The sequence below is a fragment of the Streptomyces sp. NPDC002088 genome, assembly GCF_040296605.1.
Taxonomy (GTDB): domain Bacteria; phylum Actinomycetota; class Actinomycetes; order Streptomycetales; family Streptomycetaceae; genus Streptomyces.
Window position 1 is genome coordinate 168,694 of the sequence record NZ_JBEOXO010000013.1, and the last position, 56,786, is coordinate 225,479.

Consider the following 56,786-nt stretch of genomic DNA (forward strand, 5'->3'; position numbering starts at 1 on the left):
CATCGGCGACGGCGTCAACCGATGGGCGGCCGTGCACAGGATCGACGCGGCGCGCCTGTTCCGGCTGGCCCTGGAAGACGCGCCGGCGGGTGCACGCCTGCACGGGGTCGGTGACGAGGGTGTGCCGTTCCGGGACATCGCCGAGGTCATCGGGCGCCACCTGGACCTGCCGGTCGTGGGCATCTCCCGCGAAGAGGCCGACGCCCACTTCGGCTGGCTCGCCCACTTCGCGTCGGGCGACTTCCCGGCGTCGAGCACGCTCACCCAGAAGCTGCTGGGTTGGCGTCCCGTGCAGCCCGCGCTCATTCCGGACCTCGACGGAGGTCACTACTTCGACGAAGGGGCGCTTCGCACGCCAACTCCGTGAGGTCGGACCGCACCGGCCGGCCTACAGAACATCCCGGGCGTGTTCAGCGCGCCCCCGCGTCGGCGGTGGTGCCCCGGCCGGGGCCGCGCCCCGTGCGCTCTGTCATGGGGAGCCGACCGGGAGGGGTTGTTCGGCCCAGATCGTCTTGCCGTGGGGAGTCTGGCGGGTGCCCCAGCCCTGGGTGAGCCGGGCGACCAACTGCAGTCCTCGTCCGCCTTCGTCATAGGTGCGGGCGCGGCGCAGGTGGGGAGCGGTGCTGCTGGCGTCGGAGACCTCGCAGATCAGGGTCTGGTCCCGGATCAGGCGGAGCCCGATGGGGACGGCTCCGTAGCGGATGGCGTTGGTGACCAGTTCGCTCACGACCAGTTCGGTGATGAACGCCGCGTCCTCGAGCCCCCAGATCGCGAGCTGACGCGTGGCCTGGGCCCGGGCGTCGGCCACCACCGCGGGGTCGGACGGCAGGGCCCACACCGCGACCTGGTCGGCGTGCAGGGCCCTGGTGCGCGCGAGCAGCAGGGCCACGTCGTCGACCGGGCTCTCCGGCAGCAGGGCCTTGAGGATGCCGTCGCAGGTGACCTCCAACGAGGACATGGAGGAGCTCAGGGCTTCACGCAGGCGCTCCAGACCGAGGCTGATGTCGTGGCCGCGGGACTCGATCAGGCCGTCGGTGTAGAAGGCGAGCAGGCTTCCCTCGGGCAGTTCCAGCTCGGTCGACTCGAAGGGCAGGCCTCCGACGCCCAGGAGCGGTCCCGGGGTCAGCCGGAGCACCTGGGCCGTGCCGTCGGGGAGCAGCACGATGGGCGGGACATGGCCGGCGCTGGCCAGGGTGCACACGCGGGAGACCGGGTCGTAGACGGCGTACAGGCAGGTCGCACCGACCTCACCGCTGTCCGGCTCGTACCAGGCGAGGCTGTCGCTGCCCCAGGTCAGGTGGGTGACCAGGTCGTCGAGATGGGTGAGCAGTTCGTCCGGGGGCAGGTCCACGTCGGCGAGGGTGCGCACGGCGGTGCGCAGCCGCCCCATGGTGGCGGAGGCATGGATGCCGTGACCGACCACGTCGCCGACGACCAGGGCGACACGGGTTCCCGACAGGGGGATGACGTCGAACCAGTCACCGCCCACTCCGGCCCCCGTACCGGCCGGCAGATAGCGGTGGGCCACCTCGACGGCCGCCTGCCTGGGGAGGTCGCGGGGCAGCAGACTGTGCTGGAGAGTGAGTGCGTTGACGCGTTCGCGGGTGTAGCGGCGCGCGTTGTCCACGGCGACGGCCGCCCGGCCGGCGAGTTCCTCGGCGAGGGACAGATCGTCCTGCTCGAAGGCCTTCGAGCCCTCCATGCGGATGAAGACCGCGACACCGAGGGTGCTGCCTCGCGCACGCAGCGGGACGGCCATGACCGAGTGGATGCCGTACTCCTGAACGCGGACGAACCTCGTCGCGTGGTCGGCGATCCAGCGCCCGAAATCGGGGTCCTGCACGCCGCTGATCAAGGGTTTCCCGCCTGCCAGGGCCCGAGCGGGGGGTGAGAACGCGGGGTAGGTGTCGAGCGCGCCGACTTCGATGGCGGCTTCGGGTACGCCCTCGGTGGACGACTGGTGCGCGACCCGGCGCAGGATCACGCCGGCGGCGACCGAACCTGCGGCGGGCTCCTGTCCGCGGGCCACGGTGTCGAGGAGATCCACGCTGACGAAGTCGGCGATCCGCGGAACGGCCAGGTCGGCGAGCTCCTGGGCCGTGCGGGTGACGTTCAGCGTGGTGCCGATACGGCTGCCTGCCTCGTTCAGCAGGGCCAGGCGCTGCCGGGCCGAGCGCTGCTCGCTGCTGTCGAACGCCGCCGTGCCGACACCTACCACCCGCTTCGTGGCGGGGTCCCGGACGGGCCACAGTTCGATGATCCAGGAACTACGCCGGCCGGACGGCGGAGCCGGGGCGGAGCGCTCGTAGCGCATCGGCTGCCCCTCCTCGGCGACCCTGCGTACGCAGCGCAGGAGCCCCTGGTCGGCACGGCTCGCGTAGGCCGGGTCCGGATACGGCGACGTGCCGAACGCCGCCGCGTTCGGCTGCCATGCGCCGGAGGCGGTGGAATAGGTGGACAGTGCGATTGAGGACTGGGTGTAGGCCCATTCCATGAGCGTGCGGTCCCGCTCCGACACGACCGCGGCGGTGGTGGCGGTCACGAGGAACCCCTCGGCTGTGTCGTCGGCACCCAGCGTGGGATGGACGTGCAGGGACACCTCTACGTGGTGGCCGTCCCGGTGCCGGAGTACCGCCTTGCCGGTCCACTCGTGGGATCCGGCCGGTGAGAATCCCGTCACCTCGGGGGTGTTCCCCGCGACCAGGAGGTCCGCGGCGGCGCGTCCCACCACCTCCGGCGCGTGATGGCCCAGCAGCCGCCGGGCCGCCTCGCTCCACCCCGTGACGATGCCCTCCAGGCTCATGGTGGCCGCGGCAACGTCGGGCGACCACACATAGTGACCAGATCCCTGATCAGAAACGGTCATCATATCTCAATTCACACCATTGGTGTTACTCACAGTTCTAGCGTGCCCCGCCGGGGATGTTTTCGAACAAGCCAGACTCGCCGGTACGGCGGCCGGGCACCTGCCTCGCCCCCACACACAGGAGAGCCAGGTCACATTCCAGTCGAGGGCAAGGTCACAGCCGTGCCCCCTGCTGCTCCTTTGTTGATCTGGCCTAGCATCCGAGCATGACGGTCCTGCCTGACGACGGGCTCTCGCTGGCCGCCGAGTTCCCTGACGCGACACATGAGCAGTGGCAACGCCTGGTGGCGGGTGTCCTGCGCAAGTCGGGCAAGGACGTCTCGGGCGACGCAGCCGAGGACACCCTGTCCACCGCCCTCGAGGACGGGTTGCTCACCCGGCCCCTCTACACCGCGCGCGACGCCGCGCCGGATCCTGGCTTCCCCGGGTTCGCGCCGTTCGTACGCGGCGGCCGAGCCGAAGGGAACACCACCGGCGGCTGGGACGTACGCCAACGGCACACCACGGCGGACAACGCCGCCGTCCTCACCGACCTGGAGAACGGCGTCACCTCGCTGTGGCTCGCCGTCGGTGACGGCGGTGTCCCCGTGGAGTCGCTCGGCGACGTGCTCGACGGTGTCCTTCTCGACCTGGCTCCGGTCGCCCTCGACGCGGGGGGCGAGGTCGAGCCGGCCGCACGTGAGTTGCTGCGCCTGTACGGCGAGCGCGGCGTCGCCAAGGACGCGGCGCGCGGCAGCCTGGGGGCGGACCCGCTCGGCCATGAGGCCCGTACGGGTGAGGAGCTCGGCTTCTCCCCCGTGGCCGGGCTCGCGCGGCTGTGTGCCGAGGAGTACCCGGGGCTGCGGGCGCTGACCGTGGACGCGCTGCCGTACCACGAGGCCGGGGGCTCGGCCGCGCAGGAGCTGGGCTGCTCCCTCGCGACCGGTGTCGCCTACCTGCGCGAACTGACCGAGGCGGGGCTGAGCGTCGAACAGGCCTGTGCGCAGTTGGAGTTCCGCTACGCGGCCACCGCCGACCAGTTCCTGACCGTCGCCAAGCTGCGCGCCGCGCGCCGGCTGTGGGCGCGGGTCGCCGAGGTGTGCGGGGCGCCGGGCGGGGGCGCGCAGGTGCAGCACGCCGTGTCGTCGCCGGTGATGATGTCGCGCCGCGACCCGTGGGTGAACATGCTGCGCACCACGGTCGCCACGCTGGCTGCCGGGGTCGGCGGTGCCGACTCCGTCACCGTTCTGCCCTTCGACCAGTCGCTCGGGCTGCCGGATGCCTTCGCGCGCCGCATCGCCCGCAACACGTCGACCATCCTGGTGGAGGAGTCGCACCTGGCGCGGGTCATCGACCCGGCGGGGGGCTCCTGGTACGTGGAGCGGCTGACGGACGAACTCGCCGGTGCCGGCTGGGAGTTCTTCCAGTGGATCGAGGGGATCGGCGGTCAGGCGGCCGCCCTGCGCTCCGGGCGGCTGGGCGAGGAACTCGCCGCCACCTGGGAAGCACGCAGCGCCAGGCTCGCCAAGCGCCGCGAACCCATCACCGGCGTCAGTGAGTTCCCCCACCTCGCCGAGCGGCCCGTCGAGCGCGAGGCCGCGCCCGAGCGGCCGTCCGGCGGGCTGCCGCGCGTACGGCGCGACGAGGCTTACGAAGAGCTGCGCGCCCGCTCCGACGCCCATCTCGCCGCCACCGGGTCCCGACCGCGCGTCTTCCTCGCCCCGATCGGGCCCGCCGCCGCCCACACCGCACGGACGACGTTCGCCGCCAACCTCTTCCAGGCGGGCGGCATCGAGCCCGTCACCGACGGGACCTTCGCGGACAGCGGCGCCACCGAGGTCTGTCTCTGCTCCAGCGACGCGCTGTACGAGGAGCAGGCGGCGGCCGTGGCCGAAGAGCTCAGGTCGGCGGGCGCCTCGCATGTGTTCCTCGCCGGTCGCCCCGGGCAGTATCCCGGGGTCGACTCGTACGTCTTCGCGGGCTGCGACGCCGTGGCCGTGCTGTCCGCGACCCTCGACCGCATGGGAGTGTCCTGATGGGAATCCCCGACTTCTCCGGGATCGAACTGGGCAGCCCGACTGTCGACGGCGGCGCCGACGAGTGGCGCGACGCCCTCAAGACGGCCGCCGGCGGGGACGACCTCCTCTGGGAGACCCCGGAAGGCATCGCGGTCAAGCCGCTGTACACCGGCCGTGATCTGGAAGGCCTGGACTTCCTGGGGACGTACCCGGGCATGGCGCCGTATCTGCGCGGGCCGTACCCGACGATGTACGTCAACCAGCCCTGGACCATCCGCCAGTACGCGGGCTTCTCCACCGCCGAGGAGTCCAACGCCTTCTACCGGCGCAATCTGGCGGCCGGTCAGAAGGGCCTGTCGGTCGCCTTCGACCTGCCCACCCACCGCGGCTACGACAGCGACCACCCTCGGGTGACTGGTGACGTCGGCATGGCGGGCGTGGCCATCGACTCGATCTACGACATGCGGCAGCTGTTCGACGGCATCCCGCTGGACAAGATGTCCGTGTCGATGACGATGAACGGCGCCGTGCTGCCGGTGCTGGCGCTGTACATCGTGGCGGCGGAGGAGCAGGGTGTGCCGCCGGAGAAGTTGGCCGGGACCATCCAGAACGACATCCTCAAGGAGTTCATGGTCCGCAACACCTACATCTATCCGCCGAAGCCGTCGATGCGGATCATCTCCGACATCTTCGCCTTCACCTCGCAGCGGATGCCGCGCTACAACTCCATCTCCATCTCCGGCTACCACATCCAGGAGGCGGGCGCGACGGCCGACCTGGAGCTCGCCTACACGCTCGCGGACGGCGTGGAGTACATCCGGGCCGGGCGGGAGGCGGGCCTGGACGTGGACGCGTTCGCGCCGCGGCTCTCCTTCTTCTGGGCGATCGGCATGAACTTCTTCATGGAGATCGCCAAGCTGCGGGCGGCCCGGCTGCTGTGGGCGAAGCTGGTGAAGCAGTTCGACCCGCAGAACGCCAAGTCCCTTTCGCTGCGCACGCATTCGCAGACCTCGGGCTGGTCGCTGACCGCCCAGGACGTGTTCAACAACGTCACGCGTACGTGCGTCGAGGCGATGGCGGCGACCCAGGGCCACACGCAGTCGCTGCACACCAACGCCCTCGACGAGGCCCTCGCGCTGCCCACCGACTTCTCGGCGCGCATCGCCCGCAACACGCAGCTGCTGATCCAGCAGGAGTCCGGCACGACCCGGGTCATCGACCCGTGGGGCGGCAGCGCCTACGTCGAGAAGCTGACGTACGACCTGGCCCGCCGGGCCTGGCAGCACATCCAGGAGGTCGAGGAGGCGGGCGGCATGGCCAAGGCCATCGACGCGGGCATCCCCAAGCTGCGCATCGAGGAGGCCGCGGCCCGCACCCAGGCCCGCATCGACTCCGGGCGCCAGCCCGTCATCGGAGTCAACAAGTACCGCGTCGACAGCGACGAGCAGATCGACGTGCTCAAGGTCGACAACTCCTCCGTACGCTCCCAGCAGATCGAGAAGCTGCGGCGGCTGCGGGCGGAGCGGGACGAGAGCGCGTGCCGGGACGCGCTGGACGCGCTGACCCGGGCCGCCGGGGGCGACGGCAACCTGCTGGAACTCGCGGTGCGCGCGGCGCGCGCGAAGGCCACCGTCGGCGAGATCTCCGACGCCCTGGAGAAGGTGTACGGGCGGCACGCGAGCCAGATCCGTACGATCTCCGGCGTGTACCGCAACGAAGCAGGCGAGTCCCCGTCCGTCGACCGCACCCGCGCGCTGGTGGACTCCTTCCAGGAGGCCGAGGGGCGTCGGCCGCGCATCCTGGTCGCCAAGATGGGCCAGGACGGCCACGACCGCGGCCAGAAGGTGATCGCCACCGCCTTCGCCGACCTCGGCTTCGACGTGGACGTCGGCCCGCTGTTCCAGACGCCGGGCGAGGTGGCCCGCCAGGCCGTCGAGGCGGACGTGCACATCGTCGGGGTGTCGTCGCTGGCCGCCGGGCACCTCACCCTCGTACCGGCGCTCAAGGAGCAGCTCGCCGAGGAGGGGCGCGAGGACATCATGATCGTGGTCGGCGGGGTGATTCCGCCGCAGGACGTGCCGACGCTGCTGGAGATGGGCGCGGCGGCCGTGTTCCCGCCCGGGACGGTGATCCCGGACGCGGCGTACGACCTGGTGCAGCGGCTGTCGGCCGATCTCGGGCACGGCCGCTGAGCCCATGGCGATCGACCTCGACACGTATGTGAAGGGTGTCCTCGACGGGAAGCGGGCGATCGTCGCCCGCGCCATCACGCTCGTCGAGTCCACCCGGCCCCAGCACCGGGCGCTGGCCCAGGAGTTGCTGACCGAGCTGCTGCCGCACAGCGGCCGGGCGCGGCGGATCGGCGTCAGCGGGGTGCCGGGCGTGGGCAAGTCCACGTTCATCGACGCGTTCGGCACCATGCTGACCTCGCTCGGGCACCGGGTCGCGGTGCTCGCCGTCGACCCGTCCTCCAGCCGGACGGGCGGGTCGATCCTCGGCGACAAGACGCGCATGGAGCGACTGGCCGTGGACCCGGCGGCCTTCGTACGCCCCTCCCCCACCGCCGGCACCCTCGGCGGCGTCGCCAAGGCCACGCGCGAGTCGATCGTGGTCATGGAGGCCGCGGGTTACGACGTCGTCCTGGTGGAGACGGTCGGCGTCGGCCAGTCCGAGACGGCCGTCGCGAACATGGTCGACTCCTTCCTGCTGCTCACTCTCGCCCGCACCGGCGACCAGCTCCAGGGCATCAAGAAAGGTGTCCTGGAGCTCGCCGACGTCATCGCCGTGAACAAGGCGGACGGGCCGCACGAGCGCGATGCCCAGGCGGCCGCACGGGAGTTGGCGGGTGCACTGCGGCTCATGCACGGCAAGGACGCGGTCTGGGCGCCTCCGGTACTGAGCTGCAGCGCGCGCGAGTCGACCGGCCTGGACACCGTCTGGGAGCGGCTGGAGCAGCACCGCACCCTGCTGGACTCGACCGGGCGGCTGGCGGCCAAGCGGCGGGAGCAGCAGGTCGACTGGACCTGGTCGATGGTCCGCGACGAACTCCTCGGCCGCCTGCACGCCGACCAGGTGGTACGCGCACTCGCGCCCGGACTGGAACAGCAGGTACGGGACGGGGAGTTGACGGCGACGCTTGCGGCGGAACGCATCCTGGACGCGTTGGACGAGCGGGGCCGCTGAAAGAACGTCAGCGCCAGGGCCGCAGCCCAGCCAGCTGGGACCAGGTCTCGCGGGCAGCCTTCCATGCGGCGTCGGTGTCGTCCTGCCGGGGACGCAGTTCCTCTTCGAGGCGCTGGTATTCCTGGTCCCCTGCGGCCCGCTGCTGCTGCAGGGCCGCCTTGAGCTCCTGGATCGTCGCGCCGAGTGCCTCCGCTTCGTCGCGGCGGTCGCGCCAGAACCTCTCGTCCCTCTTCACCTGGGTGTATATCAGGTTCGCGAAGCGTTCGACCTGGCCCCTGCGGTAGGCGGGATGAGGATATTCCGCTCCGTCCATGCCGTCTGCCCAGGTCACCCGCAGGAAGGTGGACTCGCGGCCCAGCGGGCGTGGCTCGACGGTCAGTCCCGTCAGGCGCACGGTCCGGCGCAGGACCTGAGTCGTCTCCCCCTCCATGAGCCGTGCGTCGACGAAGCGAAGTTCGTGCTCGTGGAGGACCAACTCCCCCAGATCGTCGACCTTGTCACCGGGCTCGTACCGCACCAGCTCGCTGTACTGGTGCTCGAGCCGGAGCAGTTGTTCCGTCGTCCGGCCGACATCCCGCATCGTGGCGGCCTTGGCGCGGGACAGTGTCCGGGCGATCTCGCTCTTCACCGTATGCCGGTGCGAGCGGGCCCCACGCAGGGTTGCCCGCGCCTCCCGGTACTGCCCCTGCCAGGATATCGAGTACCGCCACTTCTCCCAACGGGCCGGATAGTGTGCCCACCAGACGAGCGCCCCCGCCACCACGAACAGCGCCCCCACGACGAAGCTCTCCACCGGCCGTTCTCCTCTCCCCGGGGGTTGGTCCGCGTCACACGTCCTACCCCGTGGGAGCCGCTCTCAGCCCGGAGGAACCGCCCCGCGCCGAGCGTCCTACGTCGCTGTCGCCTCCGCCGCCGCCCGTCCCGCCTGGCGGCCCGAAACGAGAGCGGCGGCGGCCGCCCCGGCCAGTACCCCGCCCGTCACGGTCAGGGCGCGGCGGCGGGTGATCCCGGTGGGGGGTGCGGGGTTCTCCATGGACTGCCTTCCGGGACGGGACGGGCGGGAGACACGACGGGGCACAGAGGCGTCCGAGGTCAAGGGGGCCACTGGAGTTCAAGGGACTGCAAAGGCTGTTCCTCCGAGAACCGCGCTGTTACCGTCGGTAGCCCACAGGAAACCAGCTCGTCACAGCACTGCGGTAGTGGCCGGGCGTCAACGTGACCACCGCTTCGTTGTGGCCCGGCGACAGCGCCCGGACGGAGAGGGGGCACATGACCGTCGTCCACGGACCCGAGCCGGTCGCCGCGATCCTGCGGGCCATGGCCGCTGACACGGACGTGTGCGGCGAGCTCGTCCGCGCGGCCCGAACCCGCTCGCCGGAGCTGGCCCGGCTCACCGAGGCGGAGACCCGCTCGCACGTCACCGCGATGATCCGTGCGGCCGGTTCCTGGTTCACCGCGCTCGACCGGGTCGAGGCGGTCGAGGAGCAGGACTTCACCGCCGCCCTGCTGCTGGGCGCGGACCGCGCCGTCCAAGGGGTGCCGGTGACCGCCGTCCTGCGGGGCGTGCAGGCCGCGCTGACCCGAGCGGTGGAGATCACCATGGACCGCTGCCGATCGGTGGGCGTCTCCGACGGCGTACTCCTCTTCGTGGTGCTGCGGCTGAAGGAGTACGGCGACGCGGTCGAGCGGCATGTCGTCCACGGGTACCGCGCCGCGGAGGGCACCGCACACGGTGGAGCCGAGGAGGCCCGCACAAGGCTGCTGCGGCAGCTGCTGGTGGGCGGACTCGTCCCGGCCGACGAGGAGTTGGCACGGGCAGGGATCCGGCCGAACGCCGAGGGGCTGCTGTACTGCTTCGTCGCCGACCCGGCTCACCCGCACGCGTCCCGGTCCCCGCGCGCGGCCACGGCACGACTGGACGGACACCTGGCGGGTCTGTGCCCCCGCCCGCCGAGGGCCGAGGAGGTCCCGTCGGGAAGCCTCGTCGTGATCGCACCGGCCGCTCCGCCGGCCGGGCTGCGCGCGTGGTACCGGCTGTGCGTCCGCGCCGTGGACGTCGGCAGGAGACAGGGACGGCACGGGCTGTACGACGTCACCGACTTCGCCGCCGAGATCGCGCTCGCCGATCAGCCGCTCCTGAGCGCCCACCTCAGCCGCCGCCTCCTCGGCGCACTCGATCCCGCCGACGGCTTCCACCGCCAACTGGCCATCACCGCGCTGACGTTCCTCGACTGCGGACACCGCCTGGACCAGACCGCGGCCGCCCTGTTCACCCATCCGAACACCATCCGCTACCGGCTCGGCCGGCTCCAGCAGGTCACGGGCGGTTCACTGGTCGACCTCCCGTCCGACGGAGGCTCCGGCCCGGTGCACGCGCTGCACTGGTGGTGGGCGTTGACCACGTGGCTGCGGGCGGACGGGGAGCCACCCGCGCAGCCCTAGCCCGGCCCCCGGCCCCTGTCCTCGCCTCGGATACGCTGTCGCGTCTGGACCGAGGGGAGACACGGGAATGCGGGTCGGGGCGGGAAAGCGGGCGTGGCACGGGTTGGCCCCTGTGCTGGTGCTGGTCGGGGCGTTGACGGCGTGCGGCCAGGGCCAGGACGGGGAGAAGAACAGCAAGGCCTCGGCGAAGTCGTCGGCGGTCGCGGAGTCCGGCGGTACGAGTGGCACGGTCGCCGAGAGCGGCGGCACCATCGGAGCCGACGGATCGGCCTGTGAGCTGCCCGTCACCTTCGATCTCGCCCGGCAGTGGAAGGCGGAGGCCATCGACAACGGAGCCGCCGGCAGCGAGGAGCTCGGCGACATGATCCTGCGCCAGGGTCCGGTCGCCGCCGTGTGCGAGATCGACGCCAAGCCGGCCGGGAACATCGGTTTCCTCCGCGTCTTCACCGGCGCCCCGGGCGACGCCACCACCCGTTCCGTCCTGGAGGCCTTCGTCGCGGACGAGGGAAAGGTGAGCGCGGAGAAGTACGCCACGTTCAAGGCGGGTGGCCTTGAGGGCATCGAGGTGAAGTACCTCTACACGAGCGAGCTCCTGGACGAGACGAAGAAGGAGAGCGCCCTCGCCGTCTCCACGTCCGACGGACCGGTCGTCCTCCACCTCGGCGGGATGGACACCGAGGAGCACGAGGCGATGCTGCCGGCCCTCGAACTCGCCAAGCGCACCCTGCGCGCCGCCTGAGACCCGGCTGGGGCGCCCTGTCCCGGAGTCGCTCGTCAGTCGCGGCTCCAGATGCCGAAGGGCAGGTCCGGCCTGAGGCCTTCTCCGGGACACGGCAGCGCTCCCCCCTCGCTGTGACGTCTGCGACCGTCGCGCACAACGGCCGTCGGCCCAGTATGCGGGGGCACGTTGCCGTCGGTGTGCGAACTCCTCGAAACCTGGGGCCTGGCAGGGCCGTTGCGTGCGAAACTCGGGACTCCTGGCGCCGTACGCGAGGTGGGTGGGACATGAGCGACGAGAGCGCGACGGAGGAGGCGGCCCGGGAGATCCTGGCCCAGCTGCCCCGGCTCGTGGGCACGGACGCTCCCCGGATCACCGCGGCGATCGAACGCGCCCTGTCCTTGTCGGACCCCGGTTCGAGACGAGAAGCCCTCCGTCAGGCGCTGCGCTCGGATGTCCGGGTCCGGACCTGGGTCGAACAGCGGCTCGACGAGGGCTCCGGGCGGACCGATCCTCCCGCCGGCTACGGGTACCAGCCGCTCGCCGGGAATCCGATCGGCGCCGCTGAGGCCACCAAGTTCGAGTGCCGCAACCCGAGTTGCCCCCAGCGGGACACCTGGTGGCGCAGTTTCCTGGGAGAGGCGGTCCCGCGCTGCTCGGGATGCACCCGTCCCCTCAGCCGTGCCTCCGAGTGAGGCGCGGTGACGACGTTCTGGGGTGCCGCCGCCGGGAAGCTGGTCGAGCGGTGGCTCGCGACGGGGCTTGCCGCATCGGTCTACTGGCTCGTGATGCTGACGGCGTGGGCCCTGGGTCGGACGCACCCCAGGAAGTCCCTGGCCGAGGCGCTCGGTTCGGTGGGCACGATGCGCACCGGCGAACAGATCACGCTGCTGCTCCTCGTGCTGGTCGGACTCGGCGGATCAGGGCTGCTCATACGGCAGTTGACGATGCCCACGCTGCGCCTCCTCGAGGGGTACTGGCCCCGGTTCCTGGCGCCCGTCGGCACCCGGCTGTCCGTACGGCACGCTGAACGGCGTGCCGCCGACTCGCTCGCCTGGAACGCTCTGCACGCCCGGCTGGTCGGGGCACCCTCGGCCGCCGGACTCCCGCCCCTCACCGCGGTGGAACGTCTCGGGTACGCCCGGCTCGAAGCGTCACTCCGCTGGAGCCCGCGTGAGCCGGAGCTGGCGATGCCGACGCGCGTGGGCAACATCCTGCGCGCCGCCGAGGCCGAGCCGCTGCACAAGTACGGGCTGGACGCGGTGCTGCTCTGGCCTCATCTGTGGACGGTGCTGCCCGAGTCGCTGCGGCAGGACCTCGGCGCCGCCCGGCAGCGCCTGGACAACGCCGTGACCGCGGGCCTGTGGTCACTTCTCGTACTCCCCGCCGGGTACTGGACGCCGTGGGCCCTGCTGGCCGTGCCGGCCGTGTACGGCGCCTGGTGCCGGCTGCTGCCGCGCGCCTGCCTGGACTACGGCATCCTGTTGCAGGCCTCCTTCGACCTGCACCGTCAGGAGCTCTACCGTGCCCTGCGCCACCCCTTGCCGCCCGACGCGGCGGCGGAGCGGGCCGCCGGTCTGCGGCTGACCGCCTACGTCTACCGCGGCTCCGACGACCCCGCCATGGTGTTCGACTCCGGTTCCTGACCCATCGGGGTCACGGCCCGAAGTGCACGAACGGCGCCCAGAGGTAGGGATCGGGACGTGATCTGCGCGTCTCGTGCAGCGCGGCGTGCAGTGCGAACGCGGGGTCGAAGGCCCCGCCACGCCGGGCCGCCGTGAGCCGGTAGAACGCGGCGGCCACCGCAGCGGCGACACCGTCCCTCACCGTCCACTGCGTCGCGACGACGTGCGGAAACCCCGTCGCCTGCAACAGTCCGGCGGTGTGCGCGTGTTCGTCGGCCAGCGTGAGCTGCCCCACGGCCGTCCGGCAGGCCGAGAGGAAGGCGAGCTGCGCTCCGTCCGCGCGCAGCCGGCCGAGGTCGGACAGGCCGATACGCTCGCCGGTGGTCCCGTAGTCGTACGGCAGCAGATGGGCGCTGTCGGAGACCTCGACGTTCTGCACTCCGTGACCGGCGAAGTGGAACCAGGCGTGGTGCCGCAGCGCGTCGAGGATCCGCTCCTTCGTCGCGTCCGCGCCCAGCAGCAGGGTGCTGTGCGGGTGGCGAGCGCGGATCTCGGCGATCTCCTGTGCCACCTGCGGCAGTTCGGGGGTACCCGGCGTCTGCGGCGCCGCGACGAGCAGCCCACCGCTCCCGGACCCCGGCACGTCGGCCGCGCGTCGAGCGGCCTCGTTCAGGGCGCGCAGGGTGGGCGTGTACGAGGACACGACGCGGTCCAGCGCCGTGTGAGCGCCGGAACCGTCGTGCAGCGGGTCGTACAGCGAGACGTGTTCTCCCGCGGCATGCAGCGGCAGGAAGGACATCATCCCGGTGGGGCACCACCAGATCCTGGGCCACCGCGCGCCCGGGGCCGGTGGGCCGGTGAGCCCCAGCGCGTCGAGCACCGGCCGCACGGTGGTGTGCCACAGCCAGCGCAGTACGGCGGGTATCGCCACCTGGTGCGCCTTGTACCGTTCCTCCGGCGGGCAGTCGGGGTCCTGCGCCCGCTGCACGGCCCACAGGAAGGTCCCGGCCTGGCGGTTGAGGGAAGCGTGGTCGAGGCGCGGCAGAGGAACGACCGTGACTGTCCCGTCGCGTACCAACAGCGCATCGCAGCGGTGCTTGCTGACATTGACGAGGGCGACCGTACGTCCACCCGTGGTGCGCTGCGTCCGGTCGGCCGGAGCGGGCCGGCTCGGGGCGGGCATCAGCAGCCCTCGGCCGCGCTCCAGTAGTTCCACCGCACCGGCCGGGTCGCCCGCGCCGACGGCGCACGCGGCCGCTTGGGAGGCCAGGCCGAAGAACGCGCTGAGATTGCGCTCCTGCACGGCGCGCCCCCGGTCGGGCGCGGCGGCCCGGACCAGCAGTTCGATGCCCTCGGCGTAGGCGTGCCGGGCCTGCGCCCAGTCTCCGGCGTCGGCGAACAGGCCTCCGAGCTGGACGGCCGCCGAGACCCGGGTGCCGACCGGACTGGCGTCGCCGGCCTCCATGACCGACCGCAGGAGTCCGACGGATTCGGCGTCGGGGCGGCCCCGGCCGTCGGCGGCGGCGCGCAGGGCCCGGCAGCGGGCCAGGGCACCGACCAGGGCGGGGTAGGCGAACTGGCCGACAGCGTATCTCCGTTGCGCGGTGCGCAGGAGGTTCTCCGCCTCGGTCAGCAGGCGATCCCCGTCGGGCGTCGATGCGTGTTCGTCCAGCAGACTCGTCGCCAGATTGAGCGTCGCCAGCTGATGCGCCTGGTCCTCGGGCGTGGTCGAGGCGAGGACGTCCCGGAAGATCCGCTGGGCGGCCCGGCGCTCGTCCGAGGGGTCTTCGCCGCGCTGCCTGCGCAGCAGGGTGCCGAGGTTGTTCAGCGCGAGGAGCCTGTCGGGACCGGCGGGCAGCGCCCGCACGGCCTCATTCGTCAGGGCCAGGGCCTCCGCGTACTTCTGCCTGCGCGGCGTCGCCCCGACGATGAGCGCGGCCTGCTCCATCAATCCGTTGGCGAGGTGCAGCAGTGCCATGGCCCTCATCCGGCTGCCGGGCGGTGCCAGGTCCAAGGCCTCCGCCAGCCGCCGCACTCCGGCGTCCAGGTCCCGCGGGTCACCGGTCGTGGCGTACCACCTGACCAGCACCCGCCCGAGGGTGTCCAGCAGGATGGGGGTGCTCGTGTCCCCCCCGGGGGCCGCGTCGACGGCGCGCCGGGCGTGGTCGAGGGCGGCGCGCAGACAGTTCTCGTCGCCCGTTGCGCGATGGCGTTCGTAGAGCACGTCGGCGAGGTCGCCCCAGTACGCCGTCCGTGCCGAGTGGTTCGCCGGCAGTGCCTCGACGGCCTCGGCCAGTGCCCGCTCCGAGGCGTCGAAGTCGGCGGGGTCTCCGGTGCGTTGGGCACGGAGCATGAGCAGACGGCCGTAGCAGGCGAGCGCCGAGTGCCGGTCGTCCGCCACGGGAATCTCCCGCGCCGCGTGGGACGCCAGGCCGATCGCTTCCTCCAGTACGGCCGGGTCGTGGGTGAACACGTACCGGTCGGCCAGCACACCGGCGGCCGCGGCATGGACGTACGGGGTGGCCGGATTGCCGGGCAGGAGCGTGCGGACGGCCTCCCGGCACAGTTCGGCGGCCTCTTCCAGGCGGTCGGTTCCCTCTCCCGCCGTGGTGCGGGCGCGCAGCAGGTCCGCGCGCTGGGTCAGGAGCCGAGGGCGCTGGGAGTCACCGGCCACGATCAGGCGCAGCGCCGTCTCGTTGGCCCTTTCGGCACCGTCCAGATCCCGCAGGTCGCCGGTCGCCTCGTAACGGTCGAGGTACGCCGCGCCGAGGTTGTGGGCGAGCGTGTGACCGACCAGGTCTTTCGCGGGGACGGCCGCGACCGCCTCCTCGAGAGCGGCGACGGAGCGATCCAGCCACCCGGTCCGCTCCGGTTCGAAGGCGAACCGGCGGCGCAGCACGCGTCCGAGGAGGCCGAGGACGTCTTGGCGCCTGGACCTGCCCTCCGGGGTGTCGGCCGCGCGGGTGAGCAGGTCGATCGCCCGGTCCAGCATCACCGGATCCATGGACGTCTCGCCTCCTTCGAGCAGCCGCTCGGCCTCGACGATGGTCTGCCACAGGAGGGTTCGGGGATCGTCCGCGCGGGCCTGGCTCAGGGCGATCATGGATGCCACGTGCGTGGGGAGTTCGTCCGGCAGCACGCCGGCGATCTTGCCGAACAGGGCGAAGGCCAGCTGTCCGTCCTCCCCCGTCAGTTCACCCACTGCCAGGGCCCGGTACTGGTAGAGCCAGGCGACCGCGGCGACCCGCTCCGGGGTCGGTGTGCCGGACACGGCCCGGGCGGCCTCCTCGGCGGCGTCGGCGGACAGCACCGCGGCCGCGTCCCCGGCGCGGAACCGCTCCAGTCGCTCCCGCACGCGCCGGAGCGCCGCCGGAGGGTCGAGCTTCTCGGCCCCGTACTGCGCGTCCCGCACGCCTCACTCCTCCATGCTCCAGATGCCGAAGGGCAGTTCGCCGGGGAAGCGCCACAATCTGCTGTCGGGTCCGGTCAGCGCGTCCTGCAGTTCGGGGATCCAGTCGCGCAGCGCCTGATGGGTCGAGGGCCGCCACGCCCACAGGAAGTCGATCATGTCGTCCGGGATGGTCTCCAGCTTCTGCTCGTCGCCGCCGCCCCCGCGGAAGCGGTCCATGAACCGCTCGTACGCCTGCATGTCCCCGGTCTGGTGGAACCATCCCACGGCGTTGGCGGTGACCATCTGTCCGACGTACTCGATCAGCGCGAGCAGGTTCTGCGGAGACGCCTCCTTGCCCACGGCGAACAGGACGCCGTGGTAGAAGTCGGGGTAGAGCGACGGAATGTCCCGGGCCCCGGCCCCGGCCACGTGCCGTGACGGTACCGGCCCGGTCACGGGTTCCTCGTCCGGCGTCCAGGCGGGCGGCGCGGCGGCCTCCCTCTTCCCGCGCACCGCGGTCACCACGAACCACAGCACCACGATCACGGCGAGCAACAGGAAAAACGCCATCATGCCTCCCCCTCGGGCAACCGCCGGTTCACCACTATGAGCCAAAACCATCCCGATGTGAGCCACTTCACACAATTCATCACGCGCCTCTCGCGAGCCGACCCGCGCAAGCAGCCACCCCTGGAGGGGAATTTCCGCACCGAGGTCTTGCCTCCGTATTGCCTCACCACTTAAATCAAAGCCTGAACTAAGCCGCCAAGTAGGCGGGTTACCCCTCATCGCACCCGCAGAAAGCCAACCCATGAGACTCAGATCCCTGGGTGTCGCGCTCGCCGCCACGGCAGCGCTGGTCACCCTTCCCGCACAGATACCGGCCGCCGCGGCCGAAACCCCGTTGTCGCAGGGGAAGGCGGTGACGTCGTCGTCCGACGAGAACGCCGGCACGCCCGCGGCCAACGCCGTGGACGGCAACGCCGGGACACGCTGGTCGTCGGGCGCGAGCGACGACCAGTGGCTCCAGGTCGACCTCGGCGCCACGGCCTCCGTCACGCAGGTCGTACTCAACTGGGAGACCGCCTACGGCAAGGACTACAAGGTCCAGATCTCCCCCGACGGCAGCACCTGGAGCGACCTCAGCACCGTCACCGGCGGCGACGGCGGTACGGACACCCTCGACGTCTCCGGCCAGGGCCGCTACGTCCGGATGTACGGCGTGCACCGCGCCACCCAATGGGGCTACTCCCTCTGGGAGTTGCAGGTCTTCGGCACCGCCACCGACACCCCGACCGCCTCCTGCGACACCGCCGACGCCGCGAAGGGCAGGCCGGCCTCCGCCTCCTCGACGGAGAACGCCGGCACTCCCGCCTCCGCCGCCTTCGACGGTGACACCGGCACCCGCTGGTCCAGCCAGGCGTCGGACCCGCAGTGGGTCCAGGTCGACCTGGAGTCGGTCCAGGACCTGTGCAAGGTCGATCTGACCTGGGAGGCCGCCTACGCCAAGGAGTTCCAGATCCAGGCCTCCGCCGACGGGCAGACCTGGAGCACCCTCAGGAGCGTGACCGGCGCGACCGGCGGCTCGGCCTCCTACGACGTCAGCGGCTCGGGCCGCTACCTCCGCGTCAACGGCACCGTCCGCGCCACCGGCTACGGCTACTCGCTGTGGGAGGTCGCCGTGCACACCGGCTCCGCAGGCAGTCCGCCCGTCCAGGGCGGCGGCGACCTGGGCCCGAACGTCATCGTCGTGGACCCCTCCACGCCCAACCTCCAGCAGAAGTTCGACGAGGTCTTCGCCCAGCAGGAGACCAGCCAGTTCGGCAGCGGCCGCTACCAGTTCCTGCTCAAGCCGGGAACGTACAACGGCATCAACGCCCAACTCGGCTTCTACACCTCGATCTCCGGACTCGGCCTCAACCCCGACGACACGCAGATCAACGGGGACATCACGGTGGACGCGGGCTGGTTCAACGGCAACGCCACGCAGAACTTCTGGCGTTCGGCGGAGAACCTCGCCATCAAGCCCGTCAACGGCACCGACCGATGGGCCGTCGCCCAGGCCGCGCCGTTCCGCCGTATCCACGTCCAGGGCGGCCTCAACCTCGCCCCGAACGGCTACGGCTGGGCATCCGGCGGCTACATCGCCGACTCGAAGATCGACGGCACCGTCGGCCCGTACTCGCAGCAGCAGTGGTACACCCGCGACAGTTCGGTCGGCGGCTGGACCAACGGCGTGTGGAACATGACCTTCACCGGCGTCCAGGGCGCTCCGGCGACCGACTTCGACACCGGCCCGTACACCACCCTGGACACCACCCCGGTCTCACGCGAGAAGCCGTTCCTCTACCTCGACGGCAGTGAGTACAAGGTGTTCGTGCCCGGCAAGCGCACCAACGCCCGCGGGGTGTCCTGGCCGGCCAACGCCGGCGGCACGTCGCTCCCGCTCAGTCAGTTCTACGTCGTCAAGCCAGGCGCGACGGCCGCGACCATCAACGCCGCGCTAGCCCAGGGCCTCAACCTGCTGTTCACGCCGGGCGTCTACCACCTCGACCGGACGATCGACGTGACGCGCGCCGACACCGTGGTGCTCGGACTGGGCCTCGCCACCCTCGTGCCCGACGGGGGCGTCGACGCCCTGCACGTGGCGGACGTCGACGGCGTCAGGCTCGCCGGCTTCCTCATCGACGCCGGATCGGCCAACTCCGACACACTGCTCCAGATCGGGCCGTCCGGGGCGAGCGCCGACCACTCCGCCAACCCCACCACCATGCAGGACGTGTTCGTCCGTATCGGCGGCGCGGGTCCCGGACTGGCCACCAACTCCGTCGTCGTCAACAGCGACGACGTCATCGTCGACCACACCTGGATCTGGCGCGCCGACCACGGCGACGGCGTCGGCTGGGACACCAACCGGGCCGACTACGGACTGCGTGTCAACGGCGACGACGTTCTCGCCACCGGACTGTTCGTCGAGCACTTCAACAAGTACGACGTGCTGTGGAGCGGCGAACGCGGCCGGACGATCTTCTTCCAGAACGAGAAGGCCTACGACGCGCCGAACGCCGCCGCCATCACACACGACGGCATCGTCGGGTACGCGGCCTACAAGGTCGCCGACTCGGTGAACGAGCACGAGGCCTGGGGTCTGGGCAGCTACTGCAACTACACGGCCGATCCGACGATCGTCCAGGCCCACGGCTTCCAGGTGCCGGTCAAGTCCGGCATCAAGTTGCACGACCTGCTGGTGATCTCCCTGGGCGGTAAGGGACAGTACGCCCACGTGGTGAACAGCACGGGCGCGCCCACATCGGGGACGGACACCGTACCGTCGAAGGTCACTCAGTTCCCGTAACGGGTCAAGCCGTACGGGCACTTGTACGCCTCGGGACGGACATGGCCGTCCCGAGGCGTACGCGTCAGCCGGTGGCGAGGGCCTGCACCCTGTCCAGGGCCCCGCTGCTGCGCTGCCCCGGGGGACAACCCCCGGACCCCCGGCCGGGGCGGTGCCGCACTAGCCCTTGGCGAGGGCCTGCACCCTGTCCAGGGCCCCGTTGAACCTGTCGTGGTCGCCGACCGTCGGCCCCGACGACGTGTACTGCCACATCGTGTGGAACGACCAGCCGGCCGGCAGCGTGCCCGGATCGGACGCGTACCGCGCGATCCACAGCGGGTTCGTGGCGCCGAAGCCGCTGTAGTTGCCGGTGCACTGGGTCCACCAGCTGGTCGCCGTGTAGATCACGGCGTCGCGACCCGTGCGGGCCTTGTACGTCGTCAGGAAGTCGCGGATCCAGGAGACCATGGCGCTCTTCGTCTTGCCGTAGCAGTCGCCCCCGTACGGATTCCACTCGATGTCCAGCACGCCGGGCAGCGTCTTGCCGTCCTTGGACCAGCCGCCGCCATGGTCGACGAAGTAGTTGGCCTGGGTGGCGCCGCCAGTGGTGTCGGGGGTCGCGAAGTGGTACGCGCCGCGGATCATGCCGACGTTGTACGAGCCGTCGTACTGCTGGGTGAAGTACGAGTTCTTGTAGTACGTGCCTTCCGTGGCCTTGGTGTACGCCCATCTGACCCCGCTGTTCCACAGGGTCGACCAGGCGACGTTGCCCTGGTAGCTGGCCACGTCCACGCCCTCGGTCTGCGTGGCTTTGGCGCTGGGCGGTAAACCGTCCTGACCGTCGTGGGCCACGACTCCCATGCCCATGTGGGCGAGGCCGCGCTCGGGCGGGTCGTCGGTCGACGAGGCGGAAGCGGAAGGGGGTTGGAGGAGTGAGAACGCGCCGACCAGGATGCCGGTCACGAGCAGGGGGACGCGGCCGACCGCCGCGTATATGGGTCTTTGCACGGAACCCATCTGACCCGCTGTCGCTCGGGACCGCATCTCAAGGACCCTCCACAGCGGGACGTCACCGGGGGCCCGGCTGGTCCGTGCGAGTGACCCCGGCGGCGGTCGCTACGCCCTGCCGTCGCCCTCCGCGAGGGTGTGCGCGACGAGCGCGTTCGCGTGTCCGTGCCCCAGGCCGTGCTCGGTCTTCAGCCAGGCGACGAGTTCCATGTGCCGGGTCAGCGGCGAGCGGCGGATCAGGTCCTTCCACTCCGCGACGGGGCGGCCGTACTTCTTCTCGATCGACGGGAAGTAGCTTGCGGGGCCCTTGGCGTTCTGAGTCATGTCCTCGTCTCCGTTCCGTTCGGGTTACTGGCCGACGATTGGACCCCGTTCGCCGACGCGACTCATCGGCGCCGCGAAGAGATCTGGATCACATGGCTGTGTCGTGCAAGGCGGCGCGGCGACTACCTCCCTGGTAATCGACCCCGACCGCTCGGCCCGGCAGTCTTGTTGGTGCGGGGGCGGCCCGGGACGAGGCCGCCGGCGAAACCACCGCAGCATGTCCGCCCCGAGCGTCACGACGAAGAGGGAGATCGCATGTCCGCCTACGCCATCGGCAACCTCCGGCCCCCCACGCACCTGCCCGAAGACACGTTGACGTACATCGAGTGCGTCCAGGACACCCTGGACCCCTTCGGCGGACGGTTCCTCGTCCACGGAGCAACGCAGCGTACGGTCCCCGAGGGCTCCTGGCCGGAGGCCCTCGTCATCATCGTCTTCCCCTCCTACGCCGACGCACAGGCCTGGTACCACTCCCCCGCCTACCAGGAGCTGCTGCCCCTGCGCACCCGGCACATCGACGGCGACGTCCTCCTCATCGACGGCGTCCCCGAGGACTACGATCCTGCCGCGACCGCCCGGGCGCTGCGGGCCGCGCAGTCCGCAGCCTGAGGTGATCCGAACGGGCGCGGCCGAGTCGCGGGCCCGGCACGGCGCGTCGACGATGGGCTGGACCCCTTCGCCACCACCGCCGAGGACACCGCGATGACCCGATTCCACACCGCAGCCGCCCCCAGGTCGCGTCCTTTCGCGTCGCGTCGCCTCGCCCTGTCAGTTGTCGCGCTCGCCTGCGTCGTCGCCGTCGGTGCGCTCGCCGGGTGCGGAGGCAACAATGGAAACGGCACGGGCACCACGGCGACCGGCACGTCCGCACCGGTGACCGGCTCCTTCTCCGGGATGACGCCGTCCGCGCTGGCGTCCTCCGCGGCGTCCGCCGTCGCCTCCGCCCAGTCATCCGCATCCGCGGCGGCGTCCTCCGCCGCCGCCCGCGCCTCCGAGTTCGAGGCATCGGTCGACGCGGACACCGCTCGGGCGAGCGCCACCGCGAAGAAGGCCCTCGAAGGCGTCAAGGGACGTGGCAACGCCGTGTCCGAGGTCGGCCTGAGCGGGGTGCCGAAGGCGCAGACCGGGGGTGTCCTGGCCGTTCTGGTCCGCATCACCAACAAGACCGACAAGAAGGCCTCGTACGCGGTGCAAATCGACTTCGAGGACGCCGACGGCAAGGTCGTGGAGACCAGGTACGTCGGTGCGGAGAACCTCGCGCCCGGCGCGCGCAAGGAGCCCATCGCCTTCAGCAGGCAGTCCACCGGCATGCAGCTCACCGCCCGGCTGGCGAAGGCGCAGCGGTACTGACGCCCCGTCGGAATAACGAGGTGATCCGCGCCCGTGTCCATCCCTAACGTGATGGCATGGACACCATGGACGCGCACGGGCTGCTGAACGTGATCGACCTCGAGGCGACCTGCTGGGACGGACAGCCGCCGCCCGGAGCGAGGTCATCGAGGTCGGACTGACGGTGGTGGACCTGCAGTGCAAGGCGGACGCGGTGGCGTATCCGTTCGGCCACCCCGCCGAGCGTCACCACATCAACGCCAAGGCCCTCTTCACCGACGCCTACGGGCTGCGCAGGAGGCCGGGCATGGCGCAGGCGCTGCGCCTGGTCGGGCTGCCCCTGGAAGGACGGCACCACAGCGGCGCGGACGACGCCTGGAACATCGCGGCGCTCGTGCTCGACCTCGTGGAGCGGGGGGCCTGGCCCTTCGCGGCGGAGGTCTCCTGTTCCGTGGGAACGGGCCCGTTGCTGCGCCGGGGGGCCGGCGCCGTCAGGCGATGAGGGCCTGTCCCGGCGTGAGGCGGTCCAGAAGCTGGGAGTGGTGCAGCTCGGTCACGGGGGCAAGGAGGTCGGGGTGGCGCAGCAGTGCCGCCGCGCGCCGGTCGGCCTCGTCGGGCGCGACGAGCCGACGGAACTCCGCCGGCGTACCGGCCGTGTGATCGCCTCCTGCGACCGCGGCCACCGCGAGGCCGGCCAGTTCCGGGTCGACGAGCAGACAGGCCGCCCAGCTCGCCACGACCTCGTCGACCCAGGTGCGCCAGGCATCCGCATCGGGGTCATCGCCCTGGGCGCCGTCCGCGCCCGTGATCCAGTCAAGCCGAGCGGCGCCCCCTGGCCCCGCGATCCCGACCAGGGAGGCGTCCATCGACGTCGGGTAGCGCAGCCATGCCGCGACGGTCACGGCCTGCCGGGCCTGCACCTCGCACAGCGCGGAGGCGAGCGCGCCGCCGCAGGAGGGGTAGGCGCGGGTCAGCCACTGAGCGGTCGCCGCTATGAGCGGGGAGAGATCTTCGTGCACTGCCGGACCGTCCGAGACACTTTCGGGAACAGGGGAACAGAGGCATGGAGCAACGGGGGACATGAGAACCGTAGCCCGCGGACCGTGTCGTTCGATGTGGCCCAAACCTCTTCCGCGACGTGGTATGGGCCACAGCGCTTCGAAAATCCTGGTGATTCCGGGCCGGGTCCTCGCCTAGGGTCGTCGCGCCGGACGGCACCGCGCCGGCGCCGGATCACCGTGCCCCTGGAGGTCGAATCGTGCACTGTCGGGAACTCGGACGCAGCGGGGTGTCCGTCTCGGAGATCGGCTACGGCGCCTGGGGCATCGGCGAGTCGGCGTGGGTGGGGGCCACCGAGGACGAGTCCGAGCGCGCCCTCAACCGTGCCCTGGACCTCGGCGTGAATCTCATCGACACGGCCCGCGGGTACGGGGAGAGCGAGCGCATCGTGGGCCGGGTGGTGCGGAGCCGGCCCGGGGACCCGGTGTACGTCGCGACCAAGGTGCCGCCGAAGAACGGGCAGTGGCCCGCCTCGGACGGAGTGGATCCGGCCGACGCCTTCCCGGGCACGCACATCCGCAGCAGCCTCGAGACCAGCCTGCGCGCCGCCGGCCTCGACCACTTCGACGTGCTGCAGTTCCACGTCTGGAACGACGAGTGGGTCGGCCGCGGGGACTGGCTGGAGACGATCGACGCGCTCAAGCGGGAGGGCAAGATCCGTCTGTTCGGCGTCTCCGTCAACGACCACGAGCCGGACAGCGCCGTGGAGCTGGTGCGCAGCGGCGTCGTGGACACCGTCCAGGTGATCTACAACATCTTCGACCAGGCGCCTGCCGAGAACTTGTTCCCCTCCTGCCGGGAACACGGCGTCGGCGTCATCGTCCGTGTCGCGCTCGACGAGGGCGGGCTCACCGGCCGGATCACGGCCGGGACGTCGTTTCCCGAGGGTGACTTCCGCAACCGCTACTTCCGCGACGACCGTCCCGCAGAGGTGGAGCGGCGTGTCGCCGCGATCACCGCGGACCTGGGCATCGCCCCGGAGGACATGGCGGAGACCGCGTTGCGGTTCGTGCTGAGTGAGCCCGCCGTGTCCACCGTCATCCCGGGCATGCGCTCCGTGCGCAACGTCGAGCGCAACACCGCGCTGAGCGATGGGCGCCCGCTGTCGGGTGAAGTGCTCGGACTCCTGGCCGAGCACCGGTGGCCGCGCAACTTCTACCACTGATCACAGGCGGGCCCCGTCCGGTTCGGGACGCGCCGTCAGGGGGCGAGGGCGGTGTCCCGGCCGAGGTAGGTCAGGGGGCCCGGGTCCGGCACCGGGATCGGCTGGAAGCCGAGCCGGTCGTAGAAGGCGCGCGCGGCGGTGTTGACGGTCACCATGCCCAGGTGCACCGCCGGTACGCCGCGCTCGTGCAGGGCGGTGAGGAAGGTGTGCATCAGCTGCCTGCCGTAGCCACGTCGCTGCCACTCGGGGAGCAGGTCGATGTGCAGGTGCGCCGGGTGGGCCTTGAGTTCGGGGAGGACCATCCGCTCGGGACGATGCAGCAGACCGATCATCTCCTCCGACGGTGTCGTGGGCGGGCCCGGCAGCGGCGGATAGCGGTCGGCGACACGCGGGATCCAACGGCTGCGGAAGTCCAGGACGAACCGCTCGGTGTCGGCGGTGCCGAGGACGTAGCCGCCGACGCCGCCACGGCCGTCGTCGAGGACGAAGGCGAGCTCCGGTTCGAGATGGCAGTAGGGGGCGGCGAACAGGGTCGGCATGAGCTGTTGGTCCGGATAGACGTCCCGCGCGTCACCTCCGTTGTGCGCCGTTCTCACGCACACGTCCGCGACCCCGTCCCGGTCCGACCGGCGGTAGGGACGCACCCTCGGCTGGTGATCCATGATGGGCATCCTGCCTCTCATGGGAGCGCTCCCGCAAGACGTCGGGACGGCCGGTCCCGGTCGCCGCCGGCCGCTGGCGTGCGCCGCGGAGCCCGCACGGCAACCGCCACCGACGTGCTGCTCAGAGCCCGCTGAAGCCCACCCGGAGCCCGCTCAGGAAGAACCGGTCCCGAGGCCCTCGGTCGTGTACGCGCACTCGGTGTAGATGTAGCCGGACTCGAGCTTGGCCGTGTCGGACCCGGGCGACGAGATGCTGTCGTTCTTCGGCTTGTGCACGAAGTACGTGGTTCCGGTCGGGAGGCTGATGGTGCGCTGCGGGTACTTCTTGCCGCTGTCGCTGCAGGGGTCGAAGCCCAGCGCGAGGGTGCTGCTGAGGGAGTACGTCTTGCAGCTGCCACAGGCCTTGAGGGTGAAGCTGCCGGTGACCGGGCCCGTGTAGAGAACGGTGATCTCGTCGGGGCTGTCGTTCTTGACGGTGACCGAGATGCTGCCGCCCGAACGGGTGGTGGGCAGGCGCTTTCCGGCGGCCGGCACCGTCTGGGCGATCTCCGCCGCGATGGCGATCTTCTTGGCCAGCGCGCTGTTCTTGTTGTTCTTGTGGGCGGCGACGAACTCGGTCATGGTGGTCTGTGCCGCCTCGAAGTCACCGTCCTTGTACTGGTCGACTCCGCACGTGTACGTGCCCGAGTCGGCGCTCCCCTGGGCCCGTTGGGCATCCTTGGCGAGGGCCTGGGCGATGCCCGCCTTCTCCCCCGGCAGGCCCTCGATCTGGGAGCCGAGAGTCCCCAACCGCTCGACCGCGGCGCACGGTTCGTCTCCGCGCACGTCCTTCTCCGCGGTGCCGATGGCGGAGGCCACGGCCGGTTCGACCTTCGCGGCCTGCTCCGACTCGGGGAACGTGGTGAGCAGGTCGCCGAACCGGTTCGTCCAGGTGGCCTCGCCGCCCGCCAGTTCGTCCGACGCGCACTCGTACAGCGAGGTGGCCAGGCGGTCGTCGGGCCAGGTGGCCAGGTCACCGAGGTCGGTTCCCGACATGCTCTTCGGCACGGTGCGCAGGTACGTCAGCGGCGGTATCGCGTCGCAGTAGTCGCCGTTTCCGTACGTGGCGCCGACCGTCGTGTAGAAGGTCTTCATCCGGTCGGGCACCTGGTCGGCCGCCCGCGAACCGGCGTGGTCGGTCCGCAGGTCGCGGTAGACGGTCAGCGCCTTGCGGTAGTCGGTCTGCGCGGTACTGAACGGCTGCTTGCCGCCGGCCGCCACCAGTTGGTCGGCCTCGTCGAGGCGGTCGAGGAGCATCTGTTCGACGGCTTCGTCACGGGCGCTGTCGTACAGCACGACGCCCCCGGCCGGTACGGCGAGGAGAACCAGTCCCAGCGCGAGCGCGAGGGGCGCGCGTGGCGGCCACGCCAGACGGGTGCGCAGGCCCACGATCGCGCCGTGCGCCGCCGCCGCGAGGAGGAACAGGACGTAGAGGATGAGCGCGAACCCCGGTATGCCGTCCGGGTCGGCGGGCAGCGCCACGAGCAACAGCACCACGGTCGCGACCCAGCACGCCACCATGGGAAGCCACTTGCGCACGAGCGCGTACCCCAGGCCGAGGCCGCTGAGGTTGAGCACGGCCACCGCTACGGCCCGCGCACCGTCCGCCGGAGCGGGCGGCGGTGCCGACGGCATCGGTGGAACCACGAAGTCGTTCTGATGCGTGCCGTACCAGTCCCCGGACATGTCGGCTCCCCCCGTCAACCACGCCCGCACGTCGGTGATCTGCCAGTCTACGTGCGAGGTCGACGTGCCGACAGGGGCAGCACAGCGGCCGCACAGTACTCAGTGCCACGGGCCGCCGCTGCCGCCGGGCGCGTTCACCGGCCACTCACAGACTTCGCCCAACGGTTCTTTATCTCCGTCGTGGAGATTGAGGCGCATGCACGCACACCGATCACGCACTCCCGAAACCGAGCGCAGCCGCCGCTGGTTCATGAACAAGGCGCTGCTCGCCGGCGGTGTCGCCGCCGTGGCGACCATGACCGGCTGCTCCTCGGACTCCTCCGGTTCGTCGAGTTCCTCCGCCGCTTCCGGCGCCCCGAACGGCATGCCCTCGGGCGGCCCTTCCGGTGGTCCGGGCGGAGGCGCCGGGGGTATGGGTCCCGGGGCCAGCGAGGTGAAGTACGCCGATTTCGTGGGCGTCACCACGGACGGCAAGGTCGCCGACGACCTGTACGCGATCCACTCCACCGACGTCTCCACCGACGCGGTGGTCAAGGCAGCGCAGGCGTTCCTGGACGGGCTCTCCGCCAAGGAGCGCAAGTCCTGCACGTTCGACGTGGACGACGACGAGTGGCTGGCCTGGAGCAACGTCGACGGGTACGCACGCAAGGGCGTCCGGATGGGCGACATCACGGACAAGCAGCGCGACCTCGGCTACGCCCTGCTCGGCAAGGCCCTGTCCGCGGACGGCCTCACCCAGACCCGCAACATCATGAAGCTCAACGCGTTCCTGGGCGACTACAACGGCGGTGGCAGGGAGACCCTCACCGAGGGCGCCTACTTCTTCACCTTCATGGGCACCCCGTCGACCACGAAGCCGTGGGGGTTCCAGTACGAGGGTCACCACGTCGTCATCAACTACTTCGTGCTGGGCGACCAGGTCGTCATGACACCGACCTTCATGGGCTCGGAGCCGACCTCGGCGACGTACAACGGCGAGAAGATCACTCTCTTCAAGCCGGAGACCAAGGCCGGTCTGACGCTGCTGCGTTCGCTGACCGACGCCCAGCGCAAGAAGGTGATCTCCACGGAGACGAAGGCCGGCGACAACCTGAAGGCCGGCGCGGGCCAGGACAACCTCAAGCTCGCCTACCAGGGCCTGGTCGGCTCCGAACTCACCGCCGCGCAGCAGCAGAACCTGCTCGACCTGGTCGGCGTGTACGTCGGCTACCTGAACGAGGGGCACGCCGCGGTGAAGCTGAAGGAGGTGGAGGACCACCTGGACGAGACGTACTTCTACTGGATCGGCGAGACCAAAGACAGTTCCGCGTTCTACTACCGCGTGCACAGCCCGGTCGTGCTGATCGAGTACGACGCCCAGTCCCCGCTCGCGTACGGCAACAAGAGCAGCGGTGGCGGCATGGGCGGCCCCAACGGGACGCCGACGCAGCAGCACATCCACACCATCATCCGCACGCCGAACGGCGGCGACTACGGCGTGGACCTGCTCAAGCTCCACCTCCAGAACGACCACTGACGTCCGCCGCGAGAGCGGCAGCGCATGCGGAAGGTCCGGACCCGGGTACGGCTGGGGCCGGGCCTTACCCGTGGGCCGCGTCAGCCGCCGCCGTTCAACCGCGCGCGAAGGAGTCGCCTGCCCGGTTCGGCGCCCTTGCGGCTGTCCGCCCGGGCCTCGCGGAACAGGTCGACGAACTCGGTGTCCTTCTCGCGCTCGGCATCCTGGATGTACGTCTCCGGACGCAGCGCGGGAGCCGATCGGGTACCCGTCACTCGCGAGAACACACGGCCGGGACGAGCACTCACCCCACGCCCGAACACCGGGCCGGAACTCGAACAGATCAGCTCAAACGCCATGCCTCGCCACCCCTTCCGCCACGTAGAAATATCTACCAGCATTCAAATGCCGGGTCGGCGGGCCGCGGACGACCCGCACCCGGCGCCGGCTTTTCCTGCGCCCTGTCGGGCCTGAGCGACCACCCGGAGCGGGACATGATCGATGCGATGTGGGGATACGGCGTGGAGTGGCTCGCGGCGGCGGCTTCGGACCCCCGCGCCTGCAAGCGGGCCTGGGACCAGGGTGAGGGCATCGCACTGCTGGAGGCCGGCCGGTTCTGGGACGTGCTCAGCGTGCCCGACCGCCTCGGTCTGCTCACACTGGACCTGCTGTGGCAGCCGGACCTGCCCGTCCCCGGGCCGACACTCGTCGACACCGCGGCCCACAGAGTGGGCTTCTTCCTGCCGCCCGAGCCGGACAGCCGGTGGATCGGCGCCGGTCTGCGGCACGCGGGCAAGGGTTCCTGGATCGCTGTACCCCCGCCGTACCGGCCCGGCCGGTTCCTCGAGTGGCTCATCCCGCCCGACGGCACCGGCTCGCTGCACAAGCCCGCCACGCTGGAAACGGCGCTGCGTCAGGCCCACGGCAGGCTGACCGCACTGGCGCCGGTCTGCGGCGACTGAGCGATCAGCACCGTTCGTCGCCGACCGCCCGTGGCCCGGCCGCGAAGCCGGCGAAGGACACCCAATGCACGTCCGGGTGGGCGGGCACGGTCCGCCCCCGGGCCCGCCACTCCGCGACGAGCCCGGCGTAGATCGGGGCGCGGCACCAGGGGCCGTGGGTCGGTTCGCTACAGGGCCCGGGAGTCACCTCGCTCCCGAGCGAGCCACGCAGCGCGAGGGAAGTTCGGTCCATGCCGGAGCAACGCCGGGCCCGCTTCGGTGGTACGTGCGCACCCCGGCGCTCACCGGGTCGGGTGGGCGCGCCCCCCGTTCGGCCGCATCCACTCATCCGCTCGTCCACTCGTCCGACATTCCTATAGGGCCGTCGGTACGACGCCGGAAGCCCCCCTTACCGTCCCACTGGGACAGGAGTCCCGGCGGGTCACATGTCCCAATGGGACATCACAGGGTGTAGCCTCGCCCCCATGAAGGCAACGGAGCCCCCCGTCGTCCCGCCCGGCGGCGCCCCCGAGGACCGGCGGCAGCGCAAGGCGCGGCAGACCCGCAACGCACTGGCCGCCGCCGCCCTCGAACTGATCCTGGAGCGCGGCCTGACGGCCACGACGGTGGAGGCGATCGCGGAGCGGGCCGACGTCACGCGTCGCACCTTCAGCCGGCACTTCACCGGCAAGGAGGACGCGGCCCTCGACTTCGTCCGCGGCGACGGCGACGCCATCAACGCCCGGCTGCGCGCCCGCCCCACCGCCGAACCACCGTTGCTCGCCTACCGCAGGGCCGTACGGCAGTGGCTCGCCGACGAGGGGAACCCGGCCTGGCACCTGAGCCCGGAGATGCGGCGCCTGCTGGCCTTGCTGGACCGCGAGCCCGCCCTGTTCGCCGCCTACGAACGCATCCGGGTCGACGCCCAGGAGGAGTCGATCCGTGTCATCGCCGAGCGGCTCGGCACCCACGACGTCCGGGACGTGCGCCCGGCCGTCGTGGTCGACGCCGCCGCCGGAGTCCTCACCGCCGCGCTGCGCCTGTGGGCGCGCGGCGCGGCCGACCACGACCTGGGAGCCGCAGACCTCGCCGCCCTGGTGGAGCGGGCCTACGACGCCCTGATCTCGGAGGCCGCGTCCGCGGCCGCCGACAGCACTACCGAAGAGTGAGCACAACATGAGCACCACCCCCGTCACCGACTACTCCACCGAGTTCTCCGGGAAGACCGCGCTCGTCACCGGCGCCGCGTCCGGCATCGGCCTGGCCACCGCCCGCCGTCTGGGCGCCGGCGGCGCCAATGTCGTCATCGCCGACTACAACGCCGAGGGCGCCGAGAAGGCCGCCGCCGAGCTCAAGGCGGAGGGCATCAAGGCCGCGGCCGTCGAGCTGGACGTGACCCGGCCTCAGTCCGTCGAGGCGGCGGTGGCGTTCGCCGTCGACACGTTCGGCGGCCTGGACCTGGCCGTGAACAACGCCGGCATCGGCGGGCCGAGCGCACCGACGGGCGCGTACGACATCGACGCCTACGACCGTGTCGTACGCACCAACCTCGACGGCGTCTTCTACTCGATGCGCTACGAACTTCCGGTCATCGAGGCGGGCGGCAAGGGCGGCGCGATCGTGAACGTCGCCTCCATCCTCGGCTCGGTCGCCTTCGCGGGCTCGGGCGCGTACGTCGCCGCCAAGCACGGCGTGGTCGGGCTGACGAAGACCGCCGCCGCCGAGTACGCCGCAAAGGGCATCCGCGTCAACGCGGTCGGTCCCGGCTTCATCGAGACGCCGCTGCTCAAGAGCATGGACCAGGCCGCCTACGACGGTCTGGTGGGCCTGCACCCGGCGGGCCGCCTCGGCCGCTCCGAGGAGGTCGCCGAGCTGATCGTCTTCCTGCTGTCCGAGCGGGCCTCGTTCGTGGCCGGCAGCTACCACCTCGTCGACGGCGCCTACACGGCCGTCTGAGCAGCGGGAAGGAGTTCCGTCATGAAGGCACTGCAGTACCGCACGATCGGCGCCCCGCCCGAGGTGGTGACCGTTCCCGATCCCGAACCCGGCCCCGGCCAGGTCCTGTTGAAGGTCACCGCCGCCGGCGTGTGCCACTCCGACATCGCGGTGATGAGCTGGCCCGCCGAGGGCTTCCCGTACGACCTTCCGCTCACCCTCGGCCACGAGGGCGTGGGCACGGTCGCCGCGCTGGGCGCGGGTGTGACCGGGGTGCAGGAGGGCGACGCGGTCGCGGTCTACGGCCCCTGGGGCTGCGGGACGTGCGCCAAGTGCGCGGAGGGCAAGGAGAACTACTGCCTGCGCGCCGAGGAGCTCGGCATCCGTCCGCCGGGGCTCGGCGCCCCGGGCTCGATGGCCGAGTACCTGCTCGTCGACGACCCCCGGCACCTGGTGCCGCTGGACGGGCTGGACCCGGTGGCGGCGGTTCCGCTGACGGACGCCGGGCTCACGCCGTACCACGCGATCAAGCGCTCGCTGCCCAAGCTTGTGCCGGGTTCGACCGCGGTCGTCATCGGCGCGGGCGGTCTCGGGCACGTCGCGATCCAGCTGTTGCGCGCCATGACGCCGGCCCGGGTGATCGCCCTCGACGTCAGCGAGGACAAGCTGCGGCTCGCCCGGGAGGTCGGCGCGCACGAGGCGGTGCTGTCGGACGCGCGTGCCGCGGCCGCGGTGCGCGAACTCACCGGTGGTGTCGGAGCGGAGGCCGTGTTCGACTTCGTCGGCGCACAGCCCACCGTGACGACGGCCGGTGCCGTCGCGGCCGTCGAGGGCGATGTCACCCTCGTCGGCATCGGCGGTGGGGCGCTGCCCGTCGGCTTCGGCAGCCTGCCCTTCGAGGTGTCGGTCAACGCGCCCTACTGGGGCAGCCGCAGCGAGCTGATCGAGGTGCTGGCGCTGGCCCGCTCGGGTGCCGTGTCGGTGCACACCGAGACGTTCTCCCTGGACGAGGCCCCGCTCGCCTACGAGCGACTCCACGAAGGTCGCATCAACGGACGTGCAGTGATCCTCCCCCACGGGTGACCCTCAACTCCTGGCTCCCTCATAGCAATTCAGACACTCGGCACAGAATCGAACAGAGGCCGGGCAGTTTCGGAGCGAAGTCGCACTCGACCGCGCGAGAGCGGGCGATGACAGTGTGTACTGTGCTGCGAGCGCGCCTCGACAGAGGGGCTCGGACACCCCGCCCCGCCCGACTTCCCCTGGAATCGATTAGATGACCGAATTACCGGACAGGGTGCCGGCGGCCTCACCGCCGGCACCCTGTCCGCGCTCGCCCGCGGCGGCGCGCCGCCGCGGCCACAACGCCAACAGACCGAGCAGCGCATGGAGACAACCTCCTTGCACACCCAACTCGAGGGCCGCTCCAAGGCGTTCACCGCCGAGTTCGAGCACCTGGAGGCGCGCCACTGTCCGCCGCCGCAGGACAGCTGGCGCATCTGCATCTCCAACAGCGTCTCGACGAACCCGAGTTGGTGCAGACCCTCTTCTGCCCGGACCACCCGGCCGGACTGCCCCCGAAGGAGGTCACCCGGCAGGTGTTCCTCACACTCGGCGCCGGCTTCCAGCGGACCGCGAACCTGCTGTCCAACATTTCACCGCTCTCCGACCGCGCTGCCCCTCCGCTTCAGCCCCCCTCTCCCGCCCGACCAGCCAGGAGACCCGTCGTGACCGTCACCGGCCGCATCGCCCTCGACCCGTTCGGCACCGACATACCGGCCGAGACCGCCCGGCTGCGCGCCCTCGGCCCGGTCGTCCCCGTGGAGCTACCCGGCGGCATCCCCGCCTGGGCGCCGACGGGTTACGACACCCTCAAGCAGCTGATCCTCGACCCGCAGGTCAGCAAGGACCCGCGGCTGCACTGGCGGCTGTGGCCGGAGATCGGCGAACACCCCTCCTGGGGCTGGATCCTGGGCTGGGTAGGGGTGGTCAACATGCTCTCCACGTACGGCGGCGACCACACGCGGCTGCGCCGGCTGGTGGCGCCGAGCTTCACCCACCGGCGCACGGAGGCGCTCCGTCCCCGGGTCGAGGCGATCACGGCGGAGCTGCTCGACGCCCTGGACTCCGCCGGTGCGGACGGCAAGCCCGTCGACGTGAAGCAGAGCTTCGCGCACCCCCTGCCGATGCGGATCATCTGCGAACTGTTCGGCGTGCCTGACGAGTTGCGGGACGCCACAGGCCGGCTCATCGCGGCCATCATGGACACCACCGACCCGAGTCCGGAGCACGCTGCCTTCGTGCAGGAGCAGATCGGCACGGTGCTGGGATCGCTCATCGCGCACCGCAGTGAGCATCCGGGCGACGACCTGACCACCGAGCTCATCCGGGTGCGGGACGAGGACGGTGACCGCCTCGGCGACGAGGAGTTGCTGTACACGCTGCTGCTGGTCATCGGCGCGGGTTTCGAGACCACCGTGAACCTCATCGGCAACGCGGTCGCCGCGCTACTGAGGGACCCCGCGCAGCTGGCGGCGGTGCGGTCGGGCGAGATCGGCTGGGACGCGGTCGTCGACGAGACGCTGCGTGCGCACCCCTCGATCGCCTCGCTGCCACTACGGTTCGCCGTCAGCGACCTGACCGTCGGCGAGGTGACGATCCCGGCCGGCGACGCGATCATCACGACGTACGCGGCCGCGGGACTGGATCCCGCGCACTACGGGCCGAACGCAGGCATCTTCGACGCCGCACGCGGGGCCGACGACCATCTGGCGTTCGGTATCGGCGTGCACCGCTGCATCGGCGCGCCGCTGGCCCGGATGGAGGCCCTGACCGCGCTGCCCGCGCTGTTCGACCGGTTCCCCGACCTGGCCCTCGCCGTCGGAGACGACGAGCTGCGGCAGGTGCCGTCCTTCATCGCCTTCGGCTGGCAGGAGATTCCGGTCCGGCTGCGCGGCTGATCCGCACGCCGGGGCGCGACCGGTCCCCCGTTCCGGTCGTGCCCCCGCGGCCCGTCGAACTTATGTGTACGACGGACGGGTTGTGAATCGCGTGCGTGCCCGGTGCGCGGCCCGGAGGGCTCACCCGTGCACAAGTGAGTCCGGATGGTCCGCTTCCTCCCGGCGAAGGGCCGACTGGTCGAGGTCTCCGGCCGCCATATGGGCCAGGACGACTTCGTAGAGGTCGCTGCCGGCAGCCAGGAGCCGGCGTTCGAGGACCGGTTCGGCACTGCGGACGTGGTCCCGCACGGTCTGCGCGTGGACGCCGATGGACTGCGCGGCCCGTTCGGCGTTGCCCCCGGCGGCAAGCCAGGCGCGCAGGGTGCGGCGCAGGTCGCGGGCATCCGTGTCCAGGCGGCCCAAGAGGTCGTGCGCCCAGGTGCGCAGCGCGGGGCCTGCGAGCAGGTCGCCGAGGCCGGCGTGGGCTGCCTGCGGGGTGGCGCTGTCCGCCGGGAGGCAGACCCGGGCGTTCAGCGCCAGGTGGACGGCGGCGCGGACGGTGAGCGCGGAGAAGTCGGTGCCCAGCAGGGCTTCCACGCGTTCCATGCGGGCGCGGACGGTGTTGCGACTGACGCCGAGGACCTTGGCCGCGTTGACGGCGGTGAACTCCAGGCCCAGCCGGGTGGTGGCGAGCAGTTCGGCACGGGTGTGGTGCGGCAGGGCGTCGAGCGGGCGCAGCAGTTCCGACGTCCAGGTGCACAGGGCGGCCGGGTCCATCAGGCGTTCGGGGTGGGTGCGTTCGGCGTACACCGCCGCCTGGTCCGGGCGGAAGCGGGCGACGGCGAGGGCGCTGACGGCCTGCCCATAGGCGGTGGCGGTCCGGGCGAGGCTCTGCCGGGTGCTGCCGCCGAGGTAGGTGTCGGGGCGGCCGGTGATCAGCTCGCGCAGTTTCTCGCCCGTGGCTTCGCGGGGCGTGACGACGATGAGGTGGGCGTCCACGGCGGGGCAACGGACGAGCAGTGCCTGCTCCCCGGTCGCGACCAGGCACTGCTCGGCGAGTTCGTCGCGCTCCTCGGCGCAGCCTTCGATGACGTAGACGCTGGCGCTGTCGGTGTCGAGCAGGCCGGGCCAGAGCCCAGCGGCGACCCGGCGCGCGGAGACGATGTCCTCCACCATGAGCAGTTGCAGGATGGCCAGTCGCAGATCGGCGGCGGCGCGCTTCAGCCGGCGTCCGGTCGTGGTCGTCTCGCGGGCCCTGAGCAGAACTTCGAGGACGGCGGCGGTGCGGGTGACGATGTCGGAGGCGCGCCGGTCGAAGGGGGCGGTGCGCGCCACCGCCAGCAGGCCCGCCGACGCGTGGTGCTGTAGCTCGACCCTGACGAGCCGCAGATGGCGGCCCTGCCCCTCCCAGGCGGCGGAGGCGATGCGTCCGGCGACGATGTCGGCGGCCAGGGACTCGTCGAGGGGGGTGGGAGGTCCGGCGAGGAGGGTGCCGGTGTCGTCCCGCAGCAACACGGTCGCGTCCACGGCGACGGCGAGCCAGGCGACGACCTTACGGACGTCACGTCCGGAGGGGCGCAGATGGTCGAGAAGCTCCTCCGCCCAGGTCGAGGTGTCGCCGCCCGTCATGTCGGCCTCCCCTCCTTCTGCCACTGACCTCGGCTTTCCTCGTCGGTGACGTTACCTCACCACCGGGCGGGCCTCGGCGCGGCTGCGCCCGTGGGAGCGGGTACCACGCGCGAGGCCTTCCGATGCGTCACCGGATCGGCCTGCGCGGCGTCCCGCTCGCATCGGCATAAGCTCGTCGGATGGCGAAGTACTACGACGTGCACCCCGACAACCCGCAGCCGCGCACCATCGCCCAGGTCGCCGACAGCGTCCGCTCGGGCGCGCTGATCGCGTACCCGACCGACTCCTGCTACGCGCTCGGCTGCCGGCTGGGCAGCCGTGACGGCATCGACCGGATCCGGTCCATCCGCCACCTGGACGACCGGCACCACTTCACCCTCGTGTGCCAGGACTTCGCGCAGCTCGGTCAGTTCGTGCGAGTGGACAACGACGTGTTCCGGGCGGTCAAGGCATCGACCCCGGGGAGTTACACCTTCATCCTCCCGGCGACGAAGGAGGTGCCGCGCATGTTGCAGCATCCGAAGAAGAAGACCGTGGGCGTGCGCATCCCCGACCACGTCGTCACCCAGGCCCTGCTCGCCGAGCTCGGTGAGCCGCTGCTGTCCAGCACGCTGCTGCTGCCGGGCGAGGACGAGCCGATGACGCAGGGCTGGGAGATCAAGGACCGGCTGGACCATGTACTGGACGGCGTGGTGGACTCCGGGGACTGCGGCACCGAGCCGACGACGGTCGTCGACTTCTCCGGCGGTGAGGCGGAGATCGTACGGCGCGGGGCGGGTGACATCACGCGGTTCGAGTGAGGCCGCCTGGCGTGCTGCGTGCCGCGGGGGCCGTTCACAGGCGGTTGGATGGTACATGAAAGCATGATCGCGGCCCGGCCCCGCCGGGCCGACGAGTTGCTCGCCGTCGACCGCGCAGAGAGGCACCCCTCATGACCTCCGTACAGGGAACAGCCGTGGACATCCCCACCGAGGACGGCCTCGCCGACGCCTACCTGACCCATCCCGGTGACGGGCTCCCTCGTCCGGGCGTCCTGCTCTACCAGGACGCCTTCGGGCTGCGCCCGCACCTGAGGTCGATGGCCGACCGGCTCGCGGCAGCCGGTTACACGGTGCTGGTGCCCAACGTGTTCTACCGGCACGGGCGGACGCCGGTCTTCGATCTGCCCGAGTTCATCGATCCCGGGACGCGCCCGGAGATCTGGCAGCAGATCTCCCCGGTCATGCAGGCGCTGACGCCGGAGCTCGCCATGCGGGACGCCGGCGCCTATCTGCGGTGGCTGGCCGACAGCCCGCTGGTGGCCGACGGGCCGGTCGCGGTCACCGGCTACTGCATGGGCGCCCGGCTGACGCTGCGCACCGCGGGCGCGTACCCGGAGCGGGTGGCGGCCGCGGCCGGCTTCCACGGCGGGCAGCTCGCGACCGATGCGCCCGACAGTCCTCACCTGGCGGCCGGACACATCACCGCCGAGCTGTACTTCGGCCACGCCGACAACGACCCGTCCCTGCCCGCGGAGCAGAGGGAGCGCCTCGAGGAGGCGCTGACCGCGGCCGGTGTCCGGCACCACTGCGAGGTCTACCCCGACGCACCACACGGTTTCACCCAGGCCGACACCGCCTCGTACCAGAAGGAGGGCGACGAGCGGCACTGGGCGGCGCTGCTGGACCTGCTGGAGCGCACCTTCTGATCCGGTGACGCCCGCGGCCGCCCCGGCCGCCGTGGGCATCCTCGTCCTTCTTATTGACATGTACGCACCCCGATGCAAATTTGAGAGCGCTCTCAGAAAAGGTACGGACCAACCCCACAGCTGTACCCGCATGGAGGTGGAGAGTGCTCGGAGGACTCAGATTCAAGGTAGCCGCGGCGGCCGGAGCGGCCGCTCTCGTCGGCGCGCTGTTCACTCTGGGGGCACCGGCCGAGGCCGCGGTGCCCGCCACGATCCCGCTCAAGGTGACCAACAACTCCGGCCTCGGCGAGCCGGTCTACGTCTACAACCTCGGCACCCTGCTGACGACCGGCCAGCAGGGCTGGGCGGACGAGAACGGCACGTTCCATCCATGGCCGGCCGGCGGCAACCCGCCGACCCCCGCGCCCGACGCGTCCATCACGGGACCGGCGGCCGGGCAGTCGAAGACCATCCGGATCCCCAAGTTCTCAGGCCGGATCTACTTCTCCTACGGACAGAAGCTCGTGTTCCAGCTCACGACCGGGGGCCTGGTGCAGCCGGCCGTGCAGAACCCGAGCGACCCCAACCGCAGCATCCTGTTCAACTGGTCGGAGTACACGCTCAACGACTCCGGCCTGTGGCTCAACAGCACCCAGGTCGACATGTTCTCCGCGCCCTACGCCGTCGGCGTCCAGCGGGCCGACGGCAGCGTGAGCAGCACCGGACACCTCAAGTCCGGCGGCTACAACGGGTTCTTCACCGCCCTGCGCGGACAGCCCGGCGGCTGGGCCAACCTGATCCAGACGCGCTCCGACGGGACCGTTCTGCGCGCGCTCTCACCCGGATACGGACTGGAGACCGGAGCGCTTCCGGCGTCAGTGATGGACGACTATGTCAACCGCGTCTGGCAGAAGTACGCGACGACGACACTCACGGTGACGCCGTTCACCGACCAGCCGGACACCAAGTACTACGGCCGGGTGTCGGGCAACGTCATGAACTTCACCAACGCCTCCGGCGCGGTCGTCACCAGCTTCCAGAAGCCGGACGCGGACAGCATCTTCGGCTGTCACAAGCTGCTGGACGCCCCCAACGACGCGGTGCGCGGCCCGATCTCCCGCACGCTGTGCGCGGGCTTCAACCGCTCGACTCTCCTGGTCAATCCCAACCAGCCGGACACCACGACGGCGAACTTCTACCAGGACACAGTGACCAACCACTACGCCCGCAAGATCCACGCCCAGATGGCCGACGGGAAGGCGTACGCCTTCGCCTTCGACGACGTCGGCAACCAGGAGTCGCTCGTGCACGACGGCAATCCCCAGCAGGCGTACCTGACACTGGACCCGCTCAGCTGATCCCTCGGCCGAACGGGACATCCCGCACGCGGAGGGAGCCCGCGTGCGGGATGTCGTTCGATGGTGGGGGGGGTCAGCTGGTCGTCACGGCGGTGTCATCCACGACGAAGCTGGTCTGCAGGGAGGAGTCCTCGACACCGCTGAACTTGATGCTGACGGTGGTGCCGGCGAACGAGGACAGGTCGAAGGTCTTCTGGGTGTACCCCGTGGCCTTGTTGAGGTTGGAGTACGTCGCCAGCGTGGTCGATCCGGCGGTGACCGTCAGCTTGTCGTACTGCGTGCTGGTGGTGGTCTCCGCGGAGTCGATGTGCAGGTAGAAGGTGAACGAGGCCTTGCAGCCGCTGGGGATGGTCACCGACTGCGAGAGCGTGTCGGTGTGCGTGGAGCCGTAGCCGTCCAGCCAGGCCTTGTACGAGCCGCCGTGGGCCGCCTGGCTGCTGGAGTTGGTGATGACTCCGCTGGTCGCGGTCCAGGTGGTGTTGCCGGACTCGAAGCCGGCGTTACCGAGCAGCTGCGCCGAGGTGCAGGTGCCGCCACCGGAGGAGCTGACGGTCCAGGTGAAGGACGCCGTGCCGGTCGCGCCGGTGCTGTCCGTCACGGTGACCGTGGTGCTGTAACTGCCCGCCGTCGTCGGGGTTCCGGTGATCGCCCCGGTGGAGCTGTTGATCGACAGGCCGGTGGGCAGGCCGCTCGCGGCGTACGTAAGGGAGCCGCTGTTGGTGCTGCTCGCCGAGATCTGCAGGCTCACCGCGGTGCCGACGGTGGAGGACTGGCTGCCCGGGTTGGTGACGGTCACGCCGCTCGTCGGCGGGGTGACATGGCTGCCGACGTTGATGCCGGCGAAGGCGTTCGCCACCCCCGCGTACTGGGTGGAGCTCGCGCCGTACAGCGCCGTCGCGGCGTTCAGCGCGGCGGTGCGCGCGCCCGCGTAGTTGGTGCTGGACGTCATGTACGTCGTCAGCGCCTTGTACCAGATCTGCAGGGCGGCGGCCCGGCCGATGCCCGCGACGGCGACGCCGTCGGAGGTCGGGCTGTTGTAGGTGACGCCGTTGATGGTCTTGGTGCCGCTGCCCTCGGAGAGCAGGTAGAACATGTGGTTCGCGGGGCCCGAGGAATAGTGGACGTCCAGGTTGCCGACGCCGGAGTACCAGCTGTCTGCGGAGCCGCCGTCCTTGTCGGGCTCGTCCATGTAACGCAGCGGCGTGCCGTCGCCGTTGATGTCGATTTCCTCGCCGATGAGGTAGTCGCCGACATCGTTGCTGTTGTTCGCGTAGAACTCCACGCCGGTGCCGAAGATGTCGGAGGTCGCCTCGTTCAGACCGCCGGACTCGCCCGAGTAGTTCAGGCCCGCGGTGTTGGAGGTGACGCCGTGGCTCATCTCGTGGCCGGCCACGTCCAGCGAGGTCAGCGCGTGGGTGCCGCCGGAGCCGTCGCCGTAGGTCATGCAGAAGCAGCTGTCGTCCCAGAAGGCGTTGACGTACGCCGAGCTGTAGTGGACGCGGGAGTAGGCGGCGACGCCGTCGTTCTTGATACCGCTTCGGCCGAAGGTGTTCTTGTAGAAGTCCCAGGTCATCTGGGCGCCGTAGGCGGCGTCCGCGCCGGCGGTCTGGGTGTTGGAGCCGGATCCGGTGCCCCAGACGTCGTCGGCGTCCGTCATCAGCGTGCCGGTGCCGGAGGTGCCGTTGTTGAGGCTGTACGTCTTGTGACCGCCGCGGGTGGTGTCGTACAGCTGGTACGTCGAACCGGACAGCGTGGTGTTCAGCGTCACCGAACCGCTGTACTGGGTGTTGCCGGTGCCGGTCTTGACGTCCTGGAAGCTGCCGAGCTCCTCGCCGGTGGTGGCGTCGGTGATGACGTGCAGCCGGCTGGGCGTGCCGTCGTCCTGCAGACCGCTGATCACGGTCTCCCAGGCGAGCTTCGGGGTGCCGCTGCCGGCCCAGATCACCTTGCGGGCGCTGTCGGTGGCGGGCTGCTGGGCGTCGAGGGACCTGGCCGCCTTCAGGGCCTTGGTCTCGGCCGCCGCCTTGGTGAAGGTCGCGGTGGTGGAGGCCACCTTCACGGTGCGCTTGTTGTTGAACGTGGTGCTCACCGTGCCGGAGGCCTGCGAGGCCGGCGGCGTGTGCACGACGAGGTCGCCGCCGAGGACCGGGAGACCGTCGTAGGTGCGCTCGTAACGCGTGTGGACGGTGCCGTCGTTGTCCTTGACGACGTCCTTGACGACGAGCTTCTCCTTGGCGCCCAGGCCGAGACTCTGCGCGGTCTCGGTGGTCTTCTGCGCGGCGCTCTTGATCAGCGCCGTGTGCTGGGCCGGGGTGAGATCGGCCGGGAGGCCCCCGGCGCGCAGGGGGCTGGGGTGGGGGGATGCGGGCTGTGCCGACGCCGGTACGGACTGGATGCCGACGGCGAGGAAGGCGGCGGTGGAGAGCAGGGCTGCTCCTACCGCGGTCCGCTTGCGGGGGATGCGTCTCACTCGTTCTCCTACTGCGGCGGCCGCGGGGCGCGGCCGGTGACAGACCGGGCAGACGGGTGTGCTGTCCGGGACGAGCCGAGTTGTGCGGGACCGTTGCTGCATGAAGGGGCTGTGCCGGTTCTGTGCAGCGATAGGGGCGAGAATGACAGGGTTGACCGAGCCATGTCAGCTAGATCAGGAGCATTCGAGGGTTATCCCTCTGTGCACGTGACACCTACCCGGAGGCGCCGGAGTGCCCGGAAGCCGTCGGCCGAAAATCAACCGTGTGCGGCCCTGGTGACGTTCCGGTAGTCAAGAGTTCACCTGACACTCATGGTGAGACCTTGCCTTACCCGACCTTTACACGTAGACCTTGCTCCACAACAGCCAGTGCTCTGGGGGGAGTTGGCGAAGTGCAAGGCACGGTTGACGGGTTCCGCTATGGTGCGGTGACCCCGGTGGCGGCCTATCTGATGGCATGTCTGGGTGGCGCTCTGGGGCTGCGCTGCATCGTCCGGTCGTTGCTCGACGCGCAGTCGTGGAAGCCGGGTTGGCTGGGGCTGGGGGCCGCGTCGATCGGCTGCGGCATCTGGACGATGCACTTCATCGCGATGATCGGCTTCCAGGTCGAGGAGTCCCGGATCGGCTACGACGTGACCCTCACGGTGCTGAGCCTCGTCGTGGCCGTCGTGGTGGTCGGCGTGGGTGTGTTCCTCGTCGGCTACCTCGGCGCGGGCGGGGCAGCCCTGTCCGTCGCCGGAGTCGTCACCGGGCTCGGCGTCGCCGGCATGCACTACCTGGGCATGGCGGCGATCCAGGTCAACGGGACGATCCGGTACGCCCCGTCGGCCGTCGCCCTCTCCGTGCTCATCGCGATCGTCGCCGCGACGGCTGCCCTGTGGGCGGCCGTCACCATCCGCGGCTTCCTGGCGAGCCTCGGAGCCAGTCTGGCCATGGGCGTGGCGGTGTCCGGAATGCACTACACGGCCATGGCCGCCGTCACCGTCCATGTGCACGGCACGACGGGGTCCTGGGCCGGTGACGCACCCACCTCGCTGCTGCTCCCGATGCTCGTCGGGCCGGTCATCTTCCTGGTACTGGCCGGTGTGGTGGTGATGTTCGACCCGCTCCTCGTGCTCGGCGAGGGCGAGTGGAACGGGTCCGCCACGCACCGGCCCACCACGCCCCCGCCCGCCGCGCCCCGCGCCCCGCGGGCCGCTCCCCTCTCCGGTCCGGTCAGCCCGCCTGCCGCCGGCCGGGCGCGGACCGGTGGGTGAGCGGCTCGCGCAGGCCCAGGTGCTCGCGGAGGGTCGTACCGCTGTACTCGGTGCGGTAGACGCCGCGTTCCTGAAGCTCCGGGATCAGCAGGTCGACGATGTCGTCGAGACCGTCGGGAATCAGGTACGGCGTGACGTTGAAGCCGTCGACCGCGCCGTGCCGGACGAAGCGGGCGAACTTGTCGGCGAGGCCCGACGGCGTACCGACGTGACCACGCTGCGGGCCGAGGGCGATGACCGTCTCACGCAGTGACCAGCCACCCGCCTCCGCCTTCTCGCGCCATTCGGCCACCACCTTGCGCGGGTCGGCGATGCGCCGGGCGCCGAAGGAGCCGTCGTTCTCGGCGACGACCGGGTCCTCCTTGGGCAGGGGGCCGTCGGCGTCGCGGTCGGACAGATCGATGCCCCACAGCAGCCCGGCGATGCCCAAGGCGGTCGCCGGGGTGACCTGTTGGAGGCGAATCCACTGCTTCTTCTCCTGGGCCTCCTCCTCGGTGGCACCGATGATGATCTCCGTTCCGGGCAGGATGCGCAGGTCGTCGTCGGGTCGGCCGACAGCACGCAGCCGTCGCCTGATGTCGTCGGCGAAGTCCAGCGCGTCGTCGAAGTCGTTGCCGTGCGCGGAGAAGATGACGTCGGCGTTGCGGGCGGCGAAGTCGCGTCCCTCGCCGGAGTCACCGGCCTGGAAGATGACGGGATGGCCCTGAGCGCTGCGCGGCAGGGTCGGCGCGAGCTCGACATCGAACTGCGTTCCCTGGTGGCGGACTTGGTGCACCGCACCGGGAACCGACCAGGTCGGCGCGGCGGCGGTGCCGGCGACGGCGCCGCCCTCCCAGCCGTCCCAGATCGCGCGGGCCAGCGTGAGGAACTCCTCGGCGCGCCGGTAGCGGTCGGTGTGATCGAGGTAGCCGCCACGGCGGAAGTTGGCCCCGGTCCAGGCGTTGTCGGTGGTCACCACGTTCCAGCCGGCGCGCCCTGCGGAGAGCAGGTCGAGTCCGGAGAGACGGCGGGCGAGGTCCGCGGGTTCGTTGAACGTCGTGTTGGAGGTGCTGACCAGACCGATCCGGTCGGTGACTGCGGCCAGCGCGGCCAGTTGGGTGATGGCGTCCGGGCGTCCGGCCACGTCGAGTTCGTGGATGAGGCCGTCGACCTCGCGCAGCCGCAGGCCCTCGCCGAGGAAGAACGCGTCGAACAGGCCCCGTTCGGCGGTCCGGGCGACCTGAACGAAGGAGGCGGGGTCGATCTGGGAGCCGCTCGCCGGGTCGGACCAGATGGTCCAGTGGTTGACGCCCTGGAAGAACACGCCGAAGTGCAGCTGGGCGTCCGGCCGTGGGACGTCGATGGGGTCGGTGCGGGTCATCGGGTCGTCTCCTCGCGGGTGCCGGCGGTGGCGAAGCGGTTGGCGGGGCGCTCGAGCCCCAGGGCCGTGCGCAGTGAGGTGCCCGGCAGGGGGCGCGCGGTCAGGCGCTGGTCGGCGAGGTCGGGCAGGACCAGGCGGGAGAGGACGGACAGGTCCTCGTCGAGGACGAGCGGGTGCAGCCGTACGCCGTCGAAGACGCGGCTCAACTCGCCCAGCAGACGCACGAGTCCGGCCGCGGAGCCGACGTGCCGCAGCCGCCCCCGGTCCGTCCAGGGCGCGTGGATCTCCAGCGCGGCGACGCGCGCCTCGGCCGTGGCGTCCGGGGTGTCCAGGGCGACCTCGACCTCGGCGAAGGTCCGGGGCGCACGGGCGGACCGGGCGGCCTCGGTCACCGCCCTCAGGTCGCGGCCCTCGACGAGAGCCACGTCCAACTGCTCGTCGGGGACCGAGCCCTGCCGCCCGAGCACCACCAATTGGCCCTGGGGCGGCCGGGGCACGATGGCCGGGCCCTTGACCGCGTAAGTCTCGCCGGTGAAGTCGATGTAGTGGAGCCGCTCGCGGTCGAGGTAGCGGCTCGTGGCCACGGAGCGGATGACCGCGTCGTCCTCCCAGGAGTCCCACAGGGCACGGACCACGTCGACGCCGTCGCGGGACTCCCGGGCGCGGTCGGCCGGTTCGGCGACGGGCGGGCGGCCCCAGGCGCGGGCCGCCTCGGGGCGCGCTTCCTCCGCGACGACCCAGCCGGCGCGCCCGGCCGAGATGTGGTCGAGGGAGGCCAGCTGGGAGGAGACGTGGAAGGGTTCGGCGTAGGTGACGGGGACGACCGGGGCGATGCCGAGGGTGCTGGTGCGCGCGGCGGCGAACGCGGCCCGCTCCACCGCGCCGATGCGGCCGACGACGTCCGGTGTGCCGCCGGGCGGCAGTGCGCCGTCCTCCAGGGTGAGCAGCGTGAACCCGGCGTTCTCCGCGGCCGCGGCGACGCGTCCCACGCGCCGCGGGGTGAGGAGTTCGTCAGGGGCATGGGCGGCGCGGCGCCAGGCCGCTGGGTGGGCGCCGTCGCCGTCGGCTTCGACGGCGAGATGCAGGGCGGGGCCGGACATACGGGGGGTCCTTCCGGGACACGGCACATGGGCACGGGGGCGCACGGACACGTAGGCACGCGGGCACATAGGCACGCGGGCATACGGGCGTGTGGGCATACGCGCATGTGGGACAAAGGCACAGGGGCACAAAGGCACACGGTGGTGACGCCGCCGGGCGGATGCGTGGCGGCGGCGGGATCTCAGACGCGTGCGGAAGGACAGACCGCGGAGGACGTACGGCAGTAGTCGACATGCCGACGAGTGATCAGGCAGGTGCCCGGACCGGCGACGCGGTACGCCTCGCCAGGTGCGTGCATCGGGGCCTCCACCGGTCCGGGACAGATCACTTCAACCTACGTCGCGGGACCCGGACAGTGTCAAGGGCGCCCATATGGCGGAGGACGTGCCTCTGGGGGGTGCGGTACGACGACGCCGCGGGGGGCTCCGCCTGCTCCCTGAGGGCCGTTGTGCCCGAACTGTTGCAAGAGGTCCGGGTCGCGGCGACGGTAACAGCCGTTCCCGGGCGGGCCGCCGACCGCCCGCTCCTAGATCGTTGCTACGGTGCACCGATGTCTGACTCCTCACGCGACACAGCCGAAGGCGCGGGCTGGGGCACCGCCGAACGCGGTGAGTACAAGCAGCTCATGCCGGCCAGGGTCGAGAAGTTGTCGTGGCTGAACCCGAGGACGCTGTGGGCCGCCCGCAACGGCGTACTGGCCTCCTGGTTCGGCGATCCGACGGGCCGCACGCGCAGCCGTTGGGCGGCCCAGCGGGCGGCGGCCGGGGCGCCCGCCGACAAGGTGATCCGGCGCGACGATCCGGAGCGGTTCTCCTTCATGGTGATCGGCGACACCGGCGAGGGCGACGAACCCCAATACGCCGTCGTGCCGGGATTCCTGAAGGCCAGTCAGGACACGCGGTTCGCCGTCATAGCCAGCGACGTGATCTACCCCGTGGGCAGCGCCGACGACTACAACAGCAAGTTCTTCCGGCCGTATCAGGACTACCGGGCACCCATATACGCGATACCGGGCAACCACGACTGGTACGAGGACCTCGGCGCGTTCATGCGCGTCTTCTGCGACGACGCCGCGCCCCTGCCCGCCGAGCCCGCGCCGCGCCCCCTGACCCGGGCCTGGCTGCGGCAGCTTCTGTGGCACCGGCCGCGTGTCGACGACGGTCAACGACTGGACGAAGCACGGAAGTTGAGGTCCGCGGCCGACCAACAGGCCGGCCAGCCGGGCCCGTACTGGGCGATCGACGCCGGACCGGTGCGGATCATAGGCATCGACACGGGCCTGCTGGGCACGATCGACGCCGAGCAGGGCGCGTGGCTGCACGAAGTCTCCCAGGGCCACCGCCCGAAGATCCTCATCACCGGCTCGCCCCTGTACGTGGACGGCGAGCACCACCCCTGCCCCATCGAGGGCGGCGGCACGGTCGACGACATCGTCCGCGATCCCGACCACCACTATGTGGCGGCGATAGGCGGCGACATCCACAACTACCAGCGTTACCCGGTGGACGTGGACGGCCGGACCGTCCAGTACGTGGTCGCGGGCGGCGGCGGGGCGTTCATGCACGCCACCCACACCATCCCGCGTGTCTCCGTCGCGAACGTCGGCGAGCAGGACTTCCGCTGCTACCCGCTGCGCGGCGACTCCCTCGCGTTCTACAGCCGCCTCTACGGTCGGCGCCTGCGTCTGCGCCGCTTCTTCACCCTCACCGAGGCCGAGGCGACCGCCGTGGTCGCCGAGCGGCTGGGCATCACTCCGGCCCGCGCCCCGGGCCCGTCCGCCCGCGTCACCTGGCGCACCCGCCTGGTCGCCAGCCTCCTGGGCGCGGGCGGCCGTCCCGACCGGACCTCCCGCTTCCGCCTGCCCGTGCGGAAGATCTACACACAGCTGTTCTCGCCGGGTTCGGCGACGTACAGCCCGCCGTTCTTCAAGTGCTTCCTGCGGCTGGACGTCACTCCGGACGCGGTCCGGCTGCGCTGCTTCGCGGCGACGGGCAACCGCGCGCAGGAGGTCGACCCGCCGGTGGAGGACGAGGTCATCATCCCCCTGGTCTGACCGGCCGCCGGGCCGACCGCCTGCGACAATCGAGAGAGAACCGGTGTACGGCCGACAGCGCCGTGGACGATGGAGGAGCACGTGCCGCCCACCTCACGACCCTTGCGCAAGCTGGGCTTCCTCACCATCGGACTGTTCGACGAGGCCGATCCGCGCCGGGGTCACGAGTCCACGCTGGAGATCATCGAGCTGGGCGAGCGGCTCGGCTTCGACAGCGCGTGGGTACGCCACCGCCATCTCCAGTACGGCATTTCCTCCCCCGTCGCCGTCCTGGCGGCGGCCTCGCAGCGCACCAGCCGCATCGAACTCGGCACGGCGGTCATCCCGTTGGGCTGGGAGAACCCGCTGCGCCTGGCGGAGGACCTGGCGACCGTCGACATCCTGTCCGGCGGTCGTCTCAACCCGGGAGTCAGCGTCGGCCCGCCGATGCACTACGACCAGGTCAAGGGCGCGCTGTACCCGGACACCGCGGACGCCGAGGATTTCGGCTACGAGCGGGTGGAGCGGCTGCTGGACTGCGTGCGCGGCAAGCCGGTCACCGGCTTCAGCGGGGTGGAGGGCTTTGAGGTGTTCTCCGACCGGGTCCAGCCGCACTCCCCGGGGCTGGGCCGCCGTCTGTGGTACGGCGGTGGCAGCTGGCGCTCGGCGCGGTGGGCCGGCGAGCACGGCATGAACCTCCTGACGAGCAGCGTCGTCAAGGCCGAGGGCCCGGACGAGTCGAGGGACTTCGCCGAGATCCAGCTGTCCCACATCCGCGCCTTCCGCGCCGCCCACCCCGACGGCGAGGACGCCCGCGTCTCCCAGGGCCTGGTCGTCATCCCGACCGACTCCGCCACGCCCGAACAGCGCGCGAAGTACGAGGAGTTCGCGGCCGGGCGCACCCCTCGCACCGCCGCACCCCAGGGCCCGGCGCGCCTGATGTTCGCGCCGGACCTGGTCGGCACCTCCGACGAGATCGCCGAACGCCTGCACGCGCACGCCGCGTTCCGCGAGGTCGACGAGGTGGCGTTCGCGCTGCCGTTCACCTTCGAGCACCAGGACTACGTGCAGATCCTCACCGACATCGCGACGAAGCTGGGCCCTGCACTGGGCCGACCCGCCGCCTGAGTCACCAGCGCCCCACCTCGGTCCCGGCCACCGGCTCGGACGGCCTGCCGTCCACGCCGACCGGTACGTCACCGGCGAGCATCACCCGGTGCATGGTCCGGGGAAAGCCGAGGTGGGCGTTGTCGCTGGGTGCCAGATGGATGGTGGCCCGGTTGTCCCAGAAGGCGACGCTGCCCGGCTCCCAACGGAAGCGGACGGTGTACTCGGGCCGGACGGCCTGCTCCAGCAGCATATCCAGGAGCGCCCGGCTCTCCGCCCGGGACACGTCGGTGATCTGCTCCAGGTAGTAGCCGTTGACGTACAGCACCCGCTCCCCCGTCTCCGGGTGGACGCGGACCAGCGGGTGCACGGAGGCGACCTGGTGGTCCAGCAGATGACGGACGTACGCGTCGTCTCCCGGGCGTGGCTGGTAGCCGACGCCGAGCCGGTGTTCGGCCCGCAGTCCGTCCACGAACGCGCGCACCGGAGCGGACAGTCCGGCGTACGCGGCCGCCAGGTTCGACCAGGTGGTGTCGCCGCCGTAGGGCGGTACGGTCTCGGCGCACAGGATCGTCGCGGCCGGCGGGTCGATGCGGGCGCCGTGGTCGCAGTGCCAGCCGCGCAGCAGGGTGTGCCGGCGCCGCTGGAGCCACTCGTCGTGCTCCATCCCGAACCGCCCGCCCAGTTCCAGCCGGTCGGCGGTCGTCTCGATCTCGGGGAAGCCGGGAGGTGACGCGCTCCCCCGCCTGCCCAGCACGACCGGCTCCCCGAACCGGCGGGCGAACGCCACGTGCCCGGCATGATCGAGCCGCTGCCCCCGGAAGAACACCACCTTCCAGCGCAGCACCGCCGCCCGGATCGCGGCCACCTGGGCGTCGTCGAGGCCACCGGCCAGGTCGACGCCCTCGATCTCGGCTCCGATGTACCCGGCGACCGGTTTCACCTCCACTCCGGCACCCCGCATCGCCTCGTCCGTCGTACGGCTGTCCGTCGTCATACGCACTCCGCTGGTCGGCAACATCACCTACGTATCAGAGCGTGACAGCGAACGCCGGGCGTGGCGACAGAGCCTGACCTCCTTCACACATGGAAATCCGGTCGGAACCGCACTCAGAGCGCGGACTCCCGCTGTCCGCTGCCCTCATCCCCACGTGTCCCGGTTGATCATTCCTCGCCCCATCCGTGACGCTGGATGCAGAAGACAGTCAAGGGAAGGTCCGACGGTGATCAGCATTCCGACGCATACGCTCGACGACGGCACGACGATCCCCGCCCTCGGTCTGGGCACCTGGCCGATGAACGACGCACAGGCGGAGCAGGCGGTGGGCACAGCCCTGGAGCTGGGCTACCGGCTCATCGACACGGCCACGAACTACCGCAACGAGACCGGAGTCGGCCGCGGTGTGGCCGCCAGTGGGATCCCGCGCGAGGAGATCGTCGTCACGACGAAGCTCCCCGGCCGGCATCACGGCTACGCGGAGACGCTCGCCTCCTTCGAGGAGTCCCGCGCCCGCCTGGGCCTGGAGTACGTGGACCTGTACCTCATCCACTGGCCGCTGCCCCGCGTCGGCAAGTACGTCGACTCCTGGCGGGCCATGATCAAACTCCGCGAGGAGGGTCTCGTCCGGTCGATCGGCGTCTCCAACTTCACAACCGACCACATCGAGCGCCTCGAGATGGAGACCGGGGTCCTCCCCGCCGTCAACCAGATCGAACTGCACCCCTTGCTCCCGCAGGACGACCTGCGCGCCTTCCACGAGAGCAAGGGCATCCTCACCGAGAGCTGGAGCCCCCTGGGCCGCGGTACCCAGCTGCTGGACGACCCCGTGGTCGTCACCGTCGCCGAGACCCTCGGTGTGACCCCGGCCCAGGTCGTCCTGCGCTGGCACACCCAGCTCGGCGCGATCCCCATCCCCAAGTCGGCCAGCCTCGAACGCCAGCGCGAGAACCTCGGCCTCTTCGGCTTCGAACTCGGCCCGGCCCAGATGACAGCCCTCGCCGACCGCCCGCACCGGCGCCTGGGCGGGGATCCCGAGGTCCACGAGGAGTTCTGACCGAGCGCCCCGCGTCGGGCGTGCCGGCGGTGGGGTACCCAAGGCTGCGGGGTCTGTGATCCGCGTGGGTGGGAAGGAGTCGTAGGTGGGTGAGGACGACCGGCTGCGGGACTACCGCGGCAAGCGTGACTTCCACCGGACCGGAGAACCCGAGGGCCGCCGGGCCACTGGCGGCGAGGAACCCCGGTTCGTCGTGCAGATCCACGACGCGCGCAGGATGCACTTCGACTTCCGGCTGCAGGTCGGGGACGTGCTGAAGTCCTGGTCGGTGCCGAAGGGTCCCTCGGCGGATCCACGGGACAGGCGGCTCGCGGTGCCCACCGAGGACCATCCGCTGGAGTACGAGGACTTCGAGGGCGTGATCCCGAAGGGTGAGTACGGCGGGGGCACGGTGATCGTCTGGGACCACGGCACATACGAGCCCCTGAGCCACGACCGGGACGGGCGGCCGGTCGGCTTCGCCGAGTCGCTGGAGCGCGGGCACGCGCGGTTCCGGCTGCACGGGACGAAGCTGCGCGGCGAGTACGCCCTGACCCGCATCCGAGGGAAGGACGACGAGGACAATGCCTGGCTGCTGGTGAAGGCCGGCGGCGGGCGGGCCCAGGGGACCGGCACCCCCGACCCCCGCCGGGCCCGTTCCGTCCGCACCGGCCGTACGCTCGCCCAGGTCGCCGCCGACGGCCGGGAGGAGTGAGCGGCGGCGATGGCCGCATTCCTGGACACGCTGCCCGCCGGGCAGCGGCGGCGGCTGCGCCCGGCGCGCCCCTGGTGGAGCTCGCGGCGCGGCCGGTGCTCGCTACGCTGAGCGACCGGCGGGACCTTCCCGACGGGTGGATCTTCGAGCTGAAATTGTGGACAGGGTTTGTTGTTGTCCGTTGTCCAGTGCCACATGCCCGTTGAGAGATCTCTGTCGTGGATCCCCAACCGGGTGTGGCCGATCGGACGGTGAGTTCACGCCGCATGCGCGGACGTCGTTGCCTTCGTCAGTGACGGATCAGGCCCGTGCGTTTGACGGTCGCCAGCAGCGGGGTGGTGTCGATGGCGGTGACCCCGTCGAGGGGGCCGACGGTGTCGGTGAGGAAGGTGTACAGGGCGTCGAGGTTCGCGGCGGCGACAGCGACGACCAGGTTGGCGGGACCGGTGGTGGCGGCGCAGAACCGGACGTGCGGGTGGGTGCTCAGGGTCTGCGCGGTCTTCTGCAGTGCACCTGGCTGTACGGCGATCCACAGCAACGCCTCGGTCTGCGCGCCGAGCAGTGCGAGATCGAACTCGGTGGCCAGGCGCAGCACCTGGCCCTCCACGAGGGCCTCTAGCCGTCGGCGGGCGGTGAGCGCCGTGGTGCCGGCGCGGCGGGCCAGGTCCGTGTAGGTGGCCCGACCGTCCTCGGCCAGCGCGGCGATCAGCGCGGTGTCGACGTCGAGATGCGTGTACGACGCTGTCGGCGTCGTCGTTGACGCGGGGTCGGGGGCGAGTTCGGCGAGTTCCCGGGGTGAGAGGAGACCGGCGGTCCAGCGGAACGCTGTGGGGAAGACGCGCAGCAGGGTGTGGGCCGTCCAGGAGCCGACGGCGTCGGTGGCGGGCAGGTCGCGCAGCAGCAGGTTGTTGCGGGCCTCCGGACCTTCCAGGAAGAAGACCGTGGAGATCTCGTCGCCGCCGCCGAGGATGTCCACCCAGACGGTGTCGGTGCGGCGGGCCAGCGCCTGGGCGACCTGACGGATCTTGTTGGGGCGGCAGCGGATGCGCAGGGCGACGGGGACCAGGTGCGGGAAGCGCGCCGGGTTGCGTACGACGGTCGCGCGCAGGGTGCCGTCGGCGTAGAGCAGGGCGACACGGCGTACGACGGTGCGCTCGGACAGGCCCAGACAGCGGGCCACCTCGCGCCAGGAGGCACGCGGCGAGGCGACCAGGGCGGCCGCGATCCGCCGATCGGTTTCGTCGAGCACTTGTCGCATGATCCGCATGATAGGCGGAGGCGCTGGCGTGTTTCCTACGCAGAGAACTTCAGTATGGCGGTGAATGCCCGCACGGCTCCTACAACAGTCTCGTCACCGAACGACACCTTCGGGATCCGACACCTTCGAGATGAGGGAGAAGACGATGACTGATCATGGAGCCGACCTGCTGATCCGCGCCGGCGCGGTGCACACCCTGGTGCCCGGTCAGACCCCGCAGCGGGCACTGGCCGTGCGCGGCGACCGTATCGCCGCCGTGTCCGCCGACCCCAATGGCCTCGACCACCTGGTGAGCGCGGGAACTGAGGTGCACGACCTGCCCGGTGCCACCGTGCTGCCCGCCTTCGACGACACCCACACCCACCTGATCTTCGCGGCGCTCGGCGCCCATGACGTCCCCGTCCACCGGGCCCGGAACATCCCCGAGTTCCTCGACCTGATCCGGCAGCGGGCCGCCGTCACCCCCGAGGGCGAGTGGATCCGTACCACCACCAACTGGCAGGAACTCAATCTCGCCGAGCGCCGCATGCCCACCGCGGCGGAACTCGACCAAGCCACCGACCGGCACCCGGTCCTCGTCAAGCGCGGCGGCCACAACGACGTCGTCAACACCTATGCGCTCCGTCTGGCGGGCATCACCGAGGACACCCCCGTACCGCCGGGTGGCACCATCGGCCGTGGCAGCGACGGCAAGCTGGACGGCCGGCTGATCGACAACGCCCTGCACCTGGTGGAGCACCTGGTCCCGGCCCCGGACCGGGCCGAGCGCATCGACGGACTTCGCCTGGCTGGCCGCGACTACGCCGCCACGGGCATCGGGACCGTGCGCGACTGCGCGGTCACGCCTGAGGACTACGCGGTGCTCCTGGCCGCCTGTGAGGCGGGGGCGCTCAGCACCCGGGTGCGGGTGCTGATCTCGGCGCTCGGCCTGACCAGCGCGGCCCAGGTGGAGGACCTGCTCGACGTCATGGAGGAATGGCGTGACAACTCCGACCCGTGGCTGTCGGTGTGGGGTGTGAAGTTCGGCCTCGACGGCGGCCTGGAGGCCGGGGCCACCGAGGAGCCGTACGCCTGCGACCACTCGTTCTCCGGAATGCTGATCTGGGAGCCGGACGCGCTGGTCGAGGCGGTCGAGGCGGTGGTCCGGCGGGGCTGGCGGGTCGGCACGCACGCCTATGGCGACCGGGCGGTCCGCGTCCTGCTGGATGTCTACGAACGCGTCCTTGAGCGCAACCCCGGTCTGCCCGCCGGCACGCTGGTGATGGAGCACGGGGGCCTGGCCGGCCCTGAACAGCGCGCCCGTGCCGTCGCGTTGGGTATCCCCGTCACCATCCAGCAGCCGCTGCTGCACGACACTGCCGAGGTGGAGGAGGGCTTCTGGGGCCCGGAACGCGTCGCCCGACTCTTCCCCGCCCGTGGCTGGGTCGACCTGGGAGCCCAGGTCAGCGCCGGATCCGATTTCCCCGTCGGTCAGTTCGGTGCCATGCGCTCGGTCTGGGGCATGACCACCCGGCAGACCGTCATCGGCGTCAAGGGCCCCGAACACGCCATCTCCTACGACGAGGCCCTCACCCTGCACACCGCCAACGCCGCCCGCCTGACCGGCGAGGAACACCTGCGCGGCACCCTCACCCCCGGCCGCCTCGCCGACCTCACCGTCTGGGACCAGGACCCCGCTCAGTGCCCCGGCGACGCCCTGCGCGACCTGAACCCCACGCACACCTTCGTCGGCGGCCTCCTGGTCACACCCAACGGCACGCGGTAAGCGGAACGTGGCGGGTGTCGGGACCGAACGCGCGGCTACCGCAGGCGCAAGCGCCCGCGGTAGCCGACTGCAAGCGGCTCGCCCCTGGACCACTACGGGTGCATGCCGCGTACACGCTCGTTCGCGCAGGTCGACGTGTTTTCCACGAGCCCCTGCTCCGGCAACCCGGTCGCGGTCGTCCTGGACGGGACGGACCTGAGCGATGAGGAGATGCAGCGTCTGGCGCGTTGGACGAATCTGTCCGAGACCACGTTCGTCCTGCCCCCCACTGTCCCGGAGGCGGACTACCGGCTGCGGATCTTCACCCCGGGAGGCGAGCTTCCGTTCGCCGGACGACGGCGCGCTCGACGACGACCATCTGAACCGGATCGTCGCCGCATTCGGCATCACGCGTGACCGAGTCGTGGCTCACCAGTGGGTCGACAACGGTCCTGGCTGGACCGTGGTCCAGTTGGCCACGGCCGAGGAGGTTCTCGCCCTGGAACCCGACCTGGCTCTCGTCCCGGACGCGATGGTCGGCGCGATCGGGGCCTCCCCCCACGGGTGCCCGCACCACTTCGAGATGCGCACCTTCGCCCCGGGGCGGGCGTGCCCGAGGACCCCACATGGGGCAGCGATACGGACGGCACCGTCTGGGTCAGCGGTGCCGCCCTCATCTGCATCCGCGGCACCATCACTCTCTGACCAGCGGAGCCGGCACCGTCATGCGGTGTCGGCGGAGAGCGTCTTCATGGCGACGTAGCTGGTCACCGTGGCCACGCCGGGCAGGCTGGCCAACTGGTTGGCGTGGAAGTCCTCGTAGGCGGGCAGGTCGGCGACCTCGACCTGGAGCAGATAGTCGAAGTTGCCGGTGATGTGGTGGCAGGCAACCACCTCGGGCAGCCCGGTGACCGCACTCTCGAACGCGACCACGTCCGCGCGGGTGTGCCGCATCAGCCGCACCCCGGCGAACACCCGCAGGCTGCGGCCGACCGCGGCGGGATCGATCAGCGCCCGGTAACCGCGGATGACCCCGGCCTCCTCCAGTTGCCGCACGCGCCGCAGGCACGGTGACGGCGACAGCCCGACCCGGGCGGCCAGCTCGTTGTTACTGATCCGGCCGTTCTTTTCGAGCACGGCCAGAATCGACCGGTCCACCTCGTCCATAGTGGCAGATTATTGCTCTACAGGATTGAGTACCACAATCCTGTGCCCGCCCTGAGCGCAATTTGCTACCAAAGTTGCCAGGATCCGCCCACTTCGGAGCGATGGTCGGTCACGCTTCATGGCGTAAGACCGACGGTCCACGGAAGGGCAGCCATGCCAGGCAAGAGCACCATCACCGTTCACGCCGATCGCGACGTCCATCCCAGCCGTGCCGTGGCACCGCCCATCTACCAGACGGCGGCGTTCTGGGCCGAGGACGGGGAGACGTTCGCGCAGGGCGCCGTCGCCCCGCGGGGCAAGGACTTCTACACCCGCTTCGGCAACCCGAACCACGCACAGGTCGCGGCCGTCGTCGCCGAACTGGAGGGCACCGAGGCGGCCATGGTCACCGCGTCCGGGATGGCCGCGCTCACCACGGCCGTGCTGGCCCTGGTGTCCGCCGGTGACCATGTCATCGGGCAGAGGTCCACGTACGGGGGCACGGCGTCGGTGTTGCTGAACCTGCTGCCGCGCCTCGGCGTGTCGACCACCCTGGTGGACCAGACCGACCCGGAGGCGTTCGCGAAGGCACTGACCCCGCGGACCCGCCTGATCCTGGTGGAGTCGCCGAGCAATCCGCTGCTGCAGATCACGGACCTGCGCGCCGTCGCGGAGCTGGCCCGCGCGCACGACGTGCTGACCATGGCGGACAACACCTTCGCCACTCCGCTGAACCAGCGTCCTGCGGACCTAGGCATCGATCTCGTCTGGCACAGCGCGACCAAGTACCTCAACGGCCACTCCGACGTCTCCGCCGGAGTGCTGGCCGGGCCGGCCGAGCTCCTGAACCGGATCTGGGACGTCGGCCTGCTCACCGGTGCCACCCTCGGCCCCATCGACGCGTGGCTGCTGCTGCGCGGCATGCGCACCCTGCCCCTGCGGGTGCCACGGCACAACGCCAACGGCCAGGCGCTCGCGGAGGCGTTGAACGAGCATCCAGCCGTGAGCCGGGTGCACTATCCCGGTCTGGCGACCCACCCGCAGCACAAGCTGGCGGCCAGTCAGATGAGCGGTTTCGGCGGGGTGCTCGGCATCGAGTTCACCGACGGTTTCGAGATGGCCGACGCGTTCCTCGGCCGGCTGCGCTACCCCCGCCGGTCGGCCAGCCTCGGCGGCGTGGAATCGCTGGCCGTGCATCCGGCGTCCATGTGGCGCGGGATGCTCAGCGAGGAACAGATCGCCGAGTCGGTTCCGCTGGGCCTGGTCCGGCTGGCCGCGGGCACGGAGGACACGGCCGACCTGGTCGCCGACGCACTGGCCGCGGCCGACGCCGTACACACCACGACGGCGAGCGCCTGAACCGCCGCCCAGCTGCGGATGCGCCGACTGGCTGGAACGGGAGGCACCCGGGAAGCTGGTCGTGAAGATGTGGGCGTTCCCGGTCCTGACCTGGGTGGCGCCGGCCGGAGTGCTGGCGATCCTGGGCCTCATGGCCCGCCAGCCCGACACCCGCGTGCAGCTGTACTTCACCGGCGGCCTGGCGCTGCCCCTCTCCCTCATCGGCTACCTGCGCCAGAGAGCCCTGACCGCCCGCGGCTGATCTGCGCGGCCACGAGCAGAGCCGCGGCGGCCACCTCGAAACGATCTCGAACAATCCGAAAGCGTAAGGGAGTTCATCCTATGAAGATCCTGCTCACCGGCGGCACCGTGGTCAGCATGGACCCGGCTGTCGGCGATCTCGACCGCGGTGACGTGCTCATCGAAGACGGCGTG

At 71.0% G+C, this 56,786-nt stretch carries 49 protein-coding genes and 2 pseudogenes (2 of these 51 only partly in view); 32 read left to right on the forward strand and 19 right to left on the reverse strand.

The features are described 5' to 3' along the window. Positions 1-367: the 3' portion of an SDR family oxidoreductase gene (locus tag ABT114_RS26970; protein ID WP_351145440.1), read on the forward strand. It extends 554 nt beyond the left edge of the window; 367 of the gene's 921 nt are visible here — the last part of the coding sequence; its start codon lies beyond the left edge, outside the window; the stop codon is at positions 365-367. Positions 368-469: 102 nt separating this feature from the next. On the opposite strand, the gene ABT114_RS26975 is transcribed toward ABT114_RS26970, so the two are convergent. Further along, a complete protein-coding gene (locus ABT114_RS26975; RefSeq protein WP_351145441.1) occupies positions 470-2,869 on the reverse strand; it encodes an ATP-binding SpoIIE family protein phosphatase in 2,400 nt (799 codons plus the stop codon). A 203-nt stretch (positions 2,870-3,072) separates the two neighbouring features. Here ABT114_RS26975 and ABT114_RS26980 point away from each other — a divergent pair, with 203 nt between their 5' ends. Genes ABT114_RS26980 through meaB form a run of 3 tightly spaced genes read left to right on the forward strand, consistent with a single transcriptional unit; the run spans position 3,073 to position 8,046 of the window. Next, positions 3,073-4,881, forward strand: coding sequence for a methylmalonyl-CoA mutase family protein (locus ABT114_RS26980; RefSeq protein WP_351145442.1), 1,809 nt, complete (start codon positions 3,073-3,075; stop codon positions 4,879-4,881). After that, the gene (gene scpA / locus ABT114_RS26985) at positions 4,881-7,055 is read left to right on the forward strand and encodes a methylmalonyl-CoA mutase (protein ID WP_351145443.1); all 2,175 of its coding nucleotides are present in this window, start codon (positions 4,881-4,883) and stop codon (positions 7,053-7,055) included. Before ABT114_RS26980 ends, scpA begins: the two co-directional genes overlap by 1 nt. Before the next feature lie 4 nt (positions 7,056-7,059). Further along, a complete protein-coding gene (gene meaB / locus ABT114_RS26990; protein WP_351145444.1) occupies positions 7,060-8,046 on the forward strand; it encodes a methylmalonyl Co-A mutase-associated GTPase MeaB in 987 nt (328 codons plus the stop codon). A 7-nt stretch (positions 8,047-8,053) separates the two neighbouring features. On the opposite strand, the gene ABT114_RS26995 is transcribed toward meaB, so the two are convergent. Together ABT114_RS26995 and ABT114_RS27000 are read right to left on the reverse strand one after the other, a co-directional pair. Beyond that, positions 8,054-8,839, reverse strand: coding sequence for a hypothetical protein (locus ABT114_RS26995; protein WP_351145445.1), 786 nt, complete (start codon positions 8,837-8,839; stop codon positions 8,054-8,056). A gap of 96 nt (positions 8,840-8,935) precedes the next feature. Then, positions 8,936-9,079 carry a hypothetical protein gene (locus ABT114_RS27000; protein ID WP_351145446.1) on the reverse strand — a complete coding sequence of 48 codons (144 nt, stop codon included), beginning with the start codon at positions 9,077-9,079 and terminating at the stop codon, positions 8,936-8,938. Between the two features lie 236 nt (positions 9,080-9,315). Between ABT114_RS27000 and ABT114_RS27005 the strand changes: the two genes are divergently transcribed. The 4 genes from ABT114_RS27005 to ABT114_RS27020 all read left to right on the forward strand — a co-directional run bounded on the left by ABT114_RS27005 (position 9,316) and on the right by ABT114_RS27020 (position 12,852). Further along, a complete protein-coding gene (locus tag ABT114_RS27005; protein ID WP_351145447.1) occupies positions 9,316-10,488 on the forward strand; it encodes a PucR family transcriptional regulator in 1,173 nt (390 codons plus the stop codon). 67 nt (positions 10,489-10,555) lie between these two features. Then, positions 10,556-11,227 carry a lipoprotein gene (locus ABT114_RS27010; RefSeq protein WP_351145449.1) on the forward strand — a complete coding sequence of 224 codons (672 nt, stop codon included), beginning with the start codon at positions 10,556-10,558 and terminating at the stop codon, positions 11,225-11,227. A gap of 266 nt (positions 11,228-11,493) precedes the next feature. Continuing rightward, positions 11,494-11,901 carry a hypothetical protein gene (locus tag ABT114_RS27015; protein WP_351145450.1) on the forward strand — a complete coding sequence of 136 codons (408 nt, stop codon included), beginning with the start codon at positions 11,494-11,496 and terminating at the stop codon, positions 11,899-11,901. Positions 11,902-11,907: 6 nt separating this feature from the next. Further along, positions 11,908-12,852: a hypothetical protein gene (locus tag ABT114_RS27020; RefSeq protein ID WP_351145451.1), complete on the forward strand. Its 945-nt coding sequence runs from the start codon at positions 11,908-11,910 to the stop codon at positions 12,850-12,852. A 10-nt stretch (positions 12,853-12,862) separates the two neighbouring features. Here ABT114_RS27020 and ABT114_RS27025 read toward each other — a convergent pair whose 3' ends face one another. Continuing rightward, the gene (locus ABT114_RS27025; protein ID WP_351145452.1) at positions 12,863-16,243 is read right to left on the reverse strand and encodes a CHAT domain-containing protein; all 3,381 of its coding nucleotides are present in this window, start codon (positions 16,241-16,243) and stop codon (positions 12,863-12,865) included. A 3-nt stretch (positions 16,244-16,246) separates the two neighbouring features. After that, a complete protein-coding gene (locus ABT114_RS27030; RefSeq protein ID WP_351145453.1) occupies positions 16,247-16,795 on the reverse strand; it encodes a hypothetical protein in 549 nt (182 codons plus the stop codon). 238 nt (positions 16,796-17,033) lie between these two features. On the opposite strand from ABT114_RS27030, the gene ABT114_RS27035 reads away from it, so the two are divergent. Further along, positions 17,034-19,577 (forward strand): pectate lyase-like domain-containing protein, encoded by a 2,544-nt coding sequence (locus ABT114_RS27035; RefSeq protein WP_351145454.1) that lies wholly within the window; start codon positions 17,034-17,036, stop codon positions 19,575-19,577. Positions 19,578-19,736: 159 nt separating this feature from the next. On the opposite strand, the gene ABT114_RS27040 is transcribed toward ABT114_RS27035, so the two are convergent. Both ABT114_RS27040 and ABT114_RS27045 read right to left on the reverse strand, forming a co-directional pair. After that, positions 19,737-20,573 (reverse strand): lysozyme, encoded by an 837-nt coding sequence (locus ABT114_RS27040; protein ID WP_351145455.1) that lies wholly within the window; start codon positions 20,571-20,573, stop codon positions 19,737-19,739. A gap of 99 nt (positions 20,574-20,672) precedes the next feature. After that, positions 20,673-20,888 (reverse strand): DUF4287 domain-containing protein, encoded by a 216-nt coding sequence (locus ABT114_RS27045; RefSeq protein WP_351145456.1) that lies wholly within the window; start codon positions 20,886-20,888, stop codon positions 20,673-20,675. Between the two features lie 255 nt (positions 20,889-21,143). On the opposite strand from ABT114_RS27045, the gene ABT114_RS27050 reads away from it, so the two are divergent. The 3 genes and pseudogenes from ABT114_RS27050 (at position 21,144) to ABT114_RS27060 (ending at position 22,719) form a co-directional block, all read left to right on the forward strand. Then, on the forward strand, positions 21,144-21,497 hold the full coding sequence (locus ABT114_RS27050; RefSeq protein WP_351145457.1) for a DUF1330 domain-containing protein: 354 nt from the start codon (positions 21,144-21,146) through the stop codon (positions 21,495-21,497). A gap of 93 nt (positions 21,498-21,590) precedes the next feature. Next, positions 21,591-22,238 (forward strand): hypothetical protein, encoded by a 648-nt coding sequence (locus ABT114_RS27055; RefSeq protein ID WP_351145458.1) that lies wholly within the window; start codon positions 21,591-21,593, stop codon positions 22,236-22,238. 65 nt (positions 22,239-22,303) lie between these two features. Continuing rightward, positions 22,304-22,719: pseudogene (locus tag ABT114_RS27060) on the forward strand (hypothetical protein). Here ABT114_RS27060 and ABT114_RS27065 read toward each other — a convergent pair. Then, positions 22,709-23,236, reverse strand: coding sequence for a hypothetical protein (locus ABT114_RS27065; protein ID WP_351145460.1), 528 nt, complete (start codon positions 23,234-23,236; stop codon positions 22,709-22,711). The pseudogene ABT114_RS27060 and the gene ABT114_RS27065 overlap by 11 nt on opposite strands. Before the next feature lie 239 nt (positions 23,237-23,475). On the opposite strand from ABT114_RS27065, the gene ABT114_RS27070 reads away from it, so the two are divergent. Further along, the gene (locus ABT114_RS27070) at positions 23,476-24,441 is read left to right on the forward strand and encodes an aldo/keto reductase (RefSeq protein WP_351145461.1); all 966 of its coding nucleotides are present in this window, start codon (positions 23,476-23,478) and stop codon (positions 24,439-24,441) included. A gap of 35 nt (positions 24,442-24,476) precedes the next feature. Here the strand turns inward: ABT114_RS27070 and ABT114_RS27075 are convergent, their stop codons facing one another. Both ABT114_RS27075 and ABT114_RS27080 read right to left on the reverse strand, forming a co-directional pair. Further along, the gene (locus ABT114_RS27075) at positions 24,477-25,103 is read right to left on the reverse strand and encodes a GNAT family N-acetyltransferase (RefSeq protein ID WP_351145462.1); all 627 of its coding nucleotides are present in this window, start codon (positions 25,101-25,103) and stop codon (positions 24,477-24,479) included. Positions 25,104-25,256: 153 nt separating this feature from the next. After that, entirely contained in the window at positions 25,257-26,828 is a 1,572-nt protein-coding gene (locus ABT114_RS27080; RefSeq protein WP_351145463.1) for a hypothetical protein, read from the reverse strand. Positions 26,829-27,024: 196 nt separating this feature from the next. Between ABT114_RS27080 and ABT114_RS27085 the strand changes: the two genes are divergently transcribed. Next, positions 27,025-28,344, forward strand: coding sequence for a DUF3500 domain-containing protein (locus ABT114_RS27085; RefSeq protein ID WP_351145464.1), 1,320 nt, complete (start codon positions 27,025-27,027; stop codon positions 28,342-28,344). An 80-nt stretch (positions 28,345-28,424) separates the two neighbouring features. Here ABT114_RS27085 and ABT114_RS27090 read toward each other — a convergent pair whose 3' ends face one another. Beyond that, positions 28,425-28,598 (reverse strand): hypothetical protein, encoded by a 174-nt coding sequence (locus tag ABT114_RS27090; protein WP_351145532.1) that lies wholly within the window; start codon positions 28,596-28,598, stop codon positions 28,425-28,427. 219 nt (positions 28,599-28,817) lie between these two features. On the opposite strand from ABT114_RS27090, the gene ABT114_RS27095 reads away from it, so the two are divergent. After that, on the forward strand, positions 28,818-29,285 hold the full coding sequence (locus ABT114_RS27095) for a hypothetical protein (RefSeq protein ID WP_351145465.1): 468 nt from the start codon (positions 28,818-28,820) through the stop codon (positions 29,283-29,285). Positions 29,286-29,289: 4 nt separating this feature from the next. Here ABT114_RS27095 and ABT114_RS27100 read toward each other — a convergent pair whose 3' ends face one another. Further along, positions 29,290-29,517 carry a hypothetical protein gene (locus ABT114_RS27100; protein WP_351145466.1) on the reverse strand — a complete coding sequence of 76 codons (228 nt, stop codon included), beginning with the start codon at positions 29,515-29,517 and terminating at the stop codon, positions 29,290-29,292. 232 nt (positions 29,518-29,749) lie between these two features. On the opposite strand from ABT114_RS27100, the gene ABT114_RS27105 reads away from it, so the two are divergent. From ABT114_RS27105 to ABT114_RS27120, 4 genes are all read left to right on the forward strand, one after another. Then, positions 29,750-30,433: a TetR/AcrR family transcriptional regulator gene (locus tag ABT114_RS27105; RefSeq protein WP_351145467.1), complete on the forward strand. Its 684-nt coding sequence runs from the start codon at positions 29,750-29,752 to the stop codon at positions 30,431-30,433. Between the two features lie 7 nt (positions 30,434-30,440). Next, the gene (locus tag ABT114_RS27110; protein WP_351145468.1) at positions 30,441-31,220 is read left to right on the forward strand and encodes an SDR family NAD(P)-dependent oxidoreductase; all 780 of its coding nucleotides are present in this window, start codon (positions 30,441-30,443) and stop codon (positions 31,218-31,220) included. Positions 31,221-31,241: 21 nt separating this feature from the next. Next, complete coding sequence (locus ABT114_RS27115; RefSeq protein WP_351145469.1) at positions 31,242-32,282, forward strand: NAD(P)-dependent alcohol dehydrogenase; 1,041 nt, start codon at positions 31,242-31,244, stop codon at positions 32,280-32,282. A gap of 644 nt (positions 32,283-32,926) precedes the next feature. Continuing rightward, entirely contained in the window at positions 32,927-34,159 is a 1,233-nt protein-coding gene (locus ABT114_RS27120; protein ID WP_351145528.1) for a cytochrome P450 family protein, read from the forward strand. Between the two features lie 120 nt (positions 34,160-34,279). Here the strand turns inward: ABT114_RS27120 and ABT114_RS27125 are convergent, their stop codons facing one another. Further along, positions 34,280-35,767 carry a helix-turn-helix domain-containing protein gene (locus tag ABT114_RS27125; protein ID WP_351145470.1) on the reverse strand — a complete coding sequence of 496 codons (1,488 nt, stop codon included), beginning with the start codon at positions 35,765-35,767 and terminating at the stop codon, positions 34,280-34,282. Between the two features lie 179 nt (positions 35,768-35,946). On the opposite strand from ABT114_RS27125, the gene ABT114_RS27130 reads away from it, so the two are divergent. From ABT114_RS27130 to ABT114_RS27140, 3 genes are all read left to right on the forward strand, one after another. After that, positions 35,947-36,567 (forward strand): L-threonylcarbamoyladenylate synthase, encoded by a 621-nt coding sequence (locus ABT114_RS27130; protein WP_351145472.1) that lies wholly within the window; start codon positions 35,947-35,949, stop codon positions 36,565-36,567. A 131-nt stretch (positions 36,568-36,698) separates the two neighbouring features. After that, the gene (locus tag ABT114_RS27135) at positions 36,699-37,454 is read left to right on the forward strand and encodes a dienelactone hydrolase family protein (protein ID WP_351145473.1); all 756 of its coding nucleotides are present in this window, start codon (positions 36,699-36,701) and stop codon (positions 37,452-37,454) included. Positions 37,455-37,597: 143 nt separating this feature from the next. Beyond that, the gene (locus ABT114_RS27140) at positions 37,598-38,791 is read left to right on the forward strand and encodes a glycoside hydrolase family 64 protein (protein ID WP_351145474.1); all 1,194 of its coding nucleotides are present in this window, start codon (positions 37,598-37,600) and stop codon (positions 38,789-38,791) included. A gap of 73 nt (positions 38,792-38,864) precedes the next feature. Here the strand turns inward: ABT114_RS27140 and ABT114_RS27145 are convergent, their stop codons facing one another. Then, positions 38,865-41,261 (reverse strand): M4 family metallopeptidase, encoded by a 2,397-nt coding sequence (locus tag ABT114_RS27145; RefSeq protein ID WP_351145475.1) that lies wholly within the window; start codon positions 41,259-41,261, stop codon positions 38,865-38,867. A gap of 392 nt (positions 41,262-41,653) precedes the next feature. Here ABT114_RS27145 and ABT114_RS27150 point away from each other — a divergent pair, with 392 nt between their 5' ends. Then, entirely contained in the window at positions 41,654-42,517 is an 864-nt protein-coding gene (locus ABT114_RS27150; RefSeq protein ID WP_351145476.1) for an MHYT domain-containing protein, read from the forward strand. Here ABT114_RS27150 and ABT114_RS27155 read toward each other — a convergent pair. Both ABT114_RS27155 and ABT114_RS27160 read right to left on the reverse strand, forming a co-directional pair. After that, positions 42,477-43,877 carry an NtaA/DmoA family FMN-dependent monooxygenase gene (locus tag ABT114_RS27155; RefSeq protein ID WP_351145477.1) on the reverse strand — a complete coding sequence of 467 codons (1,401 nt, stop codon included), beginning with the start codon at positions 43,875-43,877 and terminating at the stop codon, positions 42,477-42,479. The two genes, ABT114_RS27150 and ABT114_RS27155, sit on opposite strands and share 41 nt — an antisense overlap. Next, positions 43,874-44,977 (reverse strand): LLM class flavin-dependent oxidoreductase, encoded by a 1,104-nt coding sequence (locus ABT114_RS27160; protein ID WP_351145478.1) that lies wholly within the window; start codon positions 44,975-44,977, stop codon positions 43,874-43,876. The genes ABT114_RS27155 and ABT114_RS27160 overlap by 4 nt, the downstream gene beginning before the upstream one ends. A 551-nt stretch (positions 44,978-45,528) precedes the next feature. On the opposite strand from ABT114_RS27160, the gene ABT114_RS27165 reads away from it, so the two are divergent. Together ABT114_RS27165 and ABT114_RS27170 are read left to right on the forward strand one after the other, a co-directional pair. Continuing rightward, complete coding sequence (locus ABT114_RS27165; protein WP_351145479.1) at positions 45,529-47,031, forward strand: metallophosphoesterase family protein; 1,503 nt, start codon at positions 45,529-45,531, stop codon at positions 47,029-47,031. A gap of 81 nt (positions 47,032-47,112) precedes the next feature. Further along, on the forward strand, positions 47,113-48,138 hold the full coding sequence (locus tag ABT114_RS27170; RefSeq protein WP_351145480.1) for an LLM class flavin-dependent oxidoreductase: 1,026 nt from the start codon (positions 47,113-47,115) through the stop codon (positions 48,136-48,138). Between the two features lies 1 nt (position 48,139). On the opposite strand, the gene ABT114_RS27175 is transcribed toward ABT114_RS27170, so the two are convergent. Then, positions 48,140-49,114 carry a TauD/TfdA dioxygenase family protein gene (locus ABT114_RS27175; protein WP_351145481.1) on the reverse strand — a complete coding sequence of 325 codons (975 nt, stop codon included), beginning with the start codon at positions 49,112-49,114 and terminating at the stop codon, positions 48,140-48,142. A 226-nt stretch (positions 49,115-49,340) separates the two neighbouring features. On the opposite strand from ABT114_RS27175, the gene ABT114_RS27180 reads away from it, so the two are divergent. Beyond that, on the forward strand, positions 49,341-50,171 hold the full coding sequence (locus ABT114_RS27180) for an aldo/keto reductase (protein WP_351145482.1): 831 nt from the start codon (positions 49,341-49,343) through the stop codon (positions 50,169-50,171). Between the two features lie 85 nt (positions 50,172-50,256). Beyond that, on the forward strand, positions 50,257-50,865 hold the full coding sequence (locus ABT114_RS27185) for a DNA polymerase ligase N-terminal domain-containing protein (RefSeq protein ID WP_351145483.1): 609 nt from the start codon (positions 50,257-50,259) through the stop codon (positions 50,863-50,865). Between the two features lie 289 nt (positions 50,866-51,154). On the opposite strand, the gene ABT114_RS27190 is transcribed toward ABT114_RS27185, so the two are convergent. Then, positions 51,155-52,132: an Lrp/AsnC family transcriptional regulator gene (locus ABT114_RS27190; protein WP_502988396.1), complete on the reverse strand. Its 978-nt coding sequence runs from the start codon at positions 52,130-52,132 to the stop codon at positions 51,155-51,157. Between the two features lie 136 nt (positions 52,133-52,268). Here ABT114_RS27190 and ABT114_RS27195 point away from each other — a divergent pair, with 136 nt between their 5' ends. Continuing rightward, on the forward strand, positions 52,269-53,888 hold the full coding sequence (locus ABT114_RS27195; RefSeq protein WP_351145485.1) for an amidohydrolase: 1,620 nt from the start codon (positions 52,269-52,271) through the stop codon (positions 53,886-53,888). 102 nt (positions 53,889-53,990) lie between these two features. Then, entirely contained in the window at positions 53,991-54,284 is a 294-nt protein-coding gene (locus ABT114_RS27200; protein ID WP_351145486.1) for a PhzF family phenazine biosynthesis protein, read from the forward strand. A gap of 306 nt (positions 54,285-54,590) precedes the next feature. On the opposite strand, the gene ABT114_RS27205 is transcribed toward ABT114_RS27200, so the two are convergent. Continuing rightward, on the reverse strand, positions 54,591-55,034 hold the full coding sequence (locus ABT114_RS27205; protein WP_351145487.1) for an Lrp/AsnC family transcriptional regulator: 444 nt from the start codon (positions 55,032-55,034) through the stop codon (positions 54,591-54,593). A 153-nt stretch (positions 55,035-55,187) separates the two neighbouring features. Here ABT114_RS27205 and ABT114_RS27210 point away from each other — a divergent pair, with 153 nt between their 5' ends. The 3 genes and pseudogenes from ABT114_RS27210 to ABT114_RS27220 form a co-directional block, all read left to right on the forward strand. After that, positions 55,188-56,372, forward strand: a complete 1,185-nt coding sequence (locus tag ABT114_RS27210; protein ID WP_351145488.1) for a trans-sulfuration enzyme family protein — start codon at positions 55,188-55,190, stop codon at positions 56,370-56,372. A gap of 6 nt (positions 56,373-56,378) precedes the next feature. After that, positions 56,379-56,613: pseudogene (locus tag ABT114_RS27215) on the forward strand (amino acid transporter); the annotation flags it as partial. 80 nt (positions 56,614-56,693) lie between these two features. Then, on the forward strand, positions 56,694-56,786 hold the beginning of the coding sequence (locus tag ABT114_RS27220) for an amidohydrolase family protein (protein WP_351145489.1). The gene runs 1,206 nt beyond the window's last position; the window shows 93 of its 1,299 coding nt (coding positions 1-93); it begins with the start codon at positions 56,694-56,696; its stop codon lies beyond the right edge, outside the window.

Bases quoted from the DNA above. Each gene is read 5' to 3' on its own strand.
- ABT114_RS27035 (WP_351145454.1), top strand. From the start codon at position 17,034: ATGAGACTCAGATCCCTGGGTGTCGCGCTCGCCGCCACGGCAGCGCTG.
- ABT114_RS27050 (WP_351145457.1), top strand. From the start codon at position 21,144: ATGTCCGCCTACGCCATCGGCAACCTCCGGCCCCCCACGCACCTGCCC.
- ABT114_RS27205 (WP_351145487.1), bottom strand. From the start codon at position 55,034: ATGGACGAGGTGGACCGGTCGATTCTGGCCGTGCTCGAAAAGAACGGC.
- ABT114_RS27165 (WP_351145479.1), top strand. From the start codon at position 45,529: ATGTCTGACTCCTCACGCGACACAGCCGAAGGCGCGGGCTGGGGCACC.
- scpA (WP_351145443.1), top strand. From the start codon at position 4,881: ATGGGAATCCCCGACTTCTCCGGGATCGAACTGGGCAGCCCGACTGTC.
- ABT114_RS27030 (WP_351145453.1), bottom strand. From the start codon at position 16,795: ATGATGGCGTTTTTCCTGTTGCTCGCCGTGATCGTGGTGCTGTGGTTC.
- ABT114_RS27190 (WP_502988396.1), bottom strand. From the start codon at position 52,132: ATGCGGATCATGCGACAAGTGCTCGACGAAACCGATCGGCGGATCGCG.
- ABT114_RS26975 (WP_351145441.1), bottom strand. From the start codon at position 2,869: ATGATGACCGTTTCTGATCAGGGATCTGGTCACTATGTGTGGTCGCCC.
- ABT114_RS27095 (WP_351145465.1), top strand. From the start codon at position 28,818: ATGATCGATGCGATGTGGGGATACGGCGTGGAGTGGCTCGCGGCGGCG.
- meaB (WP_351145444.1), top strand. From the start codon at position 7,060: ATGGCGATCGACCTCGACACGTATGTGAAGGGTGTCCTCGACGGGAAG.
- ABT114_RS27175 (WP_351145481.1), bottom strand. From the start codon at position 49,114: ATGACGACGGACAGCCGTACGACGGACGAGGCGATGCGGGGTGCCGGA.
- ABT114_RS27080 (WP_351145463.1), bottom strand. From the start codon at position 26,828: ATGTCCGGGGACTGGTACGGCACGCATCAGAACGACTTCGTGGTTCCA.
- ABT114_RS27075 (WP_351145462.1), bottom strand. From the start codon at position 25,103: ATGGATCACCAGCCGAGGGTGCGTCCCTACCGCCGGTCGGACCGGGAC.
- ABT114_RS27015 (WP_351145450.1), top strand. From the start codon at position 11,494: ATGAGCGACGAGAGCGCGACGGAGGAGGCGGCCCGGGAGATCCTGGCC.
- ABT114_RS27195 (WP_351145485.1), top strand. From the start codon at position 52,269: ATGACTGATCATGGAGCCGACCTGCTGATCCGCGCCGGCGCGGTGCAC.
- ABT114_RS27000 (WP_351145446.1), bottom strand. From the start codon at position 9,079: ATGGAGAACCCCGCACCCCCCACCGGGATCACCCGCCGCCGCGCCCTG.
- ABT114_RS27130 (WP_351145472.1), top strand. From the start codon at position 35,947: ATGGCGAAGTACTACGACGTGCACCCCGACAACCCGCAGCCGCGCACC.
- ABT114_RS26980 (WP_351145442.1), top strand. From the start codon at position 3,073: ATGACGGTCCTGCCTGACGACGGGCTCTCGCTGGCCGCCGAGTTCCCT.
- ABT114_RS27110 (WP_351145468.1), top strand. From the start codon at position 30,441: ATGAGCACCACCCCCGTCACCGACTACTCCACCGAGTTCTCCGGGAAG.
- ABT114_RS27210 (WP_351145488.1), top strand. From the start codon at position 55,188: ATGCCAGGCAAGAGCACCATCACCGTTCACGCCGATCGCGACGTCCAT.
- ABT114_RS27055 (WP_351145458.1), top strand. From the start codon at position 21,591: ATGACCCGATTCCACACCGCAGCCGCCCCCAGGTCGCGTCCTTTCGCG.
- ABT114_RS27085 (WP_351145464.1), top strand. From the start codon at position 27,025: ATGCACGCACACCGATCACGCACTCCCGAAACCGAGCGCAGCCGCCGC.
- ABT114_RS27115 (WP_351145469.1), top strand. From the start codon at position 31,242: ATGAAGGCACTGCAGTACCGCACGATCGGCGCCCCGCCCGAGGTGGTG.
- ABT114_RS27135 (WP_351145473.1), top strand. From the start codon at position 36,699: ATGACCTCCGTACAGGGAACAGCCGTGGACATCCCCACCGAGGACGGC.
- ABT114_RS27040 (WP_351145455.1), bottom strand. From the start codon at position 20,573: ATGGGTTCCGTGCAAAGACCCATATACGCGGCGGTCGGCCGCGTCCCC.
- ABT114_RS27100 (WP_351145466.1), bottom strand. From the start codon at position 29,517: ATGGACCGAACTTCCCTCGCGCTGCGTGGCTCGCTCGGGAGCGAGGTG.
- ABT114_RS27155 (WP_351145477.1), bottom strand. From the start codon at position 43,877: ATGACCCGCACCGACCCCATCGACGTCCCACGGCCGGACGCCCAGCTG.
- ABT114_RS27045 (WP_351145456.1), bottom strand. From the start codon at position 20,888: ATGACTCAGAACGCCAAGGGCCCCGCAAGCTACTTCCCGTCGATCGAG.
- ABT114_RS27010 (WP_351145449.1), top strand. From the start codon at position 10,556: ATGCGGGTCGGGGCGGGAAAGCGGGCGTGGCACGGGTTGGCCCCTGTG.
- ABT114_RS27160 (WP_351145478.1), bottom strand. From the start codon at position 44,977: ATGTCCGGCCCCGCCCTGCATCTCGCCGTCGAAGCCGACGGCGACGGC.
- ABT114_RS27105 (WP_351145467.1), top strand. From the start codon at position 29,750: ATGAAGGCAACGGAGCCCCCCGTCGTCCCGCCCGGCGGCGCCCCCGAG.
- ABT114_RS27125 (WP_351145470.1), bottom strand. From the start codon at position 35,767: ATGACGGGCGGCGACACCTCGACCTGGGCGGAGGAGCTTCTCGACCAT.
- ABT114_RS27200 (WP_351145486.1), top strand. From the start codon at position 53,991: ATGCCGCGTACACGCTCGTTCGCGCAGGTCGACGTGTTTTCCACGAGC.
- ABT114_RS27005 (WP_351145447.1), top strand. From the start codon at position 9,316: ATGACCGTCGTCCACGGACCCGAGCCGGTCGCCGCGATCCTGCGGGCC.